This window comes from Bifidobacterium parmae, assembly GCF_002860365.1.
In the GTDB taxonomy this organism is placed as follows: domain Bacteria; phylum Actinomycetota; class Actinomycetes; order Actinomycetales; family Bifidobacteriaceae; genus Bifidobacterium; species Bifidobacterium parmae.
On record NZ_NMWT01000023.1, the window covers coordinates 1 to 57,671 of the forward strand.

The window sequence follows — 57,671 nt, forward strand, 5'->3', positions numbered from 1 at the left end:
CGGCCGCATCGCAGCGGTCGCCGCGGACGTCAAGGAGAACGGAGAGGAACCATGGTCTGTCAGCAGTGCGGATTCTCGAATCCGGAGGGATGCCGGTTCTGCACGGAATGCGGCGCGCCGCTCGCCGCCGCGCCGGTGAACGACGCGACGGTGCTCGACGGCGGCGCGAACCGCACCGTGCCGTATGGCGTGCGGCCGGGCGTCGCGCCGTCGCCCGCGATGCCGCCGCGTCCGGGCGTTCCGCCGCGGCCGGCGACGGGCGGTGCAACGGCGCCGACCGCGTCTTCGTCGCATACGCCCGTCACGCAGCCGCAGGTGCCGGCGGCGCGGCCCCTTCGCCCGGACGCGTCCGGATCGTCGGGGATGACCGCGAGTATGAAAGTCACGCTCGCCGTGCTGTCCCCGATCCTGATTGGTCTGCTGATTCTGCTGCTGATGTACGTCATCTCCGTGTCGCAGGGCAACGATCCGTTCCAGTTCGGCACGCAGGCGCAATCGTCGTCGGACACGTCGGCGTCCTCCGGGTCCTCCACGCCGGACTACGGCGACGACTACTGGCCCGATACGGAAGGCAAAAACCTCGCCTGCGACGCGGAACCGGACATGAAGGTCGTCTCCGTCGAAAGCGTCGGCAACGATCTGGTCGTCACTGTGCTCGTCACGCCGTCCGACGACTGCGAATCCGGCACGACCACCACGCTCGACGACGATGCGACGCGCGTCACGCTGCGCGATTCGGGCGGCGATACGGTCGCCGACGCCGTGTTCGACTTCTCGTCCGACATGCAGACGATCCCCGCGAAGGGCAAGCGGATCAAGCTCTCGTATGCGCCCACGCAGTTCTACCGTCCCGCCACAGAACTGGAACAGACGTTCCAGGACGATCCCGCCGAGCTCATCGTCAAGTACGTCTACGCCGCCGCCTCCGGTTCCGGCGCGTCCACGTCGACCGGACCATCCTCCCAGTCCGGGGCGCTCGGCGGCAAGAGCGCCTCCGACGACGAGGCCGAACAGGACGCGTGCAACGCCCTGCAATGGCAGGTCGCGCAGGACAAGTCCAAGGCCTCCGGCTTCATGAGCACGTACACGACGCAGCTGTCGAGCAAACGGCAGGGCATGGTCATCGACGGCAAGACGTGGAGCTGCCGCGACATCCTCGCCCATTTCATCACGCTGCGCGACAAGCATCCGAACGTGCTGCTCATCTGGTCCGGCGACTGGCCGACCTACGACGCGAACCCGACGAAATACTACGTGATCATCTCCGGCGAGAGTTTCGGATCGACCGACGACGCGTGGAACTGGTGCCATTCCAACGGCTACGGGCAGGTCGACTGCCTGCCGGTCAATCTGGAATGAGCGCGGTCGGGCGAACGGGGTCCGGGGTGTGGCGGGCCCTGGGCGTGGCTGGCCCGGCGGCGTACAATCGGACGCATGGCCAAGGACGACATCAAGGACGACAGGAAGACCGGCAAGGGCGGCGGCAAGTCGGCGCGCAAACGCGTCGACAAGGCGCTCGACGCGGCCGAGGCGCGCATCGGCGCGATCGAGGAGAGCGACACCGTGGCGGAACGTCTCGCCAACGCCGCCAAATCAAGCGAGCTGCTGAGCGCCGTCTGGTCGTTGCCGCCCGCGCAGCGGCTCATGTTCCACCACGGGGTGGATGTGGGGGAGATGGCCGCGTCCGGCGCGGGGGAGACGCCCGGATTCGACGGCGACAAGTACGACGGCGAACGGTTCATCGACCTGAGTTCGTCGGGCATCGCCCGCTACCAGCGGCTCATGTACGCGAACGGCGTGAAGGGCTCGCCCAGACGGCTGCTTATCGTGCTGCAGGGCATGGACGCCTCCGGCAAGGGCGGCATCGTGCGCCACGTGTTCCGTCAGGGCGACCCGATGGGCATCCACTACCACGGGTTCGGCAAACCCACCGAGGAGGAGGCCTCCCACGGGTTCCTGTGGCGCGTGGAGCGCGAACTGCCCCAACCCGGATGGATCGGCGTGTTCGACCGGTCGCATTACGAGGACATCGTCATGCCGCACGTGTACGGCACGTTCCCCGAGGATGTGTGGCGAGAACGCTACGATCTGGTCAACGCGTTCGAGCGCAGTCTCGTCGCCTCCGGATGCGCGGTCATCAAGATCTTCCTCGTCTCCAGCCGCGAGGAGCAGCGGCGGCATTTCCTCGCACGACTCGACGACCCCACCAAATACTGGAAGTTCGACATCTCCGACCTGGACGCGCGGGACCGTTGGGACGACTACATGGACGCGTGGCAGGAGGTGTTCGAGAAGACCAGCACCACGTTCGCCCCGTGGTATCTCGTCCCCGCCGACAACCGCTGGTATTCGAGGGCCGTCGTCTCGGAGCTGCTGCGCACCACGTTGAGGAACATGAACATGTCCTGGCCTCCGCTGGAACCGGAGGTCGACCCCGACGAGGCGCGCCGCCGCCTCGCCGCCTAGCCGCGCTCGCGCGGAGGGGACGGGAGGTCAGTTCTGTTCGGCGTCGTAGCGGTAGATGGTGCCGTTGGCATCCGAGGCGATGACGATCTCACGCGGGGTGATCGACAATACGTGCAGATAGTAGCCGTTGATGTCGGTGCCGCGGAAGTCGAGCTCGTGGCACCCGGTGTAGTAGTCGTTATTCTCATCGATGGCATCGCACACGTCGAGTTGACGATTGAGCGACGAGTCGATTTCGTCCTCCTCGATGTCGCCGTCGGCCACCAGGAAGTACAGGTCGCGTGTCAGATCCCAGCTGCCGCTACGTGCATCGCCATCCGCCTCGGTCCGGTAGTGGGTGCCGCTTGGGACATTGGAGAGCGTGCCATCGGATGTGATGTTCGCCATCCACTTGGGGCGGCACGACGATGTGTCGTAGTACTTGCGGAATCCCTTGTAGATCGTGCACTTGTCCTTATCGGAGTCTTTGTTGGAGTAGTAGCCGACGACGCCCGCAGGCAGCTCCGGCAATGTGTTGTTCGATGATGTCGAGGGGTCGACCTTCGTCTTGTTGGTGAACGCGAACGCCACGATGACGCAGACGACTAGGAATCCCAGCAGCAGCGCGACGGCGACGTATTTCAGCGTGTCGGCGTTGTCCGTCGTCTTCGGCACGGCGGGCTGTCCATCGGATGTCGTGGTCGTGGCCGTGGCCGGGAGCGGCACCGACGGCCGGGGCGCCGTGTACTGAGGCGATTGCCGGGACGGTGTGGAGGGACCGTGCGTGGTGGAGACCGGTGCGGAGGGACGCGGCGGCAACGGAGGCCGCCTTGACGGAAGCGCCGTCCGTGCGGTTCCTGTCTGCGTGATTCCTGTCTGCGTGGCGCCCGTCTGTGCGGTGTCCGTCGGTGTCAATGGGCTGCCGCACCCCGTGCAGAACCGGCACTCGTTGGTGTTCCTCGTTCCGCATCGTCTGCAGTACCGCATGATGTCTCCCTCTTCCCTCATCCGCTTCGATGACTGTCGACTGGTTGTTGCTTTCAGAGTATATCCGTCCGTTGCCTTGTGGTTCCGCCGTTGGTTCCGATGCCGTTCGTGGGCGTGGATTCGTCGGGAAGATCCGCGGTCGGTATCAGCACGTTGTAGATGAGGAATTCATGGGAGAATGTCGTGTCGGGATGCTTTCCCCTGCGTGACGACCGTTCGCGTTCATGGTCGATGATGGTCGTCGGCAGCGGAGACCATGGCGAGGCGAGACGGTATCGGCGTCCCACGGAGATGGCGGTCGTCGCCATGAGGCGCCGCGACGTGCCGTCTCCCCACCGCAGGTGACGGTAGATTCCCGCCAATGTGGCGAGCCATCGATGGTCCCGTATGCCGTAGGACGCCTGCGTGAAGGCGATGCATTGGTCGTCGCGGTCGGAAGCGTGGAACAGGTCGTCGAGGCGCGACGACAGGGAACGCCATGTCATGCCGTTGTCGATGAGCCGTTGGTCGATCGGCCGACGCAATTCGGCAAGAAGCCCGTGCAGTTCGTCCGTCGGAGACGGGTCGAACGGTGCCGACCGTTCGACCCTGACCGTGAATCCGGCTCGTTCCAAGCCTTTGGCGAGCAGATCGGATCCCATGCTTCTTTCGCCGCGCAGCACCTTGGCGACCGACGACTTGTCGATGCCCATGTGTCTGGCCAGCTCGCTCGCGGTCCACCCCGTGTCGGCCATGATCGCTTGCAGTATATCCGTCGTGTTCATCATCGCATCCCCTCGTGCGCATGGGGCGGCACTGCCCCCTGTCGCTATTCTATCCCCGTATCTCGTAATTCGGTCCGTCGCGGTGCCATTGGTCTGGTCAAGAGCGAGACGACCGGTTGTCCGTTACCGGTAGCGGGTCGCGGGTAGCCGGTATCCAAAGCCTGTTCCGCACTTTCCGGAAGCCGTTCGGGGTGAGGGCAGGAGGGGAGCGTGTCCGTGCCAGTGGCAGGTCAGTGTCGGATGGGACACCGTTGGCCGGGGTGCTCCGGGAGGTGTACCGGGAAGTGCGGTGCGCGACTGGCGTGTGTGGCAGGAACGCGCGATTGGCTTCGACAGCGTGAATATAAGGAGAAGGGGAAGTGCGTTCGTGCCAGTGGCAGGTCAGTGTCGGATGGGACACCGTTGACCGGAGGTGTCCCGGGAAGTGTGGGTATGTGAGGCGTGTCTGGTCTCAGCGGATAGTTGACGCATGTCTCGGGGCGTGGTTGACGGGCATGCGGGGCGGGTGTCCTGTGACGGTTTGGTCTGTGACGGTTTGGTCTGTGACGGTTCGCCGGATAGTTGACCGTATTGACCGTATTGACATGTATGGCGTGTTGGCTTGTGTTGGCTTGTGTTGGTCGGGTGTCGGCTTGTGTCGGCTGTGTTGGTTGGGTGTCGGCTTGTGCCGATTGTGTTGGTCGAGGACTTGTGCTGACCGTGTTGGGTCGTATCGACCTGTAGCTCTGTAGGAGTTTTTGTGGTGTCTGGACTCCGTTTCCTGGTCGTCCGACCTGTATGACCGTGTTGATTTGTATGACCGTGTTGGCTGGGTGTTGGCTTGTGCCGATTGTGTTGGTCGAGGACTTATGCTGACCGTGTTGGTCGAGGACTTATGCTGACCGTGTTGGGTCGTATCGACCTGTAGCTCTGTAGGATCTTTTGTGGTGTCTGGACTCCGTTTCCTGGTCGTCCGACCTGTATGACCGTGTTGATCAGTATGACCGTATTGACCGGGTGCTGACTTGTATGACCGTGTTGGTCGAGGACTTGTGCTGACCGTGTTGGGTCGTATCGACCTGTAGCTCTGTAGGATCTTTTGTGGTGTCTGGCCCCCGTTTCCTGGTCGTCCGACTTGTATGACCGTGTTGATCAGTATGACCGTGTTGATCAGTATGACCGTATTGACCGGGTGCTGACCTTGTTATCGTGGTGTCTCATCAGACACCGGCTTGTCATTGGACTGGTCAAGAACGGGACGGCGCTGCATCATGCGGCTGGAGAGCAAGGCGATGCCGGTTGCGTACGTTCGGTTTTTGGAGACGGGCCCCTTTCGCGGGATATCCCTTTCGGCGAGCATCGGAACAACGCTCGGATTGTCGGATTGCAGTCATTCGGCACCGATGATCGGGGGCGTGGTTCACGACAGGTGCGCTCCTGCGGCTACACTCGTGAAGCATGATTGACGAGAAGGAATACGACTACGAGACGACGCGCGATGGTGCCGGTCGCGACGGTGCCGGTCGCGATGGTGCCGACCGCGATGGTGCCGGTCGCGGCGACGTGGCGCGCGACGACGGGGCACACGATGAGACCGACATCACGGCACGCTACGGGTCGCTGGGGCGGTTGGCCCCGGAATGGGACGGGAGCGAACGCGAGCGCAACCTCACGGACGATGACATCTACGAACGGTTCTTCGGCTGGGTGGAGGACGTCAAGGGCATCGAGCCGTGGCCCCATCAGGAGGAGGCCATCATGGACCTGCTCGCCGGCGACCACGTGATCCTCAACACGCCCACCGGCTCCGGCAAGTCGCTGGTCGCGCTCGGCATGCACTTCGCCGCCTTGTGCACCGGCCGCCGCTCCTACTACACGGCGCCCATCAAGGCGCTCGTCTCCGAGAAGTTCTTCGACCTCGTCGCGGTGTTCGGCCGCGACAACGTGGGCATGATCACCGGCGACAGCCACATCAACGCGGACGCGCCGATCATCTGCTGCACCGCGGAGATCCTCGCCAACCAGGCGCTGCGCGAGGGCGAGCACGCGGACATCGGCATGGTCGCAATGGACGAGTTCCACTACTATGGCGACCCGGAGCGCGGATGGGCGTGGCAGGTGCCGCTGCTCACCCTGCCGCAGACCCGCTTCCTCCTGATGTCCGCCACGCTCGGCAACGTCGACGCGATCGCGAACAAGCTCGAGGAGCTCAACGACGTGCCCGACGTGGACGTGATCGCCGACGCGCCGCGCCCCGTGCCGCTGAGCTACGAGTACACGCTCGACCCGTTGGAGAAGACCGTCGAACTCGCGTTCAGGAACGGCGAGACCCCCATCTACGTCGTCCACTTCTCGCAGGACGCCGCTCTGGAGACCGCGCAGGCGCTCGCCTCCACCGGCGTCTCCTCGAAGGAGCAGCGCGCCGCGATCGCCGAGGCAATCAAGGGCGTCAAGTTCACCACCGCGTTCGGCAAGATCCTTCAGAGGCTCCTGCGCACCGGCGTCGGCATCCATCACGCGGGCATGCTGCCGCGCTACCGGCGTCTCGTCGAACAGCTCGCCCAGCAGGGCCTGCTGCCCGTCATCTGCGGCACCGACACGCTCGGCGTCGGCATCAACGTGCCCATCCACTCGGTCGTGCTCACCGCGCTCACCAAGTTCGACGGCACGAAGATGCGCCGGCTCAAGGCCCGCGAATTCCACCAGATCGCCGGCCGCGCCGGCCGCATGGGCTTCGACACGGAAGGCCTCGTCGTCGCCGAGGCGCCCGAATACGAGATCGAGAACCAGAAGGCCATCGCCAAGGCGGGCGGCGACCCGAAGAAACTCAAGAAGGTGAAGCGCAAGAAGGCGCCCGAAGGCTTCGTCACGTGGAACCAGAACACGTTCGACAAGCTCATCGACGCCGCGCCCGAAACGCTCGTGCCGCACCTCAAGATCACGCATTCGATGGTGCTCAACGAGGTCGAGCAGGGCGGCGACGCCCGCGCGCGCATCGACGACCTCATCGACGACTCCGCGCAGACCCCCGACCAGAAGGAGAAGCTCCACCAGCGCGCCGACGAGATCTTCCAGACCCTGTTCGACACCGACGTGATCGAGGTGCTCGAAGGCCGCGACGGCGGCAAGGACTACGTGATGACGCTCGACGTGCCCGACGACTTCGCGCTCGACCAGCCTCTCTCGCCGTTCCTGCTCGCCGCGCTGGAACTCCTCGACCCCGAGTCGGACACGTACGCGCTCGACGTGATCTCCATGGTCGAGGCGACGCTCGACGACCCCAAGCAGGTGCTGCGCGCCCAGGAGCGCGCCGCCCGCGACAAGGCCATGGCCGACATGAAGGCCGACGGCCTCGACTACGACGAACGCATGGACCGCCTCCAGGAGATCACCTACCCGAAGCCCCTGGAGGACATGCTCGACGCGGCGTTCGACCAGTACCGCCACGACGTGCCGTGGGCCAACGACTACTGGCTGAGCCCCAAGTCGGTCGTGCGCGACATGGTCGAGACCGCCTCCGACTTCACCGGATACATCGCCCGCTACAACATCGCCCGCTCCGAAGGCACGCTCCTGCGCTACCTGTCCGACGCGTACCGCGCGCTCGCCCGCACCGTGCCGCCGGAGAAGCGCGACGAGCAGCTCGACGACATCATCGCCTGGCTGCGCGTGCTCGTGCGCTCCATCGACTCCTCGCTCGTCGACGAATGGGAGAACGCGGGCGCGGACGGCTCCACCGACGCGTCCGAGGCGGCCGCGTCGCTCGCCGCGCCCGGCGCGCGCGACGCCGTCGTCGAGGACCGCCGCGGCCTCACCGTGCTCGTGCGCAACGCCCTGTTCCGCCGCGTCACGCTCATGGACCTTGACGATCCGGACACGCTCGGCGCGCTCGACAAGGACTGGGGCTACGGCGTGCACGAATGGGAGGACGCGCTCGACGACTACTACGACGAGCATGAATACGTGAACACCGACGCGAAGGCCCGCTCCGCCGACCTGTTCATGCTCGACACGAAGCACGAGAAGGACGAGCACTCGTGGAAGGTGCGCCAGATCATCGACGACTCCGACGGCGACCACGACTGGGCCATCGAAGGCGTCGTCGACCTCGACGCCACCCAGGAGGGCGGCGAGGTCGTCTTCTTCGACTACAAGGTCGGCAACGAATGACCGACCACATCGCGCCCCCGCCGGCGGGGGCTCCCGTGAAACGGGCGGGGGTGGTGATCGGGCACGCCACGGCCACCCCCAGTCGGCTGTCGCCGACAGCCCCCGCCGGCGGGGGCGGGAAGGAAATGGCATGACCGACAATGATCTGTTCGCGGCGTCGGACGCTCCGGACGAGGTGACGCGTCCGCTCGCCGTGCGCATGCGCCCGCGCACGCTCGACGAGGTGATCGGGCAGTCCCACGTGCTGGGGGAGGGCTCGCCCCTGCGCCGCCTCGCCAATCCGGCGTCGAAGGGATCGCTCACCGCGCCCAGCTCGATCATCATGTTCGGGCCTCCCGGCGTCGGCAAGACCACGCTCGCCACGATCGTCGCGCGCCAGTCCGGCCGCGTGTTCGAGGAGCTGTCCGCCGTGACCAGCGGCGTCAAGGACGTGCGCGCCGTGCTCGACCGCGCGCACGAACGGCTCGTCGCGCGCGGCGAGGAGACCGTCCTGTTCATCGACGAGGTGCACCGCTTCTCCAAATCCCAGCAGGACGCGCTCCTGCCCGCCGTCGAGAACCGCGACGTCACGTTCATCGGCGCGACCACCGAGAACCCGAGCTTCTCCGTCATCAAGCCGCTGCTCTCCCGCTCCGTCGTCGTCAAACTCGAATCGCTGGAACCGGCGCAGCTCGACGACCTCGTCCGCCGCGCCCTCGCCTCCGACCACGGTCTCAAAGGCGAAGTGAAGGCCACCGACGAGGCCATCGCCGAGATCGTGCGGATGGCGGGCGGCGACGCGCGCAAATCGCTGACCATCCTCGAGGCGGCCGCCGGCGCCGTCACCGGCGACAAGGCGCGCGAGAAGGGACGTCGCCGCCCGACCATCACGCCCGACGTCGTCTCCACCGTGATGGACGTGGCCACCGTGCGCTACGACAAGGACGGCGACGACCATTACGACGTGATCTCCGCGTTCATCAAATCGATGCGCGGGTCCGACCCGGACGCGGCCGTGCACTACCTCGCGCGCATGATCCGCGCCGGCGAGGACCCGCGGTTCATCGCGCGCCGCATCATGATCGCCGCCGCCGAGGAGGTCGGCATGGCCGCCCCGCAGATCCTCCAGGTGACGGTCGCCGCCGCGCAGGCCGTCGCGCTCGTCGGCATGCCCGAAGCGCGCCTCATCCTCGCCGAGGCGGCCATCGCCGTCGCGACCGCCCCGAAATCGAACGCCAGCTACATGGCGATCAACGAGGCGCTCGCGGACGTGGACGCCGGCCACATCGGCGCCGTGCCGCTGTACCTGAGGAACGCGCCCACCAAGCTGATGAAGGAGTGGGGCAACCACGAGGGCTACAAGTACGCGCACGACTGGCCGGGCGCGGTCGCCCCGCAGGAGTACCTGCCCGAGGACCTGCGCGGCCGGCGCTACTACCGGCCGAACAACCGCGGCTACGAGCGCGAGGTGGGGGAGCGGCTCGCCCGCATCGAACCGATCCTGCACGCGGGGAACGGCTCCGTGAACGATTCCGGAAACGGCTCCGGGAACGGTCCGGATGGCGGACGGAAGACCGGCACGGGGTCCGACGGGAACGGACGGGCGGACAAGTAAGCGGTTACGCGGTACAATGAACCGGATACGACACGACGGACGCTCACGCCGGGCACCACGGCGGGGAAGGAGCATGCGATGACGCAGGACGAAGGCGCGGGAAAGATGATTCTCATCGTCGACGACGACCAGGCATTGGGCGAGATGCTCTCCATCGTCTTGGAGAACGAGGGATTCCGCACCACCACCTGCCTCGACGGCCTGCGCGCCGTCGAGATGTTCCCCACCGTGAAGCCCGACCTCATCCTGCTGGACGTCATGCTGCCCGGCATCGACGGCACCGAGGTGGCGCGGCGCATCCGCGAGACCTCGTCGAACGTGCCGATCATCATGCTCACCGCGAAATCCGACACGGTCGACGTGGTCGCCGGTCTCGAGGCGGGCGCCGACGACTACGTGCCCAAGCCGTTCAAGGTGGCCGAACTGCTCGCCCGCATCCGCGCCCGCTTCCGCATCCGCGCGAAGCTCGCCGCCGCGACCGCCTCCAACGGCGGCGGGACGGCCGTCGACGACGACCCGCAGCACATCGAACGCGGCGCGATCGTCATCGACCGCACCGGTCACACCGCCACCAAGGACGGCGCCGACCTCGCCCTGACGCCGATGGAGTTCGAACTGCTCGCCGTGCTGGCCGCCGGCAGCGGCGAGGCCATCAGCCGCTCCACCCTGCTCAAGAAGGTGTGGGGCTACGACGGCAACGGCGACACGCGTCTCGTCAACGTGCACATCCAGCGCCTGCGCGCCAAGGTCGAGGACGATCCCGAGAACCCGCAGATCATCGTCACCGTGCGCGGCATCGGCTACAAGTTCGTCCCGCCGGAACCCGACCCCGCGCGGACGGCGGCATGAGCGGCGACGAGCTGCGCATACGCATCGGACGGCGGTTCAGCTGGCGTCGTCTGCTGAAAAGCGGACGCGCCGAGGTGCGCCGTTCGCTGCAGGCGCGCACCGTCGCCATGGTCGTCGCGGTCACGCTCGCCGTCGCCGTGATCTTCTCCATCGTGTCGATGGTCTCCGTGCGCACCACGCTCCTCAACCAGGTCTCGATGCAGGCGCGCAACGATTTCTCGAACATGGTGCAGCAGGCGCAGACCGGACTCGACTCGGCCGACGTGAGCGATTCGGTGCAATACCAGCAGCTCGTCAACAACCTCGCCTCGTCGCTGCAGAACGAGGGCGCCTCCAACCTCGTCAGCGTGTACCTGTCCGGCAAGGACGACGAGAGCCGCCTCATCGTGCCCGTCTCCACCGACCCCACCTACGAGGACGCCGTCACCGACGACATCCGCACGGCCGTCGCCTCCGACACGCACAGCCGCGTCTTCTACCAGCCCATCGCGATCGACGTGGAGAACCGCACCGACGTGCCCGGCGCGGTGCTCGGCACCACGCTCGACTTCGGCGCGGTCGGCGGCATCGAGTTCTTCGCGCTGTTCTCCTACGAGTCGCAGGAGAACTCGCTCACCCAGATCCAGCTCAACCTCATCTCCGTATGCCTCGCGTTGAGCGTGCTCGTCGGCATCGTCGTATGGCTGACGCTGCACGGCATCATCCGCCCGGTCGGCGTCGTCGCCGCGACCGCCGAGACCTTCGCCGCCGGCGACCTCGACGCGCGCGTGCCGGTCACGCGCAAGGACGAGATCGGATCGCTGCAGGATTCGTTCAACACGATGGCCGACGCGTTGAACCAGAAGATCGACGAATTGGAGGAGGCGGGCGCCATGCAGCGACGGTTCGTCTCCGACGTGAGCCACGAGCTGCGCACGCCCGTCACCACGATGCGCATGGCGTCCGACCTGCTCGAAAGCCGCAAGGACGAGTACGATCCGATCACGCGGCGCACCGTCGAACTGCTCTCCGGCCAGATCAACCGGTTCCAGGACATGCTCGCCGACCTGCTGGAGATCTCCCGCTACGACGCGGGCTATGCGGCGCTCGACCTCGTCGAGACCGACCTGCGCGACCCGATCCGCGACGCGGTCGAACAGGTGTCCGGACTCGCCCAGGCGAAGGGCGTGCCCATCCACGCGGACCTGCCGAACGTCGGCGTGCTCGTCTACTTCGACTCGCGGCGCATCGTGCGCATCGTGCGCAACCTGCTCGCCAACGCCATCGACTTCGCCGAGGACAAGCCCATCGACGTGCGGCTCGCCGCCAACCGGCGCGCCGCCGTCATCTCCGTGCGCGACTACGGCGTCGGCATGCCGCACGACCAGGTGCCGCACGTGTTCGACCGGTTCTGGCGCGGCGACCCGTCGCGCGCCCGCACCACCGGCGGCACCGGCCTCGGCCTGTCCATCGCGATGACCGACGCGAAACTCCATCAGGGGTCGATCCGCGTGCGCTCCGAGCTCGGCGAAGGCACCTGGTTCCTCGTCATGCTGCCGCGCGACCCGCGGCTCGGCGCCGTGCCGGACAACGAGCTGCCGGTCGATTTCGAACGGGGCACCCGCCGTCTCGCCATCACCGGCGGCTTCGGCATCGCCGACAACCGCAGCGCCGACTACATCAAACGCGAGGGGAAGCCGCGCGCATCCGAGTCCGCATCCACGAGAGGAGGCGCACGATGACCGACAACGCAGGAAACGGCACCACCGCGGCCGCCGCGTGCGCCGCCACCGCCGCCACCGGAACGCGCGCGCGTCTCGCCCGGATGCTCAGGCGGGTGGCGCGCGCGGCCGCCGTCGTGTCCGTCGTGGCGGCCGTGAGCGCGGCGGGCGCATGCTCCAGCCCAATCGGACTGCCCGTGGGCGGCGGCGTGCAGGCGTTCTCGTCCGTCGAGCAGCAGACGCAACGCGTCTACACGAATCCGGAAGGCCCCGCCGCCGACGACCAGCCGGAAGGCATCGTCGAAGGGTTCTTCAACGCGATGCCCGCCGGCGTGCAGTCCGACGGCTACCGCGTGGCACGCCAGTTCCTCACCTCGCAGGCGTCCGAACAGTGGAAGGGCGACCTGTCCGCCATCATCTACGACGGCACGCCGAACTTCACGCGCAAGGCGACCGCCCAGACCGGCTCTCCCGAAGCGTCGGGAGGCATCGTCGTCGAGGTCGAGCTCAACGTGGTCGGACGGCTCGACTCCCACGGCCTATACACGCCGGAACCCTCCAACGGCAGCGCCACCGTCCTCACCTATGCCATGGCGCAGTCCGGCGGCCAGTGGCGCATCTCGCGCCTGCCCGACGGGGTGGCCGTCTCCTCCGCCGACTTCGAACAGGTCTTCCGCCAGGTGTCCGTCTACCAGCTCGACGCCGCCGGCAAGCATCTCGTGCCCGACGTGCGCTGGCTGAGCTGGCGCAACTGGCGCACGCAGGCCGTGCGCGAGGTGCTGGACGGCGGCTCGGCGTGGCTGGGCGACGCGGTGCGCGACGTCAACACGACGAAGACCGCGCTCGCCGTCGACTCGGTGCCGGTGACGGACGGCAAGCCGCACGTGCAGCTGACCGGCGAGTTCCTGAGGCTCGACCAGGAGTCGCGCGTCGCGCTCGTCCACCTCATCCGCCTCACGCTCGGCGACGGCGTGTCCAGCGCGCAGGTGCAGGTGAGCGTGGACGGCGGCGACTATTCGACCATCGACTCCGGTTTCGACCTCGACAACGAACAACCGAACGTGGGCCTCTACACGCTCACCGACGGGCGCGTCGTCTCGCTCGGCTCGTCCAGCCCGCTGCGCGTCGGCGAGACCGACGGGTATCCGGACGCGCGCGGATTCGCGTTCTCGCAGGACGGGGGAGCGGTGCTGCGCGCCGACGGCGTGGTCGAATGTCTCAAGGCCGACGCCTCCTCATGCGGCGTCATGTTCTCCGGAGCCCGCCCCTCGTTCATCTCCGGCGGCCTCGACGGCGAGATATGGGCGGTTTCAGACGGCGGGCACAGCCTGTACGTCTCGCGCGGCGGGGTCGAACGGCATCTGTCGGTCGGCTGGCTCGGCGCGGAGTCGATCAGGGCGGTCACCGTCTCGCCGGAGGGCGCACGCCTCGCCTTGGCGCTCGACGACGGCGTCGTCATGGTCGGCGTGAGCCGCGACGACAATCTCGCGCCCGCCGGGCTCTCCGACCAGTCCACCGAGATCTCGCGCCAACGCGACGTGACGATGATGACCTTCTACAACGATCTGAACCTCATCTACATCGTCGGCGCGGAGTCGCAGGATTCCACGGCGTCGGGCGCGGCATCCGCGACGCGCCAGCGCGGCTACCGGCAGATCGCGCCGGGGCCCGCGAGCGACCAGCGTCTGCCGGACAGCACGGTGGTCTCGCTCGCCTCCGGCCAGATCGCCCTGTACCGGCGTCTCGCCGTGCTCGACGACCTCGGCGTCGTACGGTCCGTGTCCGGCTCGCTCGACGGCTCATGGTCGATCGCCGACTCGCAGGTCACGGCGCTGGGCGCGCAGTGACCGCGGCGGGCGGCGCCGCGGCGCGCGACGTCGCCGATGCCGCGCGCGCATGCGAAGAAGGCTCCCTCCCCGGTTCGGGGGAGGGAGCCTTCTGTGACGTGTCGGTTCCGACGACGCGGACCCTTCCGATCAGATGCCGCCGTACTCGCTCTTGAAGAGCTCCTGCGGGACCTCGGAGTTCAGCGGGACCTCGTAGATGAGGTACTGCATGTTGAACGGGATGTTGAACAGGTGACGCTTGACGCCGTACACCTCTTCGGTACCGAGGAAGTTGAAGTTGTCCGGGCATTCCGGCTCCCACTTGGCGAGCAGATTGGCCGCGTCGCCGATGGTGGCGGCCACGCCGGCGAGATGCTTGATGCCCTCCACCTGCTTGATGATGAGGAACACGGTATCCATGGGTCTCCTTTCGTGTGCGTTGTACGGCGCCTCGCCGCCCCGTATACGCATATACGCGGCGGCGGCGCCTCGTTACGGCGCTCTCCATAATACCCGAAAACGGCGGTACCGCGCCGATATGTCGGCATGCGGAAGCCATGTTATCGAATCGTTATCAAGACGTTATCGAAATGTTATCGCGTGAGGTTGAACGCTCACATTGTTTGGTTCATACTTGAGCATGTCGATGACAAACGGTCATCAGCCAGGGAAAGAACCTTGGTGCTCGGTAACTCGAGGAGGAGTATAAACATGAAGAATTGGAAGAAGGCCATTGCGCTTGTCGCTTCCGCCGCCGCTCTGGTGAGCGTCGCTGCCTGCGGTTCCGGCAGCTCCGAAGGTGGTTCGGACAACGGCAAGAAGACCGTCGGCTTCGTCGCCGTCGGCCCTGAGGGCGGCTTCCGTACCGCGAACGAGAACGACATCAAGTCCGCGTTCAAGTCCGCCGGCTTCGACCTGATCTACTCGCCGACCCAGAACAACGATCAGCAGAAGCAGATCCAGGCGTTCAACAAGTTCGTCAACGACGAGGTCGACGCCATCATCCTGTCCTCCACCGAGGATTCCGGTTGGGACGAGTCCCTGAAGAAGGCCGCCGAGGCCGAGATCCCGGTCTTCACCGTCGACCGCAACGTCGAGGTCAAGGACTCCGCCGCCAAGAAGGCCATCGTCTCCCACATCGGACCGTCCAACGAGTGGGCCGGTGAGCAGGCCGCCGAGTTCGTGAACAAGAACTTCCCGGACGGCGCCAACGGCTTCATCCTCGAAGGCCCCGCCGGCCTGTCCGTCGTCAAGGATCGTGGCGCCGGCTGGGATGCCAAGGTCGCCAAGAACGTGAAGGTCCTCGAGTCCCAGTCCGCCAACTGGTCCACCGATGAGGCCAAGACCGTGACCGCCGGCCTGCTGGACAAGTACAAGTCCGAGAACCCGCAGTTCATCTTCGCCCAGAACGACGAGATGGGCCTCGGCGCCGCGCAGGCCGTTGACGCCGCCGGCCTCAAGGGCAAGGTCAAGATCATCACCATCGACGGCACGAAGAACGCCCTGCAGGCCCTCGTCGACGGCGACCTCTCCTTCGTGATCGAGTACAACCCGATCTTCGGCAAGGAGACCGCGCAGGCCGTCAAGGACTACCTGGACGGCAAGGACGTCAAGTCCGACATCCAGATCGAGTCCAAGACCTTCGACGCCGCCAGCGCCAAGGAAGCCCTGGATTCCAACTCCCGCGCCTACTGATTCGGGCTCACGCCTCCATCAGTGATTGACAACCGCACATGACAAATAAATGATGGTGCACGAGGAACGCTCCTCGTGCACCATCATTCATGTGAGGCCGAAATATCACAAAACGGTAACAATCTCCCTGTTCAAAGGCAACGATATGACAGACAAAACCCCTATCGTCGTGATGAAGGGCATCACGATCGAGTTCCCGGGCGTCAAGGCCCTGGACGGTGTCGATCTGACGCTGTACCCGGGCGAGGTCCACGCTCTCATGGGTGAGAACGGCGCCGGCAAGTCCACGATGATCAAGGCCCTCACCGGCGTGTACAAGATCGACGCGGGCTCCATCACCGTCGAAGGCAAGCCGCAGCAGTTCAACGGCACGCTGGACGCGCAGAACGCCGGCATCGCCACCGTGTACCAGGAAGTCAACCTGTGCACCAACCTCTCCGTCGGCGAGAACGTCATGCTGGGCCACGAGAAGCGCGGTCCGTTCGGCATCGACTGGAAGAAGACCCACGAGGCCGCCAAGACGTACCTCAAGCAGATGGGTCTGGAGCACATCGACCCGCACACCCCGCTGAGCTCGATCTCCATCGCCATGCAGCAGCTGGTCGCCATCGCCCGTGCCATGGTCATCAACGCGAAGGTGCTGATCCTCGACGAGCCGACCTCCTCCCTCGACGCCAACGAGGTGCAGGACCTGTTCGCCATCATGCGCAAGGTGCGCGACTCCGGCGTCGCCATCCTGTTCGTCTCCCACTTCCTCGACCAGATCTACGAGATCACCGACCGTCTGACCATCCTGCGCAACGGCAAGTTCATCAAGGAGGTCATGACCAAGGACACCCCGCGCGACGAGCTCATCGGCATGATGATCGGCAAGTCCGCGGAGGAGCTCTCCCAGATTGGCGCCAAGAAGGCGCGCCGCGCCATCGAGCCCGGCGAGAAGCCGATCGTCGACGTCAAGGGCCTCGGCAAGAAGGGCACCATCAACCCGGTGGACCTCGACATCTACGCGGGCGAGGTCGTCGGCTTCGCCGGCCTGCTCGGCTCCGGCCGTACCGAACTCGGCCGTCTGCTCTACGGCGCCGACAAGCCGGATTCGGGCACCTACGAGCTCAACGGCAAGCAGGTCTCCATCGGCGATCCGGCCACCGCCCTGAAGAACAAGATCGCGTACTCCACCGAGAACCGTCGTGACGAGGGCATCATCGGCGACCTGACCGTCCGCCAGAACATCCTCATCGCCCTCCAGGCGACGCGCGGCATGTTCAAGCCGATTCCGAAGAAGGAAGCGGACGCGATCGTCGACAAGTACATGAAGGAGATGAACGTGCGACCGGCCGATCCGGATCGCCCGATCAAGAACCTCTCCGGCGGCAACCAGCAGAAGGTCCTCATCGGCCGTTGGCTGGCCACGCACCCGGAGCTCCTCATCCTCGACGAGCCGACCCGAGGCATCGACATCGGCGCCAAGGCCGAGATCCAGCAGGTCGTGCTCGACCTCGCCGCCAAGGGCATGGGCGTCGTCTTCATCTCCTCGGAGCTCGAAGAGGTCGTGCGTCTGTCCGACGACATCGAGGTCCTCAAGGATCGCCACAAGATCGCTGAAATCGAAAACGGCGACACCGTCTCGCAGTCGACCATCGTCGAGACCATCGCCAACACGAACGTGAAGAACTGAAAGGAGGGATGATGGCTGAAAAGAAGCAAGCGGACGAGAAGAACAACATCGTCAAGAAGCTGCTCTCCTCGAACATCACCGTCGAGGTGATCGCACTCATCCTGCTGGTTTTGCTGTGCACCGCGTTTGATCACGCGTTCCTCGCCCTGCAGTGGAACGACAACACGGGCGGTCTCGCCGGCCCGATCATCACGATGCTTCAGGAATCCGCCCGATACCTGATGATCGCCACCGGTATGACCCTCGTCATCTCCACCGCCGGCATCGACCTCTCCGTCGGTTCCGTCATGGCGGTCGCCGGTGCGGCCGCGATGCAGGCCCTGTCCGGCGGCACCAACGTGTGGCTCGCCATCCTGCTGGCCCTCGTCATCGGCTTGGCCGTCGGCTGCATCAACGGCGCGCTCGTCGCGTTCCTCGGCCTCCAGCCGTTCATCACCACGCTGATCATGATGCTCGCCGGCCGTGGCCTCGCGAAGGTCATCACCTCCGGCGAGAACACCGACGCCTCCTCGGTCGCCGGCAGCGAACCGCTCAGGTGGATGGCCAACGGCTTCATCCTCGGTATCCCGGCCAACTTCGTGATCGCCGTCGTCATCGTGATCCTCGTCGGCCTGCTGTGCCGCAAGACCGCCATGGGCATGTTCATCGAGGCCGTCGGCATCAACCCCGAAGCCTCCCGCATGACCGGCATCAAGCCCAAGCAGATCCTCTTCCTCGTCTACGCGATCTCCGGCTTCCTCGCCGCCATCGCCGGCCTGTTCGCCACCGCATCCGTGATGCGCGTCGACGTGGTCAAGACCGGTCAGGATCTCGAAATGTACGCCATCCTGGCGGTCGTCATCGGCGGCACCTCGCTGCTCGGTGGTAAGTTCTCCCTCGCTGGCAGCGCCGTCGGCGCCGTCATCATCGCCATGATCCGCAAGACCATCATCACCCTCGGCATCGATTCCGCCGCCACCCCGGCCTTCTTCGCCGTCGTCGTGATCGTGATCTGCGTGATGCAGGCTCCCAAGGTTCGTAACCTGAGCGCGGAACTCAAGCGTAAGCGCGCGCTCAAGTCCTCTGAAAAGGCGGTGGCAGCATGACAAACGCTACGGCAACCCCGGCCAAGAAGGCCGTGAAGAAGACGCGTCGACTCGACGCACAGATGATCCCGACCATCGCGGCCGTCGTCATCTTCATCCTGATGATGATCATGGGCCAGGCGCTCTTCGGCACCTACCTGCGACTCGGCTTCATCTCCACCCTGTTCATCGACCACGCCTACCTCATCATCCTGGCCGTGGCCATGACCCTCCCGATCCTCACCGGCGGCATCGATCTGTCGGTCGGCGCCATCGTCGCCATCACCGCCGTCATCGGCATCAAGATGGCCAACGCGGGCGTCCCCGCCTTCGTCGTGATGATCGTCATGCTGCTGATCGGCGCCGTGTTCGGCATCCTGGCGGCCACCCTGATCGAGGAATTCAACATGCAGCCGTTCATCGCGACGCTGTCCACGATGTTCCTCGCCCGCGGTATCGCCTCCATCATCTCCACCGATTCGCTGACCTTCCCGGACAACAACAACTTCGATGTGATCGCGAAGAGCATCACCATCATCGACAACCCGAAGCTGAGCCACGATCTGTACTTCAACCTCGGCGTCGTGATTGCTCTCGTGGTGCTCGTGTTCGGCTACATCCTGCTGCACCACACCCGCATCGGCCGCACCATCTACGCGATCGGCGGCTCCCGCTCCTCCGCGGAGCTCATGGGGCTGCCCGTGAAGCGCGCCCAGTTCACGATCTACATCACCTCCGCGACCCTCGCCGCGCTGGCCTCCATCGTGTACATCGCCAACCTCGGTTCCGCGAAGAACACGGTCGGTGTTGGCTGGGAGCTCGACGCCGTCGCCTCCGTGGTCATCGGCGGTACGATCATCACCGGCGGCTTCGGCTACGTCCTCGGCTCCGCCCTCGGCGCCCTGGTCCGTTCCATCATCGACCCGCTGACTTCCGACTTCGGAGTCCCGGCCGAGTGGACGACCATCGTGGTCGGCCTGATGATCCTCGCCTTCGTGGTCCTCCAGCGTGTGGTGACCGCCGTCGGCGCGAAGAAATAGGCGAAGTCCGGTCCGGTGGGAATCGCCGTCCTGACAGGTGCTCCCCGATGGGGACGCCCGGCACGGCGGTTCCCGGACCGGGCGGGAACCACAAGGTTCCTTCCCTCCCATCGTGCGGGATTGCGATGGTTCCGTCACGGGAGGGAGCGGACGATAAACGAATTCATAATTGAACCTATAACTGAACACAGTGATAACTGAATATGGAGGCCGGCGGGCGATACGCCATCGGGCGCCCCGCAGGGCAATCCTCCTCGCCTTGAAGCAACGAGAGCTTCGCGCGGGGACCGGACGGTGACACGTCCGCCGGCATCCACCTTTCTCTCTCCTTCCTTTCATCCGCGTGTGGCCCGTGCCGAGAACGTTCTCGGCACGGGCCACACGCGTTGTGTTATCTGTGTTGTTGGCGTTGTGTTATCTGTGTTGTTGGCGTTGTGTTATCTGTGTTGTTGGCGTTGTGTTATCTGTGTTGTTGGCGTTGTGTTTATTCGCGTTTGACAGCGAATCAATCCGGTCACTAGGTGTCGGCTACGGTTCGCCGTAGCGAAACGACATGGTCACGTGATTGCGATGGCACTTCGCCGGGCTCATAGGCGAATCATTCTGGACAGGTGATGGCGGCTATGGTTCGTCGTAGCGAAACGACCCGGTCATCAGAGAGTCTCCGCGTTTCGCGGGAGGCGTTCCGTGAAACAATCCGGTCGCTAGGTGGCGGCTACGCTTCGTCGTAGCGAAACAACATGGTCACGTGATTGCGATGGCGCTTCGCCGGGCTCATAGGCGAATCATTCTGGACAGGTGATGGCGGCTACGCTTCGCCGTAGCGAAACAATCCGGTCATCAGGAGGCTTCCGCGTTTCGCGGGAGGTGTTCGGAGAATCATTCCGGTCACAAGGTGACGGCTATGGCTTGCGGTAGCGAAACGACCCGGTCACGTGATTGCGGCAACATTTCACTTCGAATCCGTGCGTCTTGTGCCGACTTGCTCGCGGCACACCATATTTCCGATTCCCGGGCAATCGGGAATGGGGATAGGGGAGACCCTGTGCTGACGATCGCGGAGGCGATTGCGCCGCCAATGAACCGGCGCGAGAAATCCCGGAGAACGGGGGACTCGTCCGGGAATCCTCGCGCTGGGAGCCGGCCAGTGCGATATACCCCGGATGGGTGCGGTGATTCCCGGGAATCCTTGCACTGACGCGTTCCCAACGCGATTTATCCTGGACGATCGGGGCGGAATCCGGGATAAATCGCACTGACGACCGGCCCTCGGTCGTGTCGCCGGCGAACCGGCACGAGAAATCCCGGAGATCCCCAATGGGCTCCGGGATATATCAATGGCTTCCGGGATGCATCGCGCCGGGCCAGCTGCCCTGACTGGGATTGGGGCGGGATGCTCCCGCCAAAGGTCATCTCGGTCATGGAATGCGCATCCGACGACGACCGATGGCGTCCGCCCGTCGTCCAAGGTCGGGCGATCTGCGTTGGCAGGGGTATTCCCGCGCCGATACGAATCCCCATCTCGCTTACGGGGGGTACCCGTTACCGCATAGGGACGGGTAACGACGGCATTTTAGACTGGAATCTAGCCATTCCGGCCGCTTCCCCACGCACGCAGGTACCCCTCAGAGGGGAGATGCCTGTCGGCGACCCTCGCGAAGTACCCCTTGGAACACGGTTGGTCGCCGTTGCGTGCCGGTCAAGTGGTCAAGTGGTTCATACCCCTAGCGGGCGGGTGACGACCAGGAAACTCACACCGCGTGTCGGGAGTGGATAAGGAACGCGACCCCGTAGCGGGTGGGTGACGACCACGAACAACTCATGCCGCGCGACGGGCCGCGCGGATGCGGAACGCGGCGGCGAGGCTCGCCCATCCGATCAGGCAGATCACGGTCATCGTGGCGAACACCCACTGGCCGCCCACCGCGGTCGCGTGCATGAACGCCGCCGAGCCCTCCGCGCCATGGCCGGCCTGCGCGACCGCCAGTATCGTCGAGAACAGCGCGGTGCCGGCCGCGCCGCCGAACTGGAGCGCCGTGTTGAAGATGGCGTTGCCGTCCGGCGCGAACTGGCGGGGAATCGAGCTCAGGGCGCTCGTCATCACATTGGAGTTGCCGAGCGCGAAGCAGAATCCGTAGATGAAGTAGAAGCCGGCGAGCATCGCGGGGGTGAGTCGCAGCGCGAACGCGAACAGCAGCACCGGGCCGAGCGTCGCGATGCCGAACGGCACGAGAATCGGCTTGACCGCGCCGAACCGGTCGTACAGCCAGCCGCCCAGCGGCGCGCACACGGCGCCGATCAGCGCGCCCGGAAGCACCAAGGAGCCGGCGAGGAACGCGTTCGTGCCGAGCCCCAGCTGCGCCACGTTGGTGATCACATAGCCGAATCCGATCGACACGATCGGCATCACCAGATAGGCGACCAGATGCAGCAGCACGACCGGATCGCGCAGGATGCCGAGCCTGAGCAGCGGCGAGAACGCACGTTTCGTCAGCCAGCAGAACGCGGCCAAAGCAGCCAGCCCCACGACGACGCTCACCGCGGCGACCACGGCCGCGCGCGTGGCGGAACGTCCGGCCACGGCGGCGCTCACCGCGACGCCAGCCTGGTTCAATCCCAGCACCATGCCGACGAGCGCCACGACGATCGTCACCACTTGGAACGGGTCGAGGTAGGCGGCTTCGGTGGGGGACTTCTGTTCGATGCATAGCATGCCGAGCAGCAGCGCGAGCAGGATGAACGGCACGGCGATCACGAAGATCGCGCGCCACGGCAGGACGGTCGTCACCGCGCCGCCGACAGTCGGTCCGATGGCCGGCGCGACCGTGATGACGAGGGATCCGACGCCCATGAGACGCCCGATCTTGGAGCGCGGCGACTGTTCAAGGATGATGTTCATCATCAGCGGCGTGGCCACGCCCGAGCCGACGCCTTGGATGATGCGGGCGATGATGAGCAGCGGGAACGCGTGCGCGACGATCATGATGACCGAGCCGACGAGCGCCAGCGCGACGGCCGTCACGAAGATCGCCTTCAGCCGGAAGTGGCGTTTGAGGAACGACGACATCGGCATCGTCGCCGCCACGGTGAGCAGGTAGATTGTGGTGATCCACTGTACGGTGGCCGTGTCCACGTGGAATTCGCGCATGAGCGCGGGGAACAGCACCGTCATCACCGTTTCGGTGAGGATGCCGATGAACGCGAGCGCGCCGGTCGCGATGATCGCGCCGATCAGCTTGCCGGGAATCCGCTCGTCCGGGGTGCGCGTATCCACGCCCGTATTCGTCCCCGCGTCCTGTGCCGCGGCGCGTCGTGCCTCTGTTTCCTGCTGTCGTACTGTCATAGGTTCTGCAAATCCCAAATATGTCGCATGCGCCTTGACCGGAATCGCGATCACTGGCGCGGATGCGGATGGCCTGACTGTCCAGGATGCTGAAGCCGGCCCTGGCCGCACGGATTTGCGGAGAGCTCCCGGCGTGTGCAGTGTATCGCGTCGTGCCGGACAACGCCGGGAGCGGGAGGAAAAGACGAGGAGGGGACGGGAGGAGGAAGTTCCTCCGACCCCGCCGGGATTACTCGCGCACGAGGCGGATGTGCTCGACGTCCTTGCGCTTGGAGCGGCGGAACAGCGTGAAGCGGTTGCCGATGGTCTGCACGACCTCGGCGCCCAGCTGGCCGGCCAGATTCTCGGCGGCCTCCTTGGCGGTCAGGCCGGAGCCGTCCTGCACGCTGAACTTGACGAGTTCGCGGTTCTCCAGGGTCTCGCTCGACTGCTTGACGAGCGCGTCGGTCACGTCGTTCTTGCCGATGTTGATGAGCGGCTTGATCGTGTTCGCCATGCCGCGCAGCTGCTTGATCTGCTTCTTGGTCAGTGCCATATCGTTTCCTTCGTTGTTCTTCGGTTTCCTGATGATCGTGTGATGGCCGTCGCCGGTGTCGTCGGTATTGTACCGGCAGGGTCAGGCGAGCGCCTTGCGGATGCGGTTCATGCTGGCCGGCTTGGGCGTGCCGAGCTCCTGCGCCCACAGGCTCACGTAGAACTCCTCCAGGAGCCAGCGCGCGTCCGTGGCCTTGCGCATGAGCTCCTCGTGCCTGGGGCCCGCGGGTTCGGCCTTCGCCTTGGCCATGGCCTTGTCGACGAGCTGTTTCGCCTCGTCCGCCTCCCACGCCCAGCGCACGTCGCGGTTCTTGTCCGACTTGGCCTTCGTCAGACGCATGAGGTCGGCGTGCAGGTACCGTTCGATGTGGCGCAGCGAGGCCGGGGGAGCGGCGCCGATGAACCCGGGGTAGACGAGCGTGGCGATGTGCTCGCGGATCGACTGGAGCACGGAGAGCATCGGCAGGTCCGCCTTGCCGGACACCGCCTTGTCCACTTCCGCGTAGCGTTTGAGGATCGCGATCACGTCGCGCGCCACCTGGTAGACGGTGTCCTCGTACACTTCGCGCACGTCGAGCACCGCGTTGGCGAGCGCCTCGTCGTCGGGCAGGCGGTCCACGTCGGGCAGCAGCCGTTTGACGGCCGCCAGCTGCAGGTCCTCGACGAGCGCCTTCGTCGACTTGTAGGGGGCGGCGGCGAGCATGAGCGCCTCCGTGCCGAGCCATCGCGACGAGACGCGTTCGTCGGGGAGTCTCAGCGCGTCGAGCGCGCCGCGCCACAGCATCGACGCGCGCGATTCGGTGGTAGCGCCCGCCTTGTGCAGCAGGTTCGCCTGTTCGACGAGCCTGCCTTGTCCTGCCGCCTGGTCGGCCTTCCGGCGCACGGCCTTGCGCGCGGAGACCTGCGCCTCCTGCGCGAATTTCACCTGCAGGGCCTTGAGGTCCTTGCCGGTGCCGAGCGTCTTGACCGCGTTCCTGCCGCGCCTGCGGCCCGTACCGCCGCGCCGGCCGTCGCCGGCCCCGCCGCGCCCCTCGTCCAGCGGCTGTTCGACCGCGAACGTCATCTTGAGGTACGGGGAGAGGCGTTCGACGAGCTCCGGTCCCAGCACTTCGGGGTGGATCTGCGCGCCGACCGTCTCGATCGCGGCGCGCGTGAACACGTGCGCGAGGTCCGGCCATGCGGCGCCGCCCGACGCTCCCGCGGCGCCGGCGCCTTCCGTGCCCGCCGCGTCGTCCTCCGGCGGCAGGTTCGGTTTGCGCTGCGAGCCGGAGCCGGGCAGGTCCGGGTAGTGCGCGTCGATCCACGCGCGGATCTTGCGCGTCGCGTCCGGCGCGGGCACGAACTGGACGCGCAGTTTCTTCGGCAGCGCCTTGATCATCGCGAGGATGAGCTCGTCGAGCAGGCCGGGCACGTTCCACGTGAACTGTTCCGGCGTGACGCGCGACAGCGCCTTCAACGGCACGTGCACGGTGACGCCGTCCGCCTTGTCGGACGGGTCGTACACGTAGCTCAGTCGCAGGTCGATCGGCTGGCCGTCGGTGCCGAGCGTGTGCCAATGGTCCGGGTAGTCGTCGAGACTCACCGATTCCGCGGACTGGAGGCGCTCCACTTTGCTCGGGTCGAAGTCGAGCAGCGTCGGATGCGCGTCATGCTCGCCCTTCCACCATTTCGCGAGGGCGGCGACGCTCGTCACATCGTGCGGGATGACCGCGTTGTAGAAGTCGAACAGGTCCTCGTCGGACACGGTCTCGGCGATCTGGCGCGTGCGGTTCGCGTCGTCCGCCGCCTCCTCCAGCTGCTTGAGGTTCTTCGCGACGAAGTCGTCGTAGCTGAACCGCTGCTGGACGTCGCCCTCCACGAGGCCCTGCCGCAGCAGGAAGTCGCGCGCCTCCAGCGGGTTGATGCGGCCCCACTGCACGGTGCGGTCCTGCACGATCGGCAGACCGTAGAGGAGCACGCGCGCGGTCGCCACGGCCGAGCCGCGCGAACCGGACCAGTGAGGCTCCGCGTACGTGGTGCGCGTGAGCGCGCCGGCCAGCGGCTCCGCCCACGCCGGGTCGATGACCGCCGAATACCGGGCCCACAGGCGCGACGTCTCCACCAGTTCGGTGGACATCACCCAGCTGGGCGTCGACTTGGCGACCGCGGAGGCGGGGAACAGGGCGAAATGCGTGCCGCGCGCGCCCAGATAGTCGTTCTTCGACATCTTCTGCGCGCGCTTCAACGCCCGAGCCCTCGTCGCGCCTTTGAGGTGCGCGTAGTCGGAGGCCTTCGGCTCGCGCACCACCTGCATGCCCATCATCGACAGGAGGCCGGCGAGCATCGACTTGTGGATGCCCTCCGCGTCCCACGAGCAGCACAGCGAATGCGCGGCCTGCTGGTTGATCGGCAGCTGGCGGATCTCCAGACCGGCGCGTGAGGCGGGCTGCGGCTCGCCCACCTTGAACTTCATCTCGCGGCACATCTGCGTCAGCTGCGCGACGAGATCCTTCCACTGGCGCATCCGCAGCCAGCTGAAGTACTCGGTCCTGCAGATGCGGCGCAGCGCGTTGTTGCTCGGGTTGCCGTCCGCCTGGAACACGCGGTCCCAGATGTTCAGGGCCGTGAGGAAGTCGGAGGTCGGGTCCGCGTAGCGGTTGTGGATGCGGTCCGCCTCCTCGCGCTTCTCGTCCGGGCGCTCGCGCGGGTCCTGCAGGCTCAGGAACGCGACGACGACGAGCACCGCGGCCAGCGTGTTCGGCGACGTGGTGCGCGCCGCCTCAATCACCATGCGGCCCAGACGCACGTCGATCGGGATGCGCGCCAATTGGCGGCCGATGTGCGTGAGCGTCACCTCGCCGCGCTTCCTCGCCACCGCCTTCAGCTCGGTGAGCTCGTTGAAGCCGTCGGAGACGGCCTTCACGTCCGGAGGGTCGATGAAGCCGAAGCCGGTCACGTCCTCGGCGGTGCGCGCCACGCCCACCGACAGCATGTGCAGCACGACCGCGCCGAGCGACGTCCTCAGGATCTCCGGCTCGGTGAAGCGCGGGCGCGTCTCGAAGTCCTCGCGCGAGTACAGGCGGATCGCGATGCCGTCCGCCACACGGCCGCATCGGCCGCTCCTCTGGTTGGCGCTCGCCTGGCTGATCGGCTCGATCGGCAGGCGCTGCACCTTCGCCGTCTTCGAATAGCGGGAGATGCGCGCCGTGCCCGGGTCCACCACGTAGCGGATGCCCGGCACGGTCAGCGACGTCTCCGCCACGTTCGTCGCGATGACGATGCGCTGATGCGTGTGCGCCTCGAACACCTTGTGCTGGTCCGCGGCGGAGAGCCTCGCGAACAGCGGCATGATCTCGATGGCGTCCGCGCGGCGCATGTCCTCGGCGCGCGGGCCGTAGTGGTGCCGCAGCGCCGCCTCGAACTCGTGGATGTCGCGCTCGCCGGACGCGAACACGAGGATGTCGCGCGGGCCCCGCTCGTGCGAGGAGTGGATGACGAGTTCGGCGCAGGCGCGCGCCACGGCCGTCGGCATGTCGGTGATGCCGTCGTCCTCATACGACGGGTTCGCGTTGCGTCCCGCGCCGCGGCCGCCGCGCGCGGGCCCCTCGTCCTCGCCGGCGATCGCGTTCGCCAGCTCCTCGTAGTCGGCGTCGCCCGGGCGCGCGCCGGTCGCGAAGCCTGGCACCTCGCGCATCAGCGCGGGCGCCGTGCCGAGCGGCTCGTAGACGACCTGCACCGGGTAGGTGCGTCCCGACACTTCGATGACCGGCACCTTCTCGTGCAGGGCGTGTTCGAAATGCTCCTGGAACTTCTCCGAGTCGATGGTCGCCGACGTGATGACGAGCTTCAGGTCGCGGCGCTTGGGCAGCAGTGCCGTCAGATACCCGAGCAGGAAGTCGATGTTGAGGCTGCGCTCGTGCGCCTCGTCGATGACGATCGTGTCGTAGCGGCTCAGCTGCGGGTCGCGTTGGATCTGCGCGAGCAGAATACCGTCGGTCACGACCCTCAGACGAGTCTTCGGGGAGCTCTCGTCGGTGAAGCGCACCTGGTAGCCGATCTCGTCGCCGAGACGCACGCCCATCTCGGAGGCGATGCGTTCGGCGACCGTGCGCGCGGCGATGCGGCGCGGCTGCGTGTGCACGATCTGCCTGCCGTGCGTGCCGCGGCCCAATTCCAGCAGGATCTTCGGCAGCTGCGTGGTCTTGCCCGAACCGGTCTGTCCGGAGACGATCACCACCTGGCTGTGACGGACGGCGTCGGCGATCTCGTCGCGCGCCGCCGAGACCGGCAATTCCGCTGGATATTCGAAACGCATGCTGCTGGGCTGACTTCCTACTGGTCGTTACTTTCGCAAAACCTCAATGATACGGAATCCCTTGGAGCTCGCGTATTTGCCCACCGCGTAACCCTCGCCGAGCGCATCCGCCAGCCACGGGATCAGCGAATCCGAACCGAGGTTCCTCTGCACGACCAGATACGCGGCGCCGCCCTCCTTCAGGCGCGGCAGCCACGCCATCAGCAGCGTGTGCAGCGCCTCCTTGCCGATGCGGATCGGCGGGTTCGACCAGATCGCGTCGAACGTGAGATCGTCCGGCATCGCCTCGCACACGTCGAGCGGCTGGTCGGCGAGCGGCGCGCCCTGTTCGTCCGTCGCCGTCACGTGCACGTTCGCCGCGCCGTTGCGCCGCGCGTTCGACGCGGTCAGCTCCAGCGCGCGCTCGTTGACGTCCACCGCCCACACGCGTGCCTCGGGGGATTCGGCGGCCAACGCCAGCGAGACCGGGCCCCAGCCGCAGCCGAGGTCCAGCAGGTCGCCCGTCTCGGGCGGCTCCGGCGCCTGCCGGAGCAGCACCGACGTGCCGAGGTCGACGCGCGAACCGGAGAACACGCCGTTCGACGTCTCCACGTCCGCCTCGCGGCCGCGCAGGGCGACGCGCATCGTGCGGCGCACGTCCTTCGACGTCGGTTCCGCCGCGAAATACTGTTCCGCCATGATGTCCTTCACACTCCTTACCGCTCCGACGCCCGCGTCGCGCGGCGCCCGGACCGTCCGTCCCATGGTGCGCATGCCGGCGCATGTCACCTCAATGATGATAATAAGGACCATAACGCAATCGAGGAACCTTCCGACGGACCAGAGGTGACATTGAGCAGCAGCCCCGCAACCCATGAACCATCGCATGACGGACGCATCGACGAGGAAGGCGCCGTGACGGGCGGCGGGGGAGTGCTCGCCGAATCCTCCGAGGTGCTGCTCGACGAGGGGAACGGCGCCGGCTGGGCGGAACGCCATGACGAGGCGTGGGAGGAACGCGAGTCGCGCAACCAGCTGAAGCACGTCGCCGGCCTCGGCGAGCTCAAGGACGTCACCGAGGTCGAATACCGCAAGGTGCGCCTCGAACGCGTCGTGCTCGTCGGCGTGTGGTCGAGCGCGAAGACCACGCAGGCCAAGGCCGAGGAGTCGCTGCGCGAGCTCGCCGCGCTCGCCGAGACCGCGGGCGCCGAGGTGTGCGACGGCCTGCTCCAGCATCGTCTCAAGCCGGACGCCGCCACCTACGTGGGTTCCGGCAAGGCGCGCGAGATCGCCGACATCGTCGCGCGCGAGGAGGCGGACACGATCGTCGTCGACGACGATCTGCCGCCGAGCCAGCGCCGCGGACTCGAGGACGCCGCCAAGGTGAAGGTCGTCGACCGCACCGCCGTGATCCTCGACATCTTCGCCCAGCACGCCACCAGCCGCGAAGGCAAGGCGCAGGTGGAGCTCGCCCAGCTCGAATACATGCTGCCGCGACTGCGCGGCTGGGGCGGGTCCCTGTCCCGTCAGGCGGGCGGACGCGCGGCCGGTGCGGACGGCGGCATCGGCTCGCGAGGCCCCGGCGAGACGAAGATCGAGATGGACCGCCGCGTCATCCGCACGCGCATCGCCCGTCTCAAGCGCCAGATCCGCGAGATGGCGCCCGCCCGCGAGGTCAAGCGCGGCTCGCGCCGCCGCTACGGGCTGCCCACCATCGCCGTCGTCGGCTACACGAACGCGGGCAAATCGTCGCTGACGAACCGGCTCACCGGATCCGCCGAACTCGTCGAGAACGCGCTGTTCGCCACGCTCGACACGGCCGTGCGCCGCGCGAAGGCGCGCGACGGCCGTCTCTACGCCTACGTCGACACCGTCGGATTCGTGCGCCGGCTGCCCACGCAGCTCGTCGAGGCGTTCAAATCCACGTTGGAGGAGGTCGCCGAGGCCGACGTGATCCTGCACGTCGTCGACGGCTCGCATCCGGACCCGTTCTCGCAGATCGACGCGGTCAACGAGGTGCTGTCCGGCATCGACGGCGCCGAATCCATCCCGCGCATCATCGCGTTCAACAAGGCCGACATGTGCGACGAGAGCACGCTGGAACGGCTCGCCGCGCTCGAACCGGACGCGCACATCGTCTCCGCGTTCGACGGCCGCGGCGTCGACGCGCTGCGCGACGCCGTCGAATCGCTGCTGCCCGTGCCCAACGTGCACGTGGACGCGCTCCTGCCGTACACGGCCGGCGCCCTGCTGTCGCAGGTGCGCGAATACGGCCACGTCTCATCGGTCGAATGGCGCGACGACGGCGTGAAGGTCGTCGCCGACGTCGACGCGCATCTCGCCGCGCGCATCGTCGCCGTCGCCGTCGACTGACGTGCGGCGCGGCGACGTGCGGCGTGGCGGGGCGACACCGTGATGTGACATTGCCCACAAAAGCCGCCATCGGGGCGTGTGAGCGGTAACAACGTTGACGTTGCAAGGAAATCGTCAACCCGCGGTCGACGCGTCGTCACGTAATGCGAGTACATTGGTAGCCGTTGGTTGAATGATGCCCGGCAACGGGCATTGACTCTAAGAGAGGTTCATTAACATGGCTGAATTGGTCAACAAGCCCACGAAGCTCGCTGTCATCGGCGCCGGCGCCGTCGGCTCCACCCTCGCGTTCGCCGCAGCCCAGCGCGGCATCGCCCGCGAGATCGTCCTCGAGGACATCGCCAAGGAGCGCGTCGAGGCCGAGGTGCTCGACATGCAGCACGGCTCCAGCTTCTACCCGACCGTCTCCATCGACGGCTCCGACGATCCGGAGATCTGCCGCGACGCCGACATGGTCGTCATCACCGCCGGCCCCCGCCAGAAGCCGGGCCAGTCCCGTCTCGAGCTCGTCGGCGCCACCGTCAAGATCCTCCAGGCCATCATCCCGAACCTGGTCAAGGTCGCCCCGAACGCCATCTACATGCTCATCACCAACCCGGTCGACATCGCCACCCACGTCGCCCAGAAGATCTCCGGTCTGCCTGAGAACCAGGTCTTCGGCTCCGGCACCAACCTCGACTCCGCCCGCCTGCGCTTCCTCATCGCCCAGCAGACCGGCGTCAACGTCAAGAACGTCCACGCCTACATCGCCGGCGAGCACGGCGACTCCGAAGTCCCGCTGTGGACCTCCGCCACCATCGGCGGCGTCCCGATGCTCGATTGGACCCCGCTGCCGGGCCACCAGCCGCTCGACGCCGACACCCGCGAGCAGATCCACCAGGACGTCAAGAACGCCGCCTACAAGATCATCAACGGCAAGGGCGCGACCAACTACGCCATCGGCATGTCCGGCGTCGACATCATCGAGGCCGTCCTCAAGGACTCCAACCGCATCCTGCCGGTGTCCTCCATGCTCAAGGACTTCCACGGCATCTCCGACGTGTGCATGTCCGTCCCGACCCTCATCAACCGCACCGGCGTCAACACCGCCATCAACACCCCGGTCTCCGACAAGGAGCTCGCCGCCCTCAAGCGCTCCGCCGAGACGCTGAAGGAAACCGCCGCCCAGTTCGGCTTCTGATGAAAAACCGTTCTACGGAGCGTTCTCCGCGTTGCGGAGAGCTCGACGTACCTTCGTGCGCCTTCGCTCTCCGCGCCTTGAGACCGCACGCGTAGCACGCTTTTTCATGCAATAGCCCCTGTACGGGTGCCTTGTGGCCCCGTACAGGGGCTATTCTTTTCGGCTCCCGCCGGCGGGAGCTGTCGGCCGGAGGTCGACTGAGGGTGGTTCGAGGTCGACTGAGGGTGGCCGGAGGTCCGCCCCGCTACTTCCGTGGAGGAATCCGTGCACCATCGCGGTCGGAAGTCGCCTGCTTCGGATTCTCCGGCCGTGATGTGCAAGGCTGTGCGGGAAGAACGGGAGGAAATTTCGCCCTCAACCCGTATCGCCGTGTCTTTCGGGTTGAGGGCGAGAAAACGCCTTCCCCTCAACCTGCATCCGCCTGTTCCGCGGGTTGAGGGAGAGGCCGATTCGCCACTCAACACCGGAAAGGGGCGTATCGCGGTTGAGGGATGATGCCGCCGGAGTCGAGAATCCTTGGAAAACAAGGGTTTCCGTCGGCGCTCTCGGTTGAGAGCCGTCTCCGTCCCCAAGCGCGTGTTCTCCCTTAACCCGAAAACCCGCCCGCAACGCGTTGAGTGCGTGAACGTCCACTGGATTGTATGGTCGCGCCTGCATGGGTCGTGGTGACGGTCACCTCGTGCCGCTGCTGCGCGCCGCCGTGGCGCCGTCGGTCGAAGGCCGACCGAGGGCGGTCCACTCCGCTATTCGTGGAGGGATTCGTCGGAGGGGGAGTCGTAGCCCTCCGGTTCGAGCTGGAACGTGGTGTGGGGGATCGAGACGGGGAAATGCTCGCGCAGGCAATCCTGCAGCTGTTCGAGGATGACGGCCGCCTGCTCCATCGTGAGCCCGCGTTCCACCACCACATGCGCCATCAGGAACGGCAGACCCGTCGACACGGTGCTCGCATGCAGGTCATGCACCGCCACCACATGCGGCACCCGTTCCAGATGCTCGCGCACCTCGTCCAGATCCAGTCCCTCCGGCGTCTCCTCCAACAGCACGTGCACCGCCTTATGCAGCAGCGACACCGCGCGGGGGATCATCATCAACGCGATCACGCCGCCCGCCACCGCGTCGAAGCCCATCCAGCCCGTCGACATCATCACCAGGGCGGACAGGACCACCGCCACCGACCCCAGCGCGTCGTTCATCACTTCGAGGAACGCCGCCTTCATGTTCATGTTGTCGCCGCGCTGCGACGCCAGGATGAAGATCGACGCCACGTTGGCGGACAATCCCAGGATGCCCACGAACAGCAGCAGGTTCACGTCGTCGATGCCATGCCCCGCCCCGCCGAACAGCCGCATGCCCGCCTCCACGAGCGCGTACACGCCCACGATGAGCAGCACCACCGCGCCGGCCGCCGCCGTCAGCACCTCAAGCCGCGCCCAACCCCACGTGCGCGTGCTGCTCGGCCTGCGGGCCATCAGCACCGCCGTCACCGTCGAGGCGATCAGCACCGACATGTCCGTCAGCATGTGGCCGGCGTCCACCAGCAACGCGAGTGAGCCGGTCAGCACCGCGGCCGCCACCTCCACGACGAACACCGAAGCCGTCACCGCCAGCGTCGCCGTGAGCCTGCGGCGGTGGGCCGCCGCCTCGCCGCCGGTCCGCGGCGCCGCGGCCGAACCATGCGCATGATCGTGAACCATGACGGATACCTCGCTTCCATCGGCCCCACGCAGGTGAGACCGTTTCTCACTACCATTCCCGGTAGCGTCCGAAAACACGAGGACCCCGGCGTTGCGGCCGGGGTCCATGACGATGACGACTATAGCACGCGTTCCCTCACGCAGGCGGGAAGCCGTTGGCGGGAATCGGCGAAGCGGCGACCGCGCGATGCGGTCCGCCGCTACAGGCGGCGCAGCACCGTGACCACACGGCCCATGATCGTCGCATGCGTGCCGTCGATCGGAGGATATGCCGGATTGTGGGGCATCAGCCACAGGTGGCCGCCCTCGCTGCGGTACGTCTTCACCGTGGCCTCGCCGTCGAGCAGGGCGGCGACGATGTCGCCGTTCACCGCGTCATGCTGTTCGCGGACCACCACGAAGTCGCCGTCGCAGATGGCGGCGTCGACCATCGAATCGCCGTGGACCTCCAGCATGAACAGGTTGCCTCCCGGTCCGGTGAGCCGCTCCGGCAGGCGCATCACGTCCTCGACATGCTGCTCCGCGGTGATCGGCACGCCCGCCGCGATGCGGCCCACCAGCGGCACGTCGCGGGATTCGCGCACCGAGGCCGGGAACGGCACCACCACCGGGGCACCCTCGTCGTCGGCGGCGGGCTCGGCGACGGCATCCGCGCCGATGCTTCCGGCCGTCGCGCCGGAAGCCGTCGGAACCGCGGGGGAGAGGATCTCGATGGCGCGGCCCTTGTTCGCATTGAGGCGGATGAAGCCCTTCTCCGCCAGCGTCTGCAACTGGTGTTTGACCGATGACGGGCTCTTCAGGCCGGTCGCCCTGCCGATGTCCCGGAAGGAGGGGGAGAAGCCGCGCTCGTTCTGGTAATCCCTGATCGCGTCGAGGATCATCCGCTGGCGTTCCGTCAGATCGCGTTCGTCCGGCTGCCCGGCGCCGCGGGGGGTGAACGGGATCGTGCTCATGGCGCACTCCTTTCCATCGTGATGGTGCAAGCATAACGCGGATTCGAACAAACGGCAAAACATATGTTCGACACGGCGGGTTGCGCGAATCGAACATACGTGCAACAATCAATACAACTGTTCGATAAAACATCTGTTCGAAAGAGGTGGTCGTCATGGTGAGGGCGATGAGGCGAATGGTCGTGCTGGTGATGGCGATGGTCGCGGTATGGGTGATGGTCGGCGTCTTCTCGTCGCCGAAGCAGGCGTCCGGCGCCTCGACGCCGGTCGAGGTGACGAGCTACACGGTGCAGCCGGGGCAGTCGCTGTGGACCTATGCGGAGATGATCACTCCGGAGGGCGGCGACGTGTCGGCGTCGGTCGACGAGCTCAAACGCCTGAACGGCATGGACGGCACGCAGGTGCGCGTCGGGCAGCGCATCATCGTGCCGGAGGAGCCCGACGAGACGGGAGGCGAACGGTGACGCGCCGGCCGGATGGCGGGCGGGGCTCCGGGGCGTCGGCGCACGCGCCCGTGAGGGGGCGGACCGTGCCGCAAGCGGGTGCCGCGGCGCGTCGAAACCCCGTCCGCACGGTGTGCGGCGTGGGTCACGCTATGGTGGTGGGTATGCATTGCCCGTATTGTCACCATGCCGAGACGAAGGTCATCGAGACCCGCGTCAGCGAAGACGGCTATTCGATTCGTCGTAGGCGCATGTGCCTGCATTGCAGCAAACGGTTCACCACGTTGGAGACCACCACATTGCTGGTGGAGAAGCGGTCCGGGAGCCTGGAGCCGTTCAACCGCGACAAGGTCATCTCCGGCGTGCGCAAGGCCTGCCAGGGGCGTCCGGTCAAGGAGGACGACCTGAGGAAGCTCGGCCAGCGCGTCGAGGAGGACCTGCGGTCCACCGGACAGGCGCAGGTCACGTCCGACGAGGTCGGCAAGGCCATCCTCAAGCCGCTGAAGGAGCTCGACCAGGTCGCCTACCTGCGGTTCGCCAGCGTCTACCAGAACTTCGAGAACCTGTCCGACTTCCAGCAGGCGATCGACGCGCTCAAGGAGGAGTGAGCAAGCGAGGAGTGAGAAGGAGGAGCGAGCGCATCCTCCCCGGGATGCCCGTAGGGGATCACGGGGAAGGGGAGTCGTAACGACGCCCACGGCCTCCAGACACGAAAAGGCCTCCATACATGAAAACCGCACCTCCGATCATCGAACCTGAATTACTCCAGTCCAACAATCGGGGTGCGGTTCGGATATACCGCCTGCGGCCATCGTATACGGGCGGGGATGCCGAGGGATCCTGCCGGATCAGGAGATCACGCGCATGCGGATCGTGCCCTCGATGGAACGCAGGGCCTCCAACGCCGCCTTGGAGGGGCGCTGGGACACGTCGGTCACCACGTAGCCGAGCTCGCCCTCGGTGCCGAGCGACTGGGCGGCGATGTTGATGTTCTCCTCGCCGAGCACGCGGTTCACGTGGGCGAGCACGCCCGGCAGGTTGGCGTGCAGGTGGGCGATGCGCGCCACGCCGCGGTTCGCGCCCAGATTGATCTGCGGCAGGTTCACCGACAGCGAGGTCGACCCCTTCTCCCAGTAGTCCTCGAGACGCTGCGAGACGAAGTGCCCGATGGCCTCCTGCGCCTCCAGCGTGGAACCGCCGATATGCGGGGTGAGGATCATGTTGTCCTCGTCCGCCAGCGCCGTCTCGAACGGGTCGCCCGTCTTCTTCGGCTCCACGGGGAACACGTCCACGGCCGCGCCCGACAGGTGCCCCGAATCCAGATGTTGCTTCAACGCGCCCAGATCGGCGACGAAGCCGCGCGACGCGTTGATGAAGATCGCGTCCTGCTTCATGTGGGCGAACTGGTCCTCGCCGAAGAACCCGGTGTTCGACTTGCGGCCGTCCACGTGGATCGTCACCGCGTCCGACTGCTCGAGCAGCTCGTTGAGCGTGGCGCAGCGGTGCGCGTTGCCGAGCGCCAGCTTCTCCTCCAGATCGTAGAACACGACGCGCATGCCCAACGCCTCGGCGAGCACGCTCAGCTGGGAGCCGATGTTGCCGTAGCCGATGATGCCCAGCGTCTTGCCGCGCACCTCATGCGAGCCGGTGGCCGTCTTGTCCCACACGCCGTGCTTGAGATGATGCGTGTGGGCGGGGATGCGGCGCATCAGGCAGATGATGTCACACAATACGAGCTCCACCACGGAACGCGTGTTCGAATACGGGGCGTTGAACACGGCGATGCCCTGCTCGCCCGCGAAACCGAGGTCGACCTGGTTGGTGCCGATGCAGAAGCATCCCACCGCGGAGAGGGTCGGCCGCGCCTCGAGCACGCGGCGCGTCACGTTCGTCTTGGAGCGCACGCCCACCACGTCGACGCCGTCCAGCGCGTCGATGAGCTCGTCCTCGCTCAAGGCCCCCTTCATCGTCTCCACTTCGAACCCGTGGTCGCGCAGCGACTTGGCCGCGTCCGGGTGAATGTTCTCCAGTAACAGTGCTTTAGGCATGATTCCCACCTTAGAGTTCCAAGTCCTTTTCGTCCAATGCGGTCCGCACGATGGCCAGACGCTGCGTCGGACGCGTCATCGCCACATACAGGTCCGCGGCGGCGACCAGACGGCTCGGCGCCTCCTGGTCGATGAGCCCGGGCTCGACGAGCACGACCGCGTCGTATTCGAGTCCCTTCACCGTCTCGGTGCCGCACACGTCCACCTGACGGTCCCACGGCTCCTGCGCGGCGAGCCGTTCCGCCTCGGCGTCGCCGAGCACGTCGCGCAGCGCCGCGTCCGTCGCGTCGCGCAGTCCGGGCAGCAGCGCGTCGGCGGCGATCACCGCCACGCGGCCCGTGCCGTCCTCGGCGACGAAGCGTTTCGCCAGTCCGGCGGCCTCGCGCGCCGCGGCCCGGCACAGCTCGCCGCGCGAGGCGACCGTCAGACGGGACACGGAGTCGGGGATGCGGCGCACCGCGTGCACGGTGGAGATGTAGAGGCCCTGCGCCTCGGCGAACCGTCCGGCGAGATCCGAGACCTCCTGCGGGTTGCGGTAGTCGATGGTCAGCTCGTTCAGATCCCAGCGGCCGCGGCCGAACAGGCGGTTCATCGTCTTCGCCCACGAGCGGGTGCCGCCGAGCGCGCTGGTCTGCGCCACGTCGCCCACGATCGTGAACGATCGCGACGGGCAGCGGCGCATGAGCATGCGCCAGTCCATGGCGGTGAGTTCCTGCGCCTCGTCGACGACGACATGCCCGTACGTCCATTCGCGGTCGCGTCCGGCGGCCTGCGCGGTCGCCTCGGCGTCCGAGCCGTTGATCTGGTCGAGCAGCATCTGCGAGGTGACGAGTCCGGTGCCGATGCCGTTCTGCGCGAGCGTGTCCTGCGCGAACCGCAGCTGTTCGGCCTGCGCGGCCTCCTCGCGGCGTCGGCGCGATGCGAGCTTCGGATCGTCGCCGAGCAGCTCCAGCGCCTCGTCGAGCAGCGGCACGTCCGAGCGGGTGAGCGGCGACCCCTTCGGACGGGTCAGCTCGGCCACCTCCTCGTCGTCCAGCCAGGGGGCGTAGCGGCGCAGCTTCGCCGGCTTGGAGAACATGTCGTCGATGAGCCACGGCCCGTTCATCGGCAGCCAGGCGAGGTTGAGCGCGACGCGCACCTTGTCGTTCATGCGCAGCAGGGAGACCACGCGGTTGACCTCGTCCTGGTCGGGCGTGTAGTCGAGCTGCTCCTCGTAGCGGACGCGCATCGCGGAGATCATCGACTTGACGAACGTCTCGCGCGCCTTGTTGTGCGGCTGGCGGGTGCGCTTGGCGTCGGCGATCGCCTGTTCGACGTCCGTGGCGAGCATCGGCACCGGCATGCCGTTGATCTGCACGACCGGCAGGTCGGCGGGCACGCGTTCGCGCGCGGCGACGGCGTTGCGCACCGCGTTGGCCATGCGGTGGTCGCCCTTGAGCCATGCGGCGCGCGGCGAATCCACGGCGGTGGCCTCGACGCCGGGGATCAGGTCGCCGATGGTGCGCGAGACCACGCCGGTCTCGCCCAGCGACGGCAGCACCTGGTCGATGTAGTGCAGGAACGTGGAGCTGGGGCCGACGACGAGCACGCCGGAACGCTCCAGCGTGCGGCGGTGCGTGTACAGCAGGTAGGCGGCGCGGTGCAGCGCCACCGCCGTCTTGCCGGTGCCGGGGCCTCCCTGCACGACGACCGCGCGGTCCATCGCCGAACGGATGATGTGGTCCTGCTCGGCCTGGATGGTGGCGACGATGTCGGTCATCTTGCCGGTGCGGCGCGAGCTCAGCGAGGCGAGCAGGGCGCCCTCGCCGGTCAGCGTGCCCGACTTCGACGCCTCGCCGACCTGATCGGAGTGGATGTCGAGCACCTCGTCCTCCAACGCGACCACGTCGCGGAAGCTCAGCGTGATGTGGCGTCGCATCACGATGTCGCCGTGATGCGACGGCGTCGCCTCGTAGAACGGCCGGGCCGCCTCGGCGCGCCAGTCGGTGAGCATCGGCACGTGGCGGTCGTCGGACAGGCCGATGCGGCCGATGTAGCGTCGCCCGCCGGTCCTGTCGTCGAGACGGCCGAACACGAGACGGTCCTCGACGGCGCGCAGCTGCGTGAGCCGGTCCTCGTACATCGTGGCGAACGAGTCGCGTTCGGTGCGCTGCGTCGGCGAGCCGTGCGATCCCGCGGCCCGCACGGCGTCGAGACGCTGCCTGGCCTGGGCGCGCAACGCGTCCAGACGGTCGTATGCGCGGCTGACCGCGTGCTGCTCCTCCTCGATCTGCGAGGCGTAACTCGACATGTGTTCCGAATCCCCTGTTCTGGTTCCTGAAAACTTGAGTATTCCAATCTACTCCACACCCCGAACGTGGCCGGCGGGTCATGCCGGAGGCGAGGTGAATTCCGGGTGAATTCGGCCCCGTCGGGCCTCCGGGGCCTTCGGAGGGCCGAAACCCGCGGGAAAAGCGCGAATTGTGTGAGTGTGTGGGGAGAAATGGGGGAAAGTGGGGTAGAGTGGGGAAGCAGTGTGGTCGGAGTGTGCCCGGATGGTGTGCGAAGGAGGTGGGGCGGATGGCCGGCGAGACCGTGAACGGTATGCAGGAGGAGGGATTCGGCCCCGCCCAGTCGGGACAGGGATACGCCGGATACCAGGGATACCCGTATCCGGGCTACCCGATGTACCCCGCCATGGGCATGCCCGGCCAGATGCCGATGGGCCAGGGCGCCGCGATGCCGGGGGCGCAGGCCCCCGCGGAGGGCCCGTCGCCCGTCGCGCCGCAGCCCGCGGCCGCCGCCGCGCCGGCGCAGCCCGCGCCGATGGGCCTGCCGCCGCTCATGCTCGGCACCTACACTCCGAAGATCGACGCGAAGGGCCGCATGGCGCTGCCCGCCAAGATGCGCGCGCAGCTCGGCACCGGGCTGGTCATGGCGCGCGGGCAGGAACGCTGCGTATACCTGCTGCCCGCCATGGAGTTCCGCCGCATCGCCATGCAGATCCAACGCACGTCGATGGGCGACAAGGCGGCGCGCGACTACCTGCGCGTCTTCCTGTCCGGCGCCGTCGACCAGGATCCCGACAAGCAGGGCCGCGTGCTCGTGCCGCAGATGCTGCGCGACTACGCGAACCTCGGCAGCGACATCGTCGTGATCGGCGTCGGCACCCGCGCCGAGATCTGGAACCGCGAGGCGTGGGAGTCGTACCTCGCCGACAAGGAGCAGGGATACGCCGACATCGCCGACGATGTCCTTCCGGAGGTGGGACTGTGAGCGCCGGCATGGACGGCGCCGGCGCCGAAGACGAACGGAACGGCGGCATCGGAACCAATGGAACCAAACGAACGGAGACCGCGACGACGGTGAACCACGAACGATCCAAGGAGCAGGACATGGGCGACATGAACGCCGCGACGGGCGAGACGAGGGACCCGGCAACGATCCACCAGCCGGTCCTGCTCGACGACTGCGTGCGACTGGTCACATCCGGCCTCGCCAAGGCCGCCCACCCGGTGGTCGTCGACTGCACGCTCGGCCTCGCCGGTCACGCCACCGCGTTCCTCAAGGCGGCACCGAACGCCCGCCTCGTCGGCATCGACCGCGACGCCGAGGCGCTCGCGCTCGCCACCGAACGCATGGGGCGCGAGGGGCTCGCCGACCGGTTCATCCCCGTGCACGCCGCCTTCGACGAATTCACCGACGCGCTCGACGCGCACGGCATCGGCAGGGTCGACGCCGCCTTCATGGATCTGGGCCTGTCGAGCCTGCAGATCGACGAGACCGACCGCGGCTTCTCCTACTCCCACGACGCGCCGCTCGACATGCGCATGGACGTGAGCCAGCCGCTCACCGCCGCGCGGGTGCTCGCCGAATACGACGAACGCGCCCTGACGCGCATCTTCCGCACCTACGGCGAGGAGAAGTTCTCCAAGCCGATCGCCCGCGAGATCGTCAGACGCCGGCAGGAACACGGCCCGCTGGCCACGTCCGCGCAGCTCAACGCGCTCGTCGACGAGGTGATCCCGAAGGCGCACCGCCCCGCCGGCAATCCGGCGAAACGCGTGTTCCAGGCGTTGCGCATCGAGGTGAACGGCGAACTCGACAAACTCGCGCGCACCCTGCCGCAGATCGCCCTGCGTCTCGGCGCCCACGGCCGGATCGTCGTCGAGTCCTACCACTCATTGGAGGACAAGACCGTCAAATCGTTCATGGCGCAGGGGCTCAAGGCCGACGTGCCGCCCGACATGCCCGTCGTCCCGCCGGACGCCCGCCCGTTCTTCAGGGAGCTGACGCGCGGCGCGCTCAAGGCCGACGAGGCGGAGATCGCGGCGAACCCGCGATCCGCCTCCGTCAGGCTGCGCGCCGTCGAACTGACGAGACCGCTGCCGGAACGCATCATCGAACGATTCGAACGGGACACGCGCCCCGGCGAGACCGCATGCGACGGACGCGGGACGAGCGCCCGCCGCCGACGCGGAGGGAGGAACTGACATGGCCGCATCGGCACGCACCGCGCGCTCCACGAGCGCATCCCGCCGCCCCGAACCGGCGTCCCGTCCCGCGTCCCGCCCCGAACTGCGCGTCGTCGACGGCGGCGCCGACGCCCGGACCGGGCTCGCCGCGGGCCTCGGCAGGTTCATGACCTGGGTGAGGACCCGATCCGCCCCGACCGTGCACATCGTCATCGCGGTGGCGTTCCTCGCCTCCACGCTGATCGGCGCGCTCATGCTGCGCACGCAGATGGTGTCCAACGCGTTCGAGACCTCCCAGCTGGAGACCTCGATCAGCCGGCTCACCCAGGACGTGCAGGACGACCAGGCGAAACTCGACCAGTTGGAGGCATCGCTGCCGCAGAAGGCCAGCGACATGGGGATGGTCCCGCAATCCGGTTCCGTGACCATCGACCTGAACGGATACCAGGAGCCACAGGAAGGCGGCCAGTGATGGGGAAACGCTTCAAGGCGTTCACGCGTGCGCACGGGCTGGACGATTTCATGGTCAAGAGCCTCGTCGTGGGGGTGGTGCTCGCCGTGGTCGCCTCCGTCTGCCTAGGCCGTCTCGCCTGCGTGCAGCTGCTCGAAGGCCGCGCCACCGCGCAGGCCGCCACCAACGCGCGCACCTCCAAAGTCGTCGCCAGCGCCAACCGCGGCAAGATCCTCGACGCGAACGGCACCGTGCTCGCGCAGAGCGTCGAACGCTACGACATCATCGGCGTGCCCGACGCGGCCACCTCGTTCACCCCGGTCGCCTGCGGCTCCAAGCAGGCGGAATCCCTCGGCTACTGCCATGAGATCGACGGCAAGCCGGTCGGCGCGACCGGCGCCGCCGCCGTCGCGCGCCTGCTCGCCCCCATCCTCAAGATGGACGCGATGGAGCTCGGCGCCCTGCTCAACGGCACCGGCCAGTACGTCGTCATCAAGAAGGACGTCACCCCGCAGGTCAAACGCCAGATCGACAAGCTCGGCCTGTACGGCATCGTCTACGGCGAGCTCAGCAGCGAACGCGTCTACGCCGAGAACACGCTGCTCGGCTCCCTCCTCGGCGGCGTCAACGACGAGGGGCACGGGGCCGCAGGCCTCGAACAGACCCTCGACAAGACGCTGAGCGGCACCGACGGGTACACCGTCTACCAGCGGGGCAACGGCGGCGAGGTCATCCCCGGCACCGTCACCGAGTCGAAGGACGCGGTCAACGGCAAGGACGTGACCCTGACCATCGACGCCGACGTGGACTGGTACGTGAAGAAGGTGCTCACCGAAGGCGTCAAATCCAGCAACGCGCAGTGGGGCATCGCCGTCGTCATGGACACGCAGACCGGCGGCATCGTCGCCCTGGAGGACTCCGACCAGATCAAGGCCGGCTCCGACGAGGCGAAGCTGTCCGTATCGCGCGCCGTCAGCCAGACCTTCGAACCAGGCTCCATCGGCAAGGTGCCGGCGCTCGCCGCGATCCTGCAGAACGGCGCGCACAAGATCACCGACAAGTTCACCGTGCCCTACGAGTACACGAAGAGCAACGGCCAGAAGTTCCACGACGCCGTCGAACACGAGACGAAGCACTGGACGCTCGCCGGCATCCTGCAGAACTCGTCGAACGTGGGCATGGTCATGGCCTCCGAGAACGTGACCTCGCAGCAGCGCTACGACATGCTCACCAAGTTCGGCATCGGCCAGCCCACCGGCCTGGACCTGCCCGGCGAGTCGCAGGGCGTGCTCGGCACGCCCGAATCGTGGGACGGCCGCACGAAGGACACGATCCTGTTCGGCCAGGGCTACACGGTCAACGCGCTGCAGCTGACGCGCGCCGTGTCGGTCATCGCGAACGGCGGCGTCATGCGCCAGCCGTCGATCATCAAGTCCGTGACCGACGCGGACGGCCACGTGACCGACGAGACGCACGGCGAGGCGACGCGCGTCATCGACGAGGGCGTGTCGAACGAGATCAAGAACGCGATGGAGTCGGTCGCCGAGGAGTACAAGAACACGGCGAGCGTGAACGGCTACCGCGTCGCGGCGAAGACCGGCACCGCCGAGGTGGTGGGCTCCACGGGCCAGCTCACCTCGATCATCGCCGACTTCTCCGGCATCATCCCCGCCGACAATCCGCGCTACGTCGTGACCGTGGTCATGCTCGACCCGGACGGCATGTATGGTGGTACCACATCCGGCAAGCTGTTCGCGCAGATCGGTGAATTCCTCATGCAGAAGTACGAGGTGCCGACCTCGTCGCCGCGCACGGATGCTATTCCGGTTGAGTGGTAGGACACGGGCGAAAGGGAGAATATGAGCGCAGTGAGCGAGTCCATCATGCAGCGCATGACACTCGGGCATCTCGTCGAACACTACGGGTGGGAGCTGGTGCCGCCGTTCGCGAAGTCCGTGACCGTCACCTCGCTCGCCGACGACGTCGACTCGGTCGTCCCCGGCGCGCTGCTGTGGTCCGAACAGGACCTCGACGTGGAGACGCTGCGCCGCGCCCGCCGCAAGGGCGCGTACGCGGCCATCGTGCCCGAGACCACGCGCGCCAACCTCCCCGAGGCGCCCGACATGCCGATCCTGTACGCGACGCCCACCGACGAGGGGCTCGGCACGCTGGCCGCGCAGATGGCCGGCAACCCGTCCAACACGCTCGCCGTGTTCGCCGTGAGCGCCGGCACGCCGTCCGAAAGCGTCGCGGTCGTCGACAAGCTCGCCCGGTTCCTGCACATGCTCGGCAACCCCGTGGGCGTGATCAGCGTCGGCGGCTCGTACTCGCTGGAACGCCGTCTGGACCTCGACTATCCGCTCGGCGTGCTCGACCTGCAGCGCACGCTCGCCGTGTGCGCGGAGGACGGGGCCGCGGCCGTGGTCATCGCCATGGACGATCTGACCGTCGCCGCGCACGCGCTCGAATCGGTCAGCGTCGACGTGTTCGGATCCGAGACGCCGGCGCCCGCGAACGCGGACCGAGCCGTGATCGAACGCATGCAGGAGGAATACGGGTTCCGCGCCGACGAGCAGATGCGCGTGACCAGCCGCACCGAGGAATCGGACACGCTGGCACGGCTCGCCACCACCGCCGACACGGACGATGAGCGGCGCCGCCTGTCCCTCGCCATCGCCATGGTGCTCGCGGCGGGCGTGCGGCGCAACAACATCAGGAACGCGCTGCGCGTCGCCGGCGACCTCAACTAGCGCGGGCGGATGCACGGGACATAACGGACCACATGGGAAACGACAACGAACGACGGAGGAATGAAGGTTTGACGGACAGCACAATGATGCCGATGACCATCGGGCAGATCGCCGAGGCGACCCGGGGGCGCATCGTCCCGCCCGCACAGGGCGAGGTGCCGGAAGGCGCGGTCGCACGCCACACGGTCAGCGATTCCAGGCAGGTCGGCGAGGGCGGCGTGTTCGTCGCCATCAAGGGCGAACGCGTCGACGGCCACGACTACGTGACGCGCGTGGGCGCCCAGGGCGCCGTCGCCGCGATCGTCGACCACGAGACCGCCGGCGCCGACGTCACCCAGATCGTCGTCGACGACACGGTCGTCGCGCTCGGTGCGCTCGCGAAGCGCAACATCGAGCTGCGCCGCGCCACCGGCGAGCCGTTCACGCTCATCGGACTGACCGGATCGGTCGGCAAGACCACCACCAAGGACCTCCTCAAGACGCTGCTCGCCACGATGGGCGAGACCGTCGCCCCGGTCGGCTCGTTCAACAACGACATCGGCCTGCCGCTCACCGCGTTGACGGTGGGGGAGACCACCCGCTACTTCGTCGCCGAAATGGGCGCCAACCACGTCGGCGAGATCGCCGGACTCACGCGCATCGCCCCGCCGGACATCGCCATCGTGCTCAAGGTCGGCGTCGCCCACCTCGGCGAATTCGGCTCCGTCGAACGCATCGCGCAGGCGAAATCCGAGATCGTGCACGGCCTCGTGCCCGGCGGCACCGCCGTCCTCAACGCCGACGACGCGCACGTCGCCGCCATGGCCGCCATCGCGCCCGGCGACGTCCTGTGGTTCGGCGTCGACCCGGCCCACGCCGGCGAGGACTCGCTCACCGCGCGCGACGTGACCTGCGACGCGTCCGACCGCGCCTCGTTCACGCTCGCCGCCGCCGACGGCCGGGAGACGCACGTGACGATGGGCATCCCCGGCGCGCACAACGTGATGAACGCGCTCGCCGCCGCCACCGTCGCCCGCCGGCTCGGCATGGACCTCGACGCGATCGCCGCGACGCTCGGCGGGCAGACGCGCATCAGCCCGCACCGCATGGCCGTCTCCACGGTGCGCGAGGGCGACGCCGAATTCACGCTCATCGACGACTCGTTCAACGCGAACCCCGATTCGATGAAGGCCGGCATCGACGGCCTCGCCCGCTGGGGCGCCGGCCGCGAAGCCGAACCCTACCGCGTGGCCGTGCTCGGCGCGATGCTCGAACTCGGCGGCGACGAACGGGGCCTGCACCGCGGCATCGGCGAATACGCCGCCCGCGCCGGCGTCGACCGGGTCATCGCCGTCGGCTCGCCGACCGATCCGGAGTTCGACGCGCTCGCCGCCTCGATCGCGCAGGGCGCGACGCAGGCGGGCATGGATGCGGACGCCGTCGCGCAGGTGCACGACACCGACGCGGCCGACGCGCTCGTGCGCGCCGCCGCACGGGAGCACGCCGGCACCGTCGTGCTGCTCAAGGGGTCGCACGCCTCCGGACTGAGCGCGCTCGCCGCGCGCTGGACGCCGGACGCGTGACGCCGGGAATCCGGGACATACGGGAGAACGCCGGGGCGCAGGCCCCGGCGAGGGAACAGACAGAACAAAGGAACAGCAAGTGATCGCGCTCATCATTGGAATGCTCGTGTCGTTGGTCGTCATGTTGGCCGGCACGCCGATGCTCATCCGCCTCGTGCACAAGCTGCACTACGGCCAGTACATCCGTCAGGACGGCCCGCAGTCGCATCTGGTCAAGCGCGGCACGCCGACGCTCGGCGGCGTCGTCATCAACCTCGCCATCCTGCTCGGCTGGGCCGCCTCCGCGCTCTACCGCTACCTGCACAGCGGCGACGTGCCCTCCTGGTCCGCGGTGCTCGTGCTGTTCGCCATGCTCTCCATGGGCCTGCTCGGCTTCATCGACGACTTCGCCAAGGTCCGCAAGAAGCAGAACGAGGGCCTGACCGTGCGCGGCAAGTTCATCGGCCAGTTCATCTTCGCCACCATCTACGCGGTGCTCGCGCTCCTCATCCCCACCAAGAACGGGTTCCCCAGCGCGCAGGCCGGCATGAGCTTCATCGAGAAGCCGTTCCTGAGCTTCGACTTCGCCGGCCGCGCCGTCGCCATCGTCATCTTCGTGATCTGGGTGAACTTCCTCATGGCCGCGTGGACGAACGCGGTGAACCTCACCGACGGCCTCGACGGCCTCGCCGCCGGCTCCTCGATGATCGCGTTCACCGGCTACGGCGTCATCGCGTTCTGGGAGAGCTACCACCTGAAGGGCGCCGGCCACTACGGCTTCGCCTACGGCGTCTCCGACCCGCTCGACCTCACCATCATCGCCGTGTGCGCGGCCGTCGCCTGCATCGGGTTCCTGTGGTACAACACGAACCCGGCCGAGATCTTCATGGGCGACACCGGCTCGCTCGCGCTCGGCGGCCTGTTCGCCGCGCTCTCCATCGCCACGCACACCGAGTTCCTCGCCGTCATCATCGGCGGCCTGTACGTCATCGAGGCGATGAGCGACGTCATCCAGGTCGGCTACTTCAAGGCCACGCACAAGCGCGTGTTCAAGATGGCGCCCATCCATCACCACTTCGAGCTGTGCGGATGGCAGGAGTCGAAGGTCGTCGTGCGCTTCTGGATGATCGAGCTCATGTTCGTGCTCATCGGCCTCGTCGTCTTCTACGGCGACTGGGTGACCCGCTCCGGCCTGCTGTTCGGCTGATCCGGGCGTATCCCGGCGCATCCGGAACGTTTCCCGGACCGGGCGTTCCCGCGTAACATTCGATTGGAATAATGCCGCTGGAACCGCGGGGCGCCCGTCGCGCGCCGCGGACATCATGCGGACATCCTAAGGGGGATCAAGACATGGACATCACAGGAAAGACCGTCGTCATCGCCGGACTCGGCGTGTCGGGCACGTCGCTGGCGGAGGTGCTGCGCGAGCGCGGCGCGCACGTGATCGGCGTCGACGAGCGCAAGCCGGAGGCGGACCTCCACTCGTTCGACGTGATCGACTGGGATACGGTCGACTACGTCATGTCGTCGCCCGTGTTCAACCCGCGCACGCCGTTCGTGCTCGAGGCGCAACGCCGCGGCATCCCGGTGATGAGCGAGGTCGAGTTCGCGTGGCGTCTGCGCGTCGACTCGGCGCGCACCGGCCGCCCCGCCGGCTGGATCGGCATCACCGGCACCAACGGCAAGACGTCCACCACCGAGATGACCTCCGCGATGCTCACCGCCTGCGGTCTCGACGCGCCGTGCGCCGGCAACATCGCCTCCGGCAACATGGCGATGTCGCTGTCGCGCTGCGCCACCAACCCCGCACACGACGTGCTGTGCGTCGAACTGAGCTCGTTCCAGCTGCACTTCACCGACTCGCTCGCGCTCGACTGCGCCGCCATCACCAACATCGCCGACGACCACCTCGACTGGCACGGCGGCCGCGAGAACTACGCGGCCGACAAGGCGAAGGTGTTCCACGGCGTCAAGCGCGCGCTCGTCTACAACGCGGACGACGCGCTCGTCACCGCCAAGGCCGAAGCCGCCGAACCCGCCCCCGGATGCCTCAAGGTCGGGTTCACGCTCCACGAGCCCGAGGCCGGCCAGATCGGCGTCGCCGACGGCTGGATCGTCGACAGGAGCGGCGTCGCCGGCGGCGAGCCCGGCGAGGCGACGCGCGTCGCGCCCATCGCCGAATTCACGCATCTGACCGAACCCGACGGCACCATCTACCCGCATCTGCTCGCCGACGCGCTCACTGCGCTCGCGCTCGTGCTCGGCTACGGCGCCGACAAGGCGAAGGCGCTGGAGGCGCTGAAGGCGTTCCATCCGGGCGGCCACCGCATCGAGACCGTCGCCGCCACCGCCGCCGACGCGCAGGGCCGCACGATCCGCTTCGTCGACGACTCGAAGGCGACGAACGCGCACGCCGCCAACGCCTCGCTCACCAGCTTCGCCGACGGCTCCGTCGTGTGGATCGCCGGAGGCCTCGCCAAGGGCAGCCGGTTCGAGCGGCTCGTCGCCGACCGCAAGGCCACGATCAAGGCGGCCGTCATCATCGGCAGGGACCAGCGGCCCATGCTCGACGCGTTCGCCGCCTCCGCGCCCGACACGCCGCTCACCGTCATCGACCCCGAGCCGAACGGCACGGTGATGGACCGCGCGGTCGAAGCCGCCGGCGCCTACGCCGAACCCGGCGACGTGGTGCTCATGGCGCCAGCCTGCGCGTCGATGGACCAGTTCGTCTCCTACGCCGACCGCGGCAACCGCTTCGCCGAAGCCGCCCGCCGCTGGGTGAAGGCGCATGGCGAAGACTGACCGCGACAATCCCGGCATCCGCAGCCTGTTCAACCCGCTGTGGTGCTATCACGGCTTCCGCATGTCCGTGCTGGGGCTGAGCGTCTTCGGCGTGATCATGGTGTTCTCGTCGTCCGCCGTCTCCTCGGCGTCGGAGGGCAAATCGCCGTTCACCGATTCGCTCAGCCAGGTCATCGTGTGCGTCGTCGGTCTGATGGCCGGCATGATCGTCAGCATGCTCCCGGTGGACATGTACAGAAGGTCCGCGTTCGCCGTCATGGTCGGGGCGCTGGGCCTCCAGGCGCTCACCTTCACGCCGCTCGGCGTCGGCCAGTACGGCAACAACGGCTGGATCGCCGTCCCCGGCACGTCGGGCACCTTCCAGCCGGCGGAGGTCACCAAGCTCGCGTTGTGCGTGTGGATGCCGTCCGCGCTCATCGCCGCGCGCCGCATCCTCGGCGACCGCGCCCGCCGCACCACGTGGAAGGATGTGGTCTCCGCCTACCGCGGCGTCATCATCGTGTACGGCGCCGCCCTGGTGCTCGTCGTCGGAGGCAAGGACCTCGGCACCGCGATGATCGTCATGCTCATCGGCTTCGTCGCCCTGCTCGTCTCCGGCTTCCCGGGCGGCAAGCTCGCCGTGATCGCCGGCGTCGGCGTCGGCGTCGTGATCGCATTGGTCGCGTCCAGCCCCAACCGGCGCGAACGCGTGCTCGCCGCCTACATGCCGTGCACCGGCTCCGACGCGCAGGAGATCTGCTACCAGTCGACGCACGCCCGCTACGCGATCGCCTCCGGCGGGTTCCTCGGCGTCGGCCTCGGCAACTCGCGCGAGAAATGGAACTACCTGCCCGCCGCGCACAACGACTTCATCTTCGCGATCATCGGCGAGGAGACCGGATTCGTCGGCTGCGCGATGGTGATCCTCATCTTCGTGATCCTCGGCTGGTGCCTCCTGTTCAGCGCCATGCAGGCGAAGGACCGCTACAGCGCGATCGCGCTCATGTGCGTCGCCACCTGGTTCGTCGGACAGGCGCTCGTCAACATCGGCGTCGTCGTCGGCATCTTCCCGGTGTTCGGCGTGCCGCTGCCGTTCGTCTCATCCGGCGGCTCGTCGATGCTCGCCTGCCTGATAGCCTCCGGATTCGCCGCCGGGCTGATGCGCCAGCAGCCGCAGGTCAAGGCGGACACGTCCCGCCTGTAGCCGCCGCCGGCGGCCTCCGCCCTGCGGTCGGCGCCGGTCGCGCGGACCGTTTCTCGCGCGTCGCCGCCGGGCGGACCACGCGCATGACTATGCTCGTTACCCATGAAGCATATCGTCCTCGCCGGCGGCGGCACCGCCGGACACGTCAACCCGCTGCTCTCCGTCGCCGACGCGATCCGGGGAATCGAACCGGACGCGAAGGTGACGGTCGTCGGCACGGCCGTCGGGCTGGAGAAGGATCTCGTGCCCGCCGCCGGATTCGAACTCGACACGATCGAGAAGGTGCCGTTCCCGCGACGCCCCAACCTCTACATGCTGCGGTTCCCCGCCAAATGGAAGGCGGAGACGCGCAAGGTGCGCGGCATCCTCGAAGCGCGCGGGGCCGACGTGGTCGCCGGATTCGGCGGATACGCCTCCGCGCCCGTCTACGCGACCGCGCACCGCATGGGCCTGCCCATCGTCATCCACGAGCAGAACGCGCGCGCCGGCATGGCCAACAAGCTGGGCGCCCGCTGGGCGGACTTCATCGGCACCGTGTACGACGGCAGCGGGCTGAAACCCGGCAAGGGCGGAAGCATCGAACGCGTCGGCCTGCCGCTCAGGCCCGCCATAGCCTCGCTCGTGCGCGAACTGGAGAAGGACCGCGCCGGGGCCCGACGCCGCGCGGCCGCCGAACTCGGCGTCGACCCGGACCGTCCGCTCGTGCTCGTCACCGGCGGCTCGCTCGGCGCGGTCAACCTCAACCGCGCGGTCGCCGCCGCGGCGGGCGACATCCTCGCGCACGCGCAGGTCGTGCATCTCACCGGCCGCGGCAAGGCGGACGAGGTGCGCGACCTCGTCCGCGTCAACGCGGGCGAAGGCCACCTCGCGGGCCTGCGCTTCAACGACGGCGTCGCGGCCGGCGACGGCGACTATCACGTCGCCGAATACCTGGAACGCATCGACCTCGCGTTCGCGTGCGCCGACCTCGTGATCTGCCGCTCCGGCGCGGGCACCGTCGCCGAACTCACCGCGCTCGGCCTGCCCGCCGTCTACGTGCCGCTGCCCATCGGCAACGGCGAGCAGCGGTTCAACGCGCAGCCGGTCGTCGACGCGGAAGGCGGCGTCATGGTCGCCGACGCCGACATGACCCCCGCATGGGTGCGCGAACACGTCCCCGCGCTGCTCGCCGACCCGGAACGTCTCGCCGCCATGGGCGCGAAGGCCTGGGAGTACGGCATCCGCGACGCGGCCGACACGATGGCGCGCCGCATCCTCGCCCTCGCCGGCACCGGCCGCAGGTAGATTGGCCAGATCCGGCTGCAGGCAGTCCGGCCGCCGGTCGGCCGAGTAGACCGGCACGGCATATCCGACCATAATGGAACAGGCCCGTCTCCGCGCGATCGCGGCCGGGCCGGAGATTTTTCCCACAAGGAGCACGTTTCGTGAGCGCAGACAGCACATCGTCCATCATCCTCGACCCCGCACGCGCGGCCTTCTCCCCGGAGGAGACCACCGACGCGTTGGGAGCCACGCACTTCATCGGCATCGGCGGCGCCGGCATGTCCGTCCTCGCGGAGATGCTCCACGAGCGCGGCGTGAAGGTCACCGGCTCCGACCGCGAACGCAGCGCCAAGACCGACCGTCTCACGTCGCTCGGCATCGCCGTCGCGTTCGGCCAGAAGGCCGAGAACGTGGCCGACGCCGACACCATCGTCTATTCGAGCGCCATCAAGCCCGACAACCCGGAGATCGTCGCCGCGCACGGCTCCGACAAGCGCATCGTGCACCGCAGCGACATCCTCGCCCTGCTCATGCACGGCAAGCGCGCCGTCACCGTGGCCGGCGCGCACGGCAAGACCACCACCAGCTCGATGCTCGCCCACAGCCTCGAACACTGCGGCGAGGAGCCGAGCTACGCGATCGGCGGCTCCATCCAGGGCCCCGACGGCACCACCATCGACGGCGGCCACGTCGGCGCCGGCGCGGCGCTCGTCGCCGAAGCCGACGAATCCGACGGCAGCTTCGAGAAATACCGTCCCGAGATCGCGATCATCACCAACTGCGAAGCCGACCATCTCGACCATTACGGCGACGAGGCGCACTACCGCGCCGCGTTCGTCGAACACGCGGGGCATGCGACCGGACACGTCGTCATCTGCGCCGACGACGCCGACGCGCTCGCCGTGCTGCGCGCCCTCGACCCGACCGTCGCCGCGCGCGCCATCGCCTACGGCACCGCCGATCCGGCCGCCGTCGGCGACCTCAACGGCGCCGCCTACGTGCACATCGAATCGGAGAACGAGACCGCCGGGACCGGCGCCGAGCATTTCACGCTGCACCTGCCCGAAGCGGTGACCGGCGGCGACCCGGTCGACCAGCCGGTCACGCTCGCCGTGCCCGGACTGCACAACGCGCGCAACGCGGCCGCCGCGCTCTCCGCCGCCGTGCTGCTCGGCGTCGCGCCGGCCGCCGCGGCCGACGCGATCGCGTCGTTCCGCGGCGCCGCACGACGCTTCCAGGTCCGCGGCGTCGTCAAGCAGGTCACCGTCGTCGACGACTACGCGCATCACCCCACCGAGATCGCCGCGCTGCTCGACGCCGCGCGCCGCCGCTACCCGCAGTCGACGATCCGCGTGCTGTTCCAGCCGCACCTGTTCAGCCGCACGAAGTTCTTCGCGCGCGAGTTCGCCGAGGCGCTCGCCAAGGCCGACGACGTGATCGTCACCGGCGTGTTCCCGGCGCGCGAGAAGCAGGAGGACTTCCCCGGCGTGGGGCCGCTCACCATCGTGCGCGAGTCGCAGGGCATGACCGGCGTCGAGTTCCGCGCCGTCGACGACATGAACCTCGCGGCGCGCATGATGGCCATGCGCGCGCACCACGGCGACGTCGTGTTCACCGTGGGCGCGGGCGACATCACCGACATGGACGAGGTGATCCTGCACGCGCTCGAAGCCCACCGCGAAAGCTGCGAGTGATGGCCGGACGCGTCGTCAGATCGGACGGCGGCGACAAGCCTGCCGCCGCCGGATCCGGCAGAGTCTCCGGGGCCGGCAAGACCGGCAGGGTCGCCGGATCGTCCGCATCCGCGGGCGCCGAATCCTCCGGCAGGTCGCGGCGTGTCGCCGGCACAGGGGTCGAACGCGTCGGCACCGGCGCGTCGGGACGGCGCAGGACCGTCTCCGCGCGAAGCCCCGAATCCGTCGTCGGGCGCGGGGGAGAGGCCCGCAAGCCGCGTCGCATGGTCGGCGAGGCCGGTTCGCGCGAACCGGTGTCCCGCTCCGAACCCGGACAGTTCGTCGACGCGCGCCGGCTCGCCAGCGAGGACCTCGTCGCCCGGACGCTGCAGGAGAACTCCGGTACGCTCGGACTCGCCACACGCCCCAAGGTCGTGGACTTCAAGGCGCGCGCCAAGGAACGCAAACGCGTCGGCGCGCGCATCATCGCATTGCGCGTGGGCGTCGCGATCCTCGTGACCGCGCTCGTCGTCGGACTCGGATGGCTGCTGTTCCTCTCGCCCGTGCTGCGGCTCGACGCCGCGCAGGTGACCGTCTCCGGCGCCAACGAGTGGGTGAGCGAACGGCAGGTGCGGCAGATCGTGGACGGACAGACCGGCAAGTCGCTGCTGCTCGTCGACACGAACGCGATGACCGACGAGATGACCGCCATCGCCGGCGTGAGCCGCGCGGAGGCGGTGAAGAAGTACCCGCACGGGCTCGCCGTGACCATCAAGGCGCAGCGGCCCGCGGCCATGCTCAAGGAGAAGGGTTCGGACGCGCTGACCGCGGTCGACGCGAAGGCGCGCGTCCTCAACTCGGTCTCCGCGAACGCCTCCGTGGCGGGCGTGCCGGTGATCGACGTGGGCGACGTGGACGCCGGACTCAAGAGCCGTGCCGTCAAGGAGACGCTCACGATACTCGATTCGCTGCCCGAGTCGCTGCGCAAGCAGATCACCAAGGTGACCGCCAAGACGCAGGACTCAGTGACCACCGAACTGAACGGCGGCGAGCATGTGATCGTGTGGGGCAACTCGTCGGAGCTCAAGCTCAAGAAGGCCGTCGTCGACAAGATCCTGTCCGACCCGAACGTGATCGGCGACAAGACGCAGATTGACGTGTCCGCGCCGCTGAGGCCGGTGCTGCGCTGAGCGGTGCCAGGCGTTGCCGGTGCCGCGCTGGATGGTGACGCGCTGGATGGTGACGCCGGCACTGCGCTGACAGCGTAAGGTGCGGGCGGCTGTTTTGCGGTTTCGGCGATGCGGGTGTATTCTGAAAAGTCCGGTCGCAAGGCCGGAGCTTGATAATTCAAGAATGGGGTCGATCGGTTTCGACGGTGACCTGTTCGTCGCAGGGAAGCGTGCCGAGAACGCCGGGTCCGCTCGTGGATGCCCCCGGCAAAAGAATAAGTGCTAAATCTAACCGCACTGAGTTCGCTCTCGCTGCCTGAGCTTTGCGCCAGGATTAACCAGTGAGCAGCCGCTCCGTTCACTCCTCCTCGTCCTTGGGAGGATGCTGAGCGTCGTTAAGAGGACTTGCTGATGTGATCGAGTCACAGGGTCGCATCGGGACTTTTACTGCGAATATGCCCGCCAACGGTTGTCCGCGACATAGTTGGGAGCAGAAAAACCGCCGCATGGCCAGCGGACTACGCACGTAGAAGACTGAGGGTACGGTCACCGGACCGGGGTTCAATTCCCCGCGACTCCACGGTTCCGCAAGCGCGGAAAACAGCCGCTTTTCCTTACGAGAGTAGGGGAGAGCGGCTTTTTCATATTTCTTAATATTTCACGGTTTTTCGTGTTTTTTCAAAAGAATGTGCCCAAAATGTGCCCAAAAAACAGGTGACGTGAAGGCTGTGCAGGCAGAAGTGTCTCCTGTCGGAAACGGGTGAGGCGACCGGCAGACGATGATCTTTCGGCAAGAATGACGAAACCGCCCCGGCTCCCCACGCATGTTGCGGGGAGTCGGGGCGGTTTCGGGTCACTTGCCGTTGAGGCGCATGGGTGAGTATGCGGTGCCGAAGGCGGAGGCGATGACGCCGGCCGCGGCGGAGACGTAGGCTCCGATCTGCGGGTCGCCGAACACGGTGATGCCGGCGCCGACGATGCCGGCGACGAGCGTCACGATGTAGATGACGGTGCGTACGCGGTCGTCGAACACGGGCGTGTACGTGGTGGAGGGGGCCGGAGCCTCGACGTGTTCGCTCTGATCGATGGCGGATGTGTCGGTCGGGTAGGTGGTGGGGTTGTCGACGGCGGTGGTGATGGTGTCGGCTGTGTCGGTGGTGTGTGCGGCGTGGTCTGCCATGATGGATCCTTTCGCTGGGTGGGGGTTTAGAAGCGGCCGGTGTTGAGCCGGGTTTGGAGGGCGCGTACGGTGGCTGGGCCGAAGCTCGCGTCCTGCTTGACGCCCAGATGGCCCTGGATGGCCTTGATGGTCTTCGGTCCGAGGAGCCCGTCACGCTTGAGGCCGAGCGTGCGCTGCACGGCGCCGATGAGCTGCGAGCCCTGGCCCCCGTAGGAGACGGCGCTCGTGTCGAGCGCGGGCCTCCAGTAGGTCCTCTCGTCGGGGACGGCCTGGCCGCTGATGATCCCGTCGACCGGGGTGCCCATGACCGCCTGCCATTTGCGCACGGTCGCCGGACCGCACGAGCCGTCCACCTTGAGCGGTCCCGTCGTGGTGGTCGGCGCGGCACCGTACCTGAGGTAGCAATTCCACGGATACGAGTAGTAGCCGCGGATGTTGGTCTCGCGGCCGGTCTGGTCGCCCGCGGCTCCTCCCGACGCACGGCCTCGTTCATCGATGCTGGCCTGGGCGAGCATGCCACCGCCGAGATACACGGCGACGTGGTGAACGTCGTTGAGGAGAATGTCGCCGGGGCGGGGGTTGCCGTCGGCGGGCAGGCGCCGCCAGCCGCGCGCGGTCAGATTGCTCGACAGGTTGCCCGTATAGGTCGCGCCGCCCGTGTCGAAGCCCGCCTCCCTGAGGGCATAGATGACGAGGCTGGAGCAGTCGCATTCGCCTCCGGGCTTGATGTCCCAGCGGTTCGACTGGTCATAGCCGAGGGACACCGTCTGACACCAGTAGCGCATGCGGTTGATGAGTGTGTTCAGATTGCCCATACCTAGGCCTCCTTCCCATCGTCGGTGTCATCGGTGGTGTAGGCGAGCGCCTTTTCGGATGCGAGTTCGCTCATGGGCTGGATTGTGTCGGGCGGCAGGCTGTCGCCCTGTGGCTGGGTGAATGGCTCATCGGCCATGATGTCCTCCTTGATGGTGATGTGGATAGGATGGAGCCCCTCGGCCGTGCGGCTTCGGGGCTTGGAATAACGGCCGCTCCAATGACGGGGCGGAGCGGGATACGGACGGGCGTGGCCGGCGGCCAGCTCGTCGAGCCTTTCGATCCATGCGACGAGCAGGACGAGCAGCAGGACCGTGAGCACAGGGATGAGCATGGCGACGGCGAGTCTCACAGGCTCATCGCCCCCAACGCGAACGTGAGCCCCACGAGGGCGGAGATAAGCAGGACGCCGATGCCGGCGAGCGCGATGAGCAGGTCGGTGATGGGTGGTCTCATTCGGGATCTTCCTTGGCGTGGGCTTCGATCATTTCGTCGCGATAGTGTTTGCCGACGCCGTTGCCTCCGAGTGCGGCGTAGGCGTCATAGGCGGCGTCGACGCGGGTTTTGACGGGGGTGGGGACGGGTTTGCCGTTTTCGACGGTCTGGGCGTGGAGGCGTGCGATTTTGTCGAAGAGGAGCGCTTTGAGGGCGTCGTCGACGATCAGGCCGTGTGCGTCGCGTTTGCGGTTTTCTTCGTCGAGGTGGTCGAGGCGGCGGGTGAGTGTCTGCTGGTAGGCGGTGGGCTTGTGGTCGAGCCGGTCGCACACCCATTTCATGAGCACGCCGATCGCGCCGGAGCACGCGCCGACGAGGGCGACGAGGATCGCGATGAAGCCTTCGGACATGGGGCATCCTTTCGTGGTAATCCCACACGCGTCATGCCGGCGGATGGACCGTCGGCCGTGTGGGATTTTCCGGGAGTTGGAGTAATGCTGTTGGAGGAGTTCTGGGAGACCCGTTTCGAGCTGTATTGCCGCGGGACGCTGCGCGAAAGCACGCTGGTCGGGTATGAGAGCGCGTGGCGACGGCACATCCGCCCCGCGTTCGGCGGCAGGGAGCTGCCGGAGATCACGGTGGAGATGGTGGACGCGTGGCTGGCGGGTTTCGAGCGTCCGGGGGCGGCGCGCAAGGCGTGGGCGGTATTGCGCGCGATGCTCCGCCGCGCGATCCGCTGGGGCTTGCTCGATGAAGACATCACGCGCCGTGACATCCGCCTGCCGCAGAAGCGCCGCTACGAGCCGCGATTGCTGACCGTCAGGCAGACGCGCGACCTGCTGCGCGGCTTCTGGGGCCACGATCTCGAAGCATGGCTGATATGCGCCGCCTCGTGCGGGCTCAGGACGGAAGAGGGACTGGGCCTCGAATGGGCGGACATCGATTTGCGGCGCGGCGTCCTCCACGTGGAGCGGGGACTCCAATGGGTCGCCGGCCACGAGTGCATTGTGGAGCCGAAGACCGAGCTGAGCCGGCGCACGCTCCCCCTGCCCCGCTTCGCGGTCAAACGCCTCCGCGAGCTCAAACCCCGCAACGAGGGCCGTCTCATCGGCGAGCTCACGCCCCCGCAGGTCGCGCGGGCATACGCGGCATGGTGCAAGCGGCATGGGCTGCCGAACGTGCCCGCCCGCAACCTGCGCCACTCATGGGCCACCAACGCTTTGCACGCGGGAGCGGACATCGCCGTGGTCAGCCGCATGCTCGGACACGCGGACATCAAGACCACCGCCCAGTACTACTTGAGGCCCGACATCACGGCCCTGCGCGAC

At 67.3% G+C, this 57,671-nt stretch carries 44 protein-coding genes and 1 other RNA gene (1 of these 45 running past the window's edge); 29 read left to right on the forward strand and 16 right to left on the reverse strand.

Features of this window, described 5'->3' with window-relative positions; genetic code table 11:
- Positions 1 to 59: 59 nt before the first annotated feature.
- Positions 60 to 386 (reverse strand): hypothetical protein, encoded by a 327-nt coding sequence (locus Uis4E_RS07745; RefSeq protein WP_133125432.1) that lies wholly within the window; start codon positions 384 to 386, stop codon positions 60 to 62.
- On the opposite strand from Uis4E_RS07745, the gene Uis4E_RS12240 reads away from it, so the two are divergent.
- A complete protein-coding gene (locus tag Uis4E_RS12240) occupies positions 376 to 1,359 on the forward strand; it encodes a hypothetical protein (RefSeq protein ID WP_243394436.1) in 984 nt (327 codons plus the stop codon). The genes Uis4E_RS07745 and Uis4E_RS12240 overlap by 11 nt on opposite strands.
- Before the next feature lie 75 nt (positions 1,360 to 1,434).
- Positions 1,435 to 2,466, forward strand: coding sequence for a PPK2 family polyphosphate kinase (locus Uis4E_RS07755; RefSeq protein ID WP_101622619.1), 1,032 nt, complete (start codon positions 1,435 to 1,437; stop codon positions 2,464 to 2,466).
- Positions 2,467 to 2,493: 27 nt separating this feature from the next.
- Here the strand turns inward: Uis4E_RS07755 and Uis4E_RS07760 are convergent, their stop codons facing one another.
- Together Uis4E_RS07760 and Uis4E_RS07765 are read right to left on the reverse strand one after the other, a co-directional pair.
- Positions 2,494 to 3,120, reverse strand: coding sequence for a hypothetical protein (locus Uis4E_RS07760; RefSeq protein ID WP_101622620.1), 627 nt, complete (start codon positions 3,118 to 3,120; stop codon positions 2,494 to 2,496).
- A gap of 365 nt (positions 3,121 to 3,485) precedes the next feature.
- Positions 3,486 to 4,199, reverse strand: a complete 714-nt coding sequence (locus Uis4E_RS07765; protein ID WP_101622621.1) for a helix-turn-helix domain-containing protein — start codon at positions 4,197 to 4,199, stop codon at positions 3,486 to 3,488.
- Between the two features lie 1,434 nt (positions 4,200 to 5,633).
- On the opposite strand from Uis4E_RS07765, the gene Uis4E_RS07770 reads away from it, so the two are divergent.
- The 5 genes from Uis4E_RS07770 to Uis4E_RS07790 all read left to right on the forward strand — a co-directional run bounded on the left by Uis4E_RS07770 (position 5,634) and on the right by Uis4E_RS07790 (position 14,335).
- A complete protein-coding gene (locus tag Uis4E_RS07770; protein ID WP_243394438.1) occupies positions 5,634 to 8,345 on the forward strand; it encodes a DEAD/DEAH box helicase in 2,712 nt (903 codons plus the stop codon).
- Between the two features lie 130 nt (positions 8,346 to 8,475).
- Positions 8,476 to 9,939, forward strand: coding sequence for a replication-associated recombination protein A (locus Uis4E_RS07775; RefSeq protein WP_101622622.1), 1,464 nt, complete (start codon positions 8,476 to 8,478; stop codon positions 9,937 to 9,939).
- A 78-nt stretch (positions 9,940 to 10,017) separates the two neighbouring features.
- A complete protein-coding gene (gene mtrA / locus Uis4E_RS07780; RefSeq protein WP_207764564.1) occupies positions 10,018 to 10,788 on the forward strand; it encodes an MtrAB system response regulator MtrA in 771 nt (256 codons plus the stop codon).
- The gene (gene mtrB, locus Uis4E_RS07785) at positions 10,785 to 12,509 is read left to right on the forward strand and encodes an MtrAB system histidine kinase MtrB (protein ID WP_243394439.1); all 1,725 of its coding nucleotides are present in this window, start codon (positions 10,785 to 10,787) and stop codon (positions 12,507 to 12,509) included. The genes mtrA and mtrB overlap by 4 nt, the downstream gene beginning before the upstream one ends.
- A complete protein-coding gene (locus Uis4E_RS07790; protein WP_243394440.1) occupies positions 12,506 to 14,335 on the forward strand; it encodes an LpqB family beta-propeller domain-containing protein in 1,830 nt (609 codons plus the stop codon). The genes mtrB and Uis4E_RS07790 overlap by 4 nt, the downstream gene beginning before the upstream one ends.
- Positions 14,336 to 14,464: 129 nt before the next feature.
- On the opposite strand, the gene Uis4E_RS07795 is transcribed toward Uis4E_RS07790, so the two are convergent.
- Positions 14,465 to 14,734: a hypothetical protein gene (locus Uis4E_RS07795; protein ID WP_101622623.1), complete on the reverse strand. Its 270-nt coding sequence runs from the start codon at positions 14,732 to 14,734 to the stop codon at positions 14,465 to 14,467.
- A 291-nt stretch (positions 14,735 to 15,025) separates the two neighbouring features.
- On the opposite strand from Uis4E_RS07795, the gene fruE reads away from it, so the two are divergent.
- The 4 genes from fruE (at position 15,026) to fruG (ending at position 19,788) form a co-directional block, all read left to right on the forward strand.
- Complete coding sequence (gene fruE, locus Uis4E_RS07800; RefSeq protein ID WP_101622624.1) at positions 15,026 to 16,009, forward strand: fructose ABC transporter ATP-binding protein FruE; 984 nt, start codon at positions 15,026 to 15,028, stop codon at positions 16,007 to 16,009.
- 145 nt (positions 16,010 to 16,154) lie between these two features.
- Positions 16,155 to 17,684 carry a fructose ABC transporter ATP-binding protein FruK gene (gene fruK / locus Uis4E_RS07805; RefSeq protein ID WP_101622625.1) on the forward strand — a complete coding sequence of 510 codons (1,530 nt, stop codon included), beginning with the start codon at positions 16,155 to 16,157 and terminating at the stop codon, positions 17,682 to 17,684.
- An 11-nt stretch (positions 17,685 to 17,695) separates the two neighbouring features.
- Entirely contained in the window at positions 17,696 to 18,769 is a 1,074-nt protein-coding gene (fruF, locus tag Uis4E_RS07810) for a fructose ABC transporter permease FruF (RefSeq protein WP_101622657.1), read from the forward strand.
- Positions 18,766 to 19,788 carry a fructose ABC transporter permease FruG gene (fruG, locus tag Uis4E_RS07815; RefSeq protein WP_101622626.1) on the forward strand — a complete coding sequence of 341 codons (1,023 nt, stop codon included), beginning with the start codon at positions 18,766 to 18,768 and terminating at the stop codon, positions 19,786 to 19,788. Before fruF ends, fruG begins: the two co-directional genes overlap by 4 nt.
- A gap of 1,819 nt (positions 19,789 to 21,607) precedes the next feature.
- Here fruG and Uis4E_RS07820 read toward each other — a convergent pair.
- The 4 genes from Uis4E_RS07820 to Uis4E_RS07835 form a co-directional block, all read right to left on the reverse strand.
- Positions 21,608 to 23,131 carry an MDR family MFS transporter gene (locus Uis4E_RS07820; RefSeq protein WP_101622627.1) on the reverse strand — a complete coding sequence of 508 codons (1,524 nt, stop codon included), beginning with the start codon at positions 23,129 to 23,131 and terminating at the stop codon, positions 21,608 to 21,610.
- 229 nt (positions 23,132 to 23,360) lie between these two features.
- On the reverse strand, positions 23,361 to 23,666 hold the full coding sequence (locus Uis4E_RS07825; RefSeq protein ID WP_034527722.1) for a YhbY family RNA-binding protein: 306 nt from the start codon (positions 23,664 to 23,666) through the stop codon (positions 23,361 to 23,363).
- Between the two features lie 81 nt (positions 23,667 to 23,747).
- Positions 23,748 to 27,959, reverse strand: a complete 4,212-nt coding sequence (locus tag Uis4E_RS07830; RefSeq protein ID WP_101622628.1) for a DUF3418 domain-containing protein — start codon at positions 27,957 to 27,959, stop codon at positions 23,748 to 23,750.
- Between the two features lie 27 nt (positions 27,960 to 27,986).
- The gene (locus tag Uis4E_RS07835; RefSeq protein WP_165784912.1) at positions 27,987 to 28,637 is read right to left on the reverse strand and encodes a class I SAM-dependent methyltransferase; all 651 of its coding nucleotides are present in this window, start codon (positions 28,635 to 28,637) and stop codon (positions 27,987 to 27,989) included.
- 198 nt (positions 28,638 to 28,835) lie between these two features.
- On the opposite strand from Uis4E_RS07835, the gene hflX reads away from it, so the two are divergent.
- Together hflX and Uis4E_RS07845 are read left to right on the forward strand one after the other, a co-directional pair.
- A complete protein-coding gene (hflX, locus tag Uis4E_RS07840; protein WP_101622659.1) occupies positions 28,836 to 30,311 on the forward strand; it encodes a GTPase HflX in 1,476 nt (491 codons plus the stop codon).
- Positions 30,312 to 30,528: 217 nt separating this feature from the next.
- Positions 30,529 to 31,491, forward strand: a complete 963-nt coding sequence (locus Uis4E_RS07845; protein WP_101622629.1) for an L-lactate dehydrogenase — start codon at positions 30,529 to 30,531, stop codon at positions 31,489 to 31,491.
- 743 nt (positions 31,492 to 32,234) lie between these two features.
- Here Uis4E_RS07845 and Uis4E_RS07850 read toward each other — a convergent pair.
- Complete coding sequence (locus tag Uis4E_RS07850; protein ID WP_101622630.1) at positions 32,235 to 33,185, reverse strand: cation diffusion facilitator family transporter; 951 nt, start codon at positions 33,183 to 33,185, stop codon at positions 32,235 to 32,237.
- A gap of 200 nt (positions 33,186 to 33,385) precedes the next feature.
- Positions 33,386 to 34,138, reverse strand: coding sequence for a transcriptional repressor LexA (lexA, locus tag Uis4E_RS07855; protein WP_101622631.1), 753 nt, complete (start codon positions 34,136 to 34,138; stop codon positions 33,386 to 33,388).
- Between the two features lie 167 nt (positions 34,139 to 34,305).
- Here lexA and Uis4E_RS07860 point away from each other — a divergent pair, with 167 nt between their 5' ends.
- Complete coding sequence (locus Uis4E_RS07860) at positions 34,306 to 34,602, forward strand: LysM peptidoglycan-binding domain-containing protein (protein ID WP_243394444.1); 297 nt, start codon at positions 34,306 to 34,308, stop codon at positions 34,600 to 34,602.
- A 143-nt stretch (positions 34,603 to 34,745) separates the two neighbouring features.
- Positions 34,746 to 35,189: a transcriptional regulator NrdR gene (gene nrdR, locus Uis4E_RS07865; RefSeq protein ID WP_101622632.1), complete on the forward strand. Its 444-nt coding sequence runs from the start codon at positions 34,746 to 34,748 to the stop codon at positions 35,187 to 35,189.
- Positions 35,190 to 35,429: 240 nt separating this feature from the next.
- Here nrdR and serA read toward each other — a convergent pair whose 3' ends face one another.
- Complete coding sequence (gene serA / locus Uis4E_RS07870) at positions 35,430 to 36,629, reverse strand: phosphoglycerate dehydrogenase (protein ID WP_101622661.1); 1,200 nt, start codon at positions 36,627 to 36,629, stop codon at positions 35,430 to 35,432.
- Positions 36,630 to 36,639: 10 nt separating this feature from the next.
- Positions 36,640 to 38,919 (reverse strand): HelD family protein, encoded by a 2,280-nt coding sequence (locus Uis4E_RS07875; RefSeq protein WP_101622633.1) that lies wholly within the window; start codon positions 38,917 to 38,919, stop codon positions 36,640 to 36,642.
- A 515-nt stretch (positions 38,920 to 39,434) separates the two neighbouring features.
- On the opposite strand from Uis4E_RS07875, the gene mraZ reads away from it, so the two are divergent.
- From mraZ to ssrA, 13 genes are all read left to right on the forward strand, one after another.
- The gene (mraZ, locus tag Uis4E_RS07880) at positions 39,435 to 39,884 is read left to right on the forward strand and encodes a division/cell wall cluster transcriptional repressor MraZ (protein WP_034527873.1); all 450 of its coding nucleotides are present in this window, start codon (positions 39,435 to 39,437) and stop codon (positions 39,882 to 39,884) included.
- Positions 39,885 to 40,012: 128 nt separating this feature from the next.
- Positions 40,013 to 41,101: a 16S rRNA (cytosine(1402)-N(4))-methyltransferase RsmH gene (gene rsmH, locus Uis4E_RS07885; RefSeq protein WP_101622662.1), complete on the forward strand. Its 1,089-nt coding sequence runs from the start codon at positions 40,013 to 40,015 to the stop codon at positions 41,099 to 41,101.
- A gap of 1 nt (position 41,102) precedes the next feature.
- Entirely contained in the window at positions 41,103 to 41,555 is a 453-nt protein-coding gene (gene ftsL, locus Uis4E_RS07890; RefSeq protein WP_165784913.1) for a cell division protein FtsL, read from the forward strand.
- A complete protein-coding gene (locus Uis4E_RS07895; protein ID WP_101622634.1) occupies positions 41,555 to 43,372 on the forward strand; it encodes a peptidoglycan D,D-transpeptidase FtsI family protein in 1,818 nt (605 codons plus the stop codon). The genes ftsL and Uis4E_RS07895 overlap by 1 nt, the downstream gene beginning before the upstream one ends.
- Before the next feature lie 21 nt (positions 43,373 to 43,393).
- The gene (locus Uis4E_RS07900) at positions 43,394 to 44,284 is read left to right on the forward strand and encodes a UDP-N-acetylmuramyl peptide synthase (protein ID WP_101622635.1); all 891 of its coding nucleotides are present in this window, start codon (positions 43,394 to 43,396) and stop codon (positions 44,282 to 44,284) included.
- 83 nt (positions 44,285 to 44,367) lie between these two features.
- Positions 44,368 to 45,846: a UDP-N-acetylmuramoyl-tripeptide--D-alanyl-D-alanine ligase gene (locus Uis4E_RS07905; RefSeq protein WP_101622636.1), complete on the forward strand. Its 1,479-nt coding sequence runs from the start codon at positions 44,368 to 44,370 to the stop codon at positions 45,844 to 45,846.
- Between the two features lie 79 nt (positions 45,847 to 45,925).
- Positions 45,926 to 47,032: a phospho-N-acetylmuramoyl-pentapeptide-transferase gene (gene mraY / locus Uis4E_RS07910; protein ID WP_101622637.1), complete on the forward strand. Its 1,107-nt coding sequence runs from the start codon at positions 45,926 to 45,928 to the stop codon at positions 47,030 to 47,032.
- 143 nt (positions 47,033 to 47,175) lie between these two features.
- Entirely contained in the window at positions 47,176 to 48,627 is a 1,452-nt protein-coding gene (gene murD, locus Uis4E_RS07915; protein ID WP_101622638.1) for a UDP-N-acetylmuramoyl-L-alanine--D-glutamate ligase, read from the forward strand.
- Positions 48,614 to 49,810: a peptidoglycan glycosyltransferase FtsW gene (locus tag Uis4E_RS07920; protein WP_101622639.1), complete on the forward strand. Its 1,197-nt coding sequence runs from the start codon at positions 48,614 to 48,616 to the stop codon at positions 49,808 to 49,810. The genes murD and Uis4E_RS07920 overlap by 14 nt, the downstream gene beginning before the upstream one ends.
- 102 nt (positions 49,811 to 49,912) lie before the next feature.
- Positions 49,913 to 51,094, forward strand: a complete 1,182-nt coding sequence (locus Uis4E_RS07925; RefSeq protein WP_101622640.1) for a UDP-N-acetylglucosamine--N-acetylmuramyl-(pentapeptide) pyrophosphoryl-undecaprenol N-acetylglucosamine transferase — start codon at positions 49,913 to 49,915, stop codon at positions 51,092 to 51,094.
- A 140-nt stretch (positions 51,095 to 51,234) separates the two neighbouring features.
- On the forward strand, positions 51,235 to 52,767 hold the full coding sequence (murC, locus tag Uis4E_RS07930) for a UDP-N-acetylmuramate--L-alanine ligase (RefSeq protein ID WP_101622641.1): 1,533 nt from the start codon (positions 51,235 to 51,237) through the stop codon (positions 52,765 to 52,767).
- Positions 52,767 to 53,936 (forward strand): cell division protein FtsQ/DivIB, encoded by a 1,170-nt coding sequence (locus tag Uis4E_RS07935; RefSeq protein ID WP_101622642.1) that lies wholly within the window; start codon positions 52,767 to 52,769, stop codon positions 53,934 to 53,936. Before murC ends, Uis4E_RS07935 begins: the two co-directional genes overlap by 1 nt.
- Positions 53,937 to 54,101: 165 nt before the next feature.
- Positions 54,102 to 54,498, forward strand: a transfer-messenger RNA (tmRNA) gene (ssrA, locus tag Uis4E_RS07940).
- A gap of 270 nt (positions 54,499 to 54,768) precedes the next feature.
- On the opposite strand, the gene Uis4E_RS07945 is transcribed toward ssrA, so the two are convergent.
- The 4 genes from Uis4E_RS07945 to Uis4E_RS07960 all read right to left on the reverse strand — a co-directional run bounded on the left by Uis4E_RS07945 (position 54,769) and on the right by Uis4E_RS07960 (position 56,753).
- On the reverse strand, positions 54,769 to 55,095 hold the full coding sequence (locus Uis4E_RS07945) for a hypothetical protein (protein WP_243394447.1): 327 nt from the start codon (positions 55,093 to 55,095) through the stop codon (positions 54,769 to 54,771).
- 26 nt (positions 55,096 to 55,121) lie between these two features.
- Positions 55,122 to 55,910 (reverse strand): endolysin-like domain-containing protein, encoded by a 789-nt coding sequence (locus tag Uis4E_RS07950; protein WP_101622643.1) that lies wholly within the window; start codon positions 55,908 to 55,910, stop codon positions 55,122 to 55,124.
- A gap of 2 nt (positions 55,911 to 55,912) precedes the next feature.
- Positions 55,913 to 56,260 carry a hypothetical protein gene (locus Uis4E_RS07955; protein ID WP_101622644.1) on the reverse strand — a complete coding sequence of 116 codons (348 nt, stop codon included), beginning with the start codon at positions 56,258 to 56,260 and terminating at the stop codon, positions 55,913 to 55,915.
- A gap of 100 nt (positions 56,261 to 56,360) precedes the next feature.
- A complete protein-coding gene (locus Uis4E_RS07960) occupies positions 56,361 to 56,753 on the reverse strand; it encodes a hypothetical protein (protein WP_101622645.1) in 393 nt (130 codons plus the stop codon).
- Positions 56,754 to 56,837: 84 nt separating this feature from the next.
- Here Uis4E_RS07960 and Uis4E_RS07965 point away from each other — a divergent pair, with 84 nt between their 5' ends.
- Positions 56,838 to 57,671: the 5' portion of a tyrosine-type recombinase/integrase gene (locus Uis4E_RS07965; protein WP_101622646.1), read on the forward strand. 36 nt of this gene lie beyond the right edge of the window; the window shows 834 of its 870 coding nt (coding positions 1-834); it begins with the start codon at positions 56,838 to 56,840; its stop codon lies off the right edge, out of view.

Excerpts from the sequence above, each read along its gene's own strand:
- Uis4E_RS12240 (WP_243394436.1), top strand. The coding sequence starts at position 376 with ATGAAAGTCACGCTCGCCGTGCTGTCCCCGATCCTGATTGGTCTGCTG.
- Uis4E_RS07755 (WP_101622619.1), top strand. The coding sequence starts at position 1,435 with ATGGCCAAGGACGACATCAAGGACGACAGGAAGACCGGCAAGGGCGGC.
- Uis4E_RS07765 (WP_101622621.1), bottom strand. The coding sequence starts at position 4,199 with ATGATGAACACGACGGATATACTGCAAGCGATCATGGCCGACACGGGG.
- Uis4E_RS07770 (WP_243394438.1), top strand. The coding sequence starts at position 5,634 with ATGATTGACGAGAAGGAATACGACTACGAGACGACGCGCGATGGTGCC.
- Uis4E_RS07775 (WP_101622622.1), top strand. The coding sequence starts at position 8,476 with ATGACCGACAATGATCTGTTCGCGGCGTCGGACGCTCCGGACGAGGTG.
- mtrA (WP_207764564.1), top strand. The coding sequence starts at position 10,018 with ATGACGCAGGACGAAGGCGCGGGAAAGATGATTCTCATCGTCGACGAC.
- mtrB (WP_243394439.1), top strand. The coding sequence starts at position 10,785 with ATGAGCGGCGACGAGCTGCGCATACGCATCGGACGGCGGTTCAGCTGG.
- Uis4E_RS07790 (WP_243394440.1), top strand. The coding sequence starts at position 12,506 with ATGACCGACAACGCAGGAAACGGCACCACCGCGGCCGCCGCGTGCGCC.
- Uis4E_RS07795 (WP_101622623.1), bottom strand. The coding sequence starts at position 14,734 with ATGGATACCGTGTTCCTCATCATCAAGCAGGTGGAGGGCATCAAGCAT.
- fruE (WP_101622624.1), top strand. The coding sequence starts at position 15,026 with ATGAAGAATTGGAAGAAGGCCATTGCGCTTGTCGCTTCCGCCGCCGCT.
- fruK (WP_101622625.1), top strand. The coding sequence starts at position 16,155 with ATGACAGACAAAACCCCTATCGTCGTGATGAAGGGCATCACGATCGAG.
- fruF (WP_101622657.1), top strand. The coding sequence starts at position 17,696 with ATGGCTGAAAAGAAGCAAGCGGACGAGAAGAACAACATCGTCAAGAAG.
- fruG (WP_101622626.1), top strand. The coding sequence starts at position 18,766 with ATGACAAACGCTACGGCAACCCCGGCCAAGAAGGCCGTGAAGAAGACG.
- Uis4E_RS07820 (WP_101622627.1), bottom strand. The coding sequence starts at position 23,131 with ATGACAGTACGACAGCAGGAAACAGAGGCACGACGCGCCGCGGCACAG.
- Uis4E_RS07825 (WP_034527722.1), bottom strand. The coding sequence starts at position 23,666 with ATGGCACTGACCAAGAAGCAGATCAAGCAGCTGCGCGGCATGGCGAAC.
- Uis4E_RS07830 (WP_101622628.1), bottom strand. The coding sequence starts at position 27,959 with ATGCGTTTCGAATATCCAGCGGAATTGCCGGTCTCGGCGGCGCGCGAC.
- Uis4E_RS07835 (WP_165784912.1), bottom strand. The coding sequence starts at position 28,637 with ATGGCGGAACAGTATTTCGCGGCGGAACCGACGTCGAAGGACGTGCGC.
- Uis4E_RS07845 (WP_101622629.1), top strand. The coding sequence starts at position 30,529 with ATGGCTGAATTGGTCAACAAGCCCACGAAGCTCGCTGTCATCGGCGCC.
- Uis4E_RS07850 (WP_101622630.1), bottom strand. The coding sequence starts at position 33,185 with ATGGTTCACGATCATGCGCATGGTTCGGCCGCGGCGCCGCGGACCGGC.
- lexA (WP_101622631.1), bottom strand. The coding sequence starts at position 34,138 with ATGAGCACGATCCCGTTCACCCCCCGCGGCGCCGGGCAGCCGGACGAA.
- Uis4E_RS07860 (WP_243394444.1), top strand. The coding sequence starts at position 34,306 with ATGAGGCGAATGGTCGTGCTGGTGATGGCGATGGTCGCGGTATGGGTG.
- nrdR (WP_101622632.1), top strand. The coding sequence starts at position 34,746 with ATGCATTGCCCGTATTGTCACCATGCCGAGACGAAGGTCATCGAGACC.
- serA (WP_101622661.1), bottom strand. The coding sequence starts at position 36,629 with ATGCCTAAAGCACTGTTACTGGAGAACATTCACCCGGACGCGGCCAAG.
- Uis4E_RS07875 (WP_101622633.1), bottom strand. The coding sequence starts at position 38,919 with ATGTCGAGTTACGCCTCGCAGATCGAGGAGGAGCAGCACGCGGTCAGC.
- mraZ (WP_034527873.1), top strand. The coding sequence starts at position 39,435 with ATGGGCCTGCCGCCGCTCATGCTCGGCACCTACACTCCGAAGATCGAC.
- rsmH (WP_101622662.1), top strand. The coding sequence starts at position 40,013 with ATGAACGCCGCGACGGGCGAGACGAGGGACCCGGCAACGATCCACCAG.
- ftsL (WP_165784913.1), top strand. The coding sequence starts at position 41,103 with ATGGCCGCATCGGCACGCACCGCGCGCTCCACGAGCGCATCCCGCCGC.
- Uis4E_RS07895 (WP_101622634.1), top strand. The coding sequence starts at position 41,555 with ATGGGGAAACGCTTCAAGGCGTTCACGCGTGCGCACGGGCTGGACGAT.
- Uis4E_RS07900 (WP_101622635.1), top strand. The coding sequence starts at position 43,394 with ATGAGCGCAGTGAGCGAGTCCATCATGCAGCGCATGACACTCGGGCAT.
- Uis4E_RS07905 (WP_101622636.1), top strand. The coding sequence starts at position 44,368 with ATGATGCCGATGACCATCGGGCAGATCGCCGAGGCGACCCGGGGGCGC.
- murD (WP_101622638.1), top strand. The coding sequence starts at position 47,176 with ATGGACATCACAGGAAAGACCGTCGTCATCGCCGGACTCGGCGTGTCG.
- Uis4E_RS07920 (WP_101622639.1), top strand. The coding sequence starts at position 48,614 with ATGGCGAAGACTGACCGCGACAATCCCGGCATCCGCAGCCTGTTCAAC.
- Uis4E_RS07925 (WP_101622640.1), top strand. The coding sequence starts at position 49,913 with ATGAAGCATATCGTCCTCGCCGGCGGCGGCACCGCCGGACACGTCAAC.
- Uis4E_RS07935 (WP_101622642.1), top strand. The coding sequence starts at position 52,767 with ATGGCCGGACGCGTCGTCAGATCGGACGGCGGCGACAAGCCTGCCGCC.
- Uis4E_RS07945 (WP_243394447.1), bottom strand. The coding sequence starts at position 55,095 with ATGGCAGACCACGCCGCACACACCACCGACACAGCCGACACCATCACC.
- Uis4E_RS07950 (WP_101622643.1), bottom strand. The coding sequence starts at position 55,910 with ATGGGCAATCTGAACACACTCATCAACCGCATGCGCTACTGGTGTCAG.
- Uis4E_RS07960 (WP_101622645.1), bottom strand. The coding sequence starts at position 56,753 with ATGTCCGAAGGCTTCATCGCGATCCTCGTCGCCCTCGTCGGCGCGTGC.